Below are 55077 nucleotides of genomic sequence, written 5' to 3' on the forward strand. Positions count from 1 at the left end.
AAACGCCCGGTTACATTCCGAACCCGGAAGCTAAGCCTCACAGCGCCGATGGTACTGCAGGGGGGACCCTGTGGGAGAGTAGGACACCGCCGAACAAATTTTAAGAAAACCCCCGTACCGGGTATCCGGTACGGGGGTTTTTCTATTTCACCAGCTGTGTTTCGTACGCCAGGATCACCGCCTGGATACGGTCCCTGGAGCCCGTTTTCGCGAGAACGCGGCCGACGTGGGTTTTCACCGTCGATTCGGCCAGGTGCAGGCGTTCGGCTATCTCCGTGTTCGTCCAGCCCTTGCCGATGACCGTGAGGATCTCGCGTTCCCGTTCGGTGAGGGAGGCGAGGCGTGGGTCCTCCGGTGCGGTGGTCGGTGTCGTCGTCGGGAGGTGGTGGGCGTAGGCGTCCAGGAGGCGGCGGGTCAGGCTCGGGGCGACCACCGCGTCGCCGGTCGCCACCGCCCGTATCCCTGACAGCAGGTCCTCCGGCTGGGCGTCCTTCACCAGGAAGCCGGAGGCGCCGGCTCTCAGGCCCGCGTAGGCGTACTCGTCGAGGTCGAAGGTCGTGAGAATCAGGACGCGGGTGCGGGCGCCGGTCGCGATGATGCGGCGGGTCGCCTCGATGCCGTCGAGGCCGGGCATGCGGACGTCCATCAGGACGACATCGGGGTGGAGTTCGGCGGTCAGGCGGATCGCCTCGGTGCCGTTCGTGGCCTCGCCGAGGACCGTCAGGTCGTCCTGGCTCTCCAGGAGCATGCGGAAGCCGAAGCGCTGGAGGGGCTGGTCGTCGGCGATGAGGACGGTCGTCACTGGGGGGTTTCCTCCGGTAGGTGAAGACGGACCCGCCAGCCCTGCTCGGGGTGGGGGCGGGGGCCGGCCTCAAGTGTGCCGCCGTACAGGGCCGTTCGCTCGCGCATTCCGTGCAGCCCCCGGCCGCCGGTGCCGTCCGGCTCGCCGCCGCGGCCGGTGTCGGTGACCGTGACAGTGACGGCGCCGCGGTCGTCGTACGACGTCTCGATCTGTGTGGTGGCTTCGGGGCCGCCGTGTTTGAGGGTGTTGGTGAGGGCTTCCTGGATGACCCGGTAGACGGTGAGTTGGCGACCGGGGGTGAGGGAGGGGGTGCCCTTGGTGGTCGTGGTGACGGGGAGGCCCGTGCGGCGGACGCCCTCGATGAGGTCGGCGAGGTCGGTGAGGGCGGGCTGGGGGGTCAGGTCGGCGGCGGTGGGGCTTTCTTCGCGTAGGACGTCCAGAAGACGGCGGAGTTCTGTGAGGGCCTGGCGGCTGGTGGTGGAGATGGCCGACAGGGCCTGGGCGGCGCGGTCGGGGGACTTGGCGGCGGCGTAGCGGCCGCCGTCGGCGAGGCCGGTGATGACGGAGAGGTTGTGGCCGATGATGTCGTGCATCTCGCGGGCTATGCGGGCCCGTTCGGCGGCCGCGGCGAGCTGGGCCTGCTGGTCGCGCTCGGTCTCCAGGCGGCGGGCGCGGTCCTCCAGGGCCTCGGTGTAGTCGCGGCGGGTGCGGACGGCCATGCCGAGGACGGCGGCGAAGGCCGTCGACATCAGCGCGGGCAGCACCTGCTGGTCCCAACTGCCCTCTGGGTGGCGGACGGTGGAGACCACCTCCGGGGTGACCACGAGGGGGATGGCCCACCACAGGGTCCGCAGGGGCAGGCGCAGGGCGATGTTGTGGACGAGGATCAGCTGGAGCAGGGCGGCCTGGAGGTTCGCGCCGGTCCAGGCGTTGACGAGGGCCAGGGGCGCTGTGCACAGCAGGGCGGCCGCGGGGTGGGTGCGGCGCCGGAGGAGAGGCAGCGAGAGGCCCAGGGTCAGGGTGAGGAGCAGCGCGTCGGGGACGTCCTGGTCGGCGGCGATGTTCTTCCAGCCGCCACCGGTGTAGTCGATCAGGGCCGCGGTGACCCAGAAGCCGGTGAGCGCGAGGTCCCAGGGCAGGGGGTGGCGTCGGTCGAAGACGCGTACCGCGTGGGCGATGTGCTGCACCCACCGGATGAGGGGTTCGGCCGCCGGTGTCTCTCGCTCGTCGGGCATGGGGTCCATGGTGCGATGGTCCCCGGTGCGGTGGGTACGGGGCATCCGGCCGCGGGGTTATATGAGGTGAGGGGGCTGGTACCCGGGTACTACCGTGATCGGTATGAGTGACTCGAACCCCCTCCCGTACGTCGTCCGGCCCATACGTGCCGACGAGTGGCCCGCCGTGAAGGAGCTGCGGCTCGTCGCGCTCCAGGACCCGGCCGCGCCGGTCGCCTTCCTGGAGACGTACGAGAAGGCGCTGACCCATCCGGAGTCCTTCTGGCGGGAGCGGGCCGCGGGGGCGGCCGAGGACACCGGTGGGGTACGGCAGTTCGTGGCCGAGGCCGCGGACGGGAGCTGGGTCGGGTCCGTGACCGTGCTGATCGAGGAGGCCGGGACGAAGGACTGGGCGGGGTTTCCCGTCGAGCGGGACCAGGGGCATCTGGTCGGGGTGTTCGTACGGCCCGAGTGGCGGGGCGGCGGGGTGACCCGGGATCTCTTCGCGGCTGCCGTGCAGTGGGCGTGGGGTCGCGGTGTCGAGGTGGTGCGGCTCATCGTGCACGAGCGCAATCCGCGCGCCCAGGCGTTCTATCGCAAGGCCGGGTTCGTGCCCAGCGGGAAGGTCGTGCCGTTGAACGGGGAGACGGAGCTGGAGTTCCTGCTGGAGCGGGGCTGAGCGGCAAGCGGCGCTGTCAGACCGGGAGTTCGTCGTGCGGCCAGCGGGCCCTTGCCTGTTCCCGGGACCGGAGCAGTGCCAGGGTCGGCAGGCCCCGGTCCGCTCCGGTGGCCAGCAGCTCCGGGAGCTGGGGAAGCGGAGCCACGGCGGCGACGTCGTCGAGGACGAGCGTCAGTGGTGGGTCGAGGCGACCGGAGGATGACCGTTCGGCCATGTGCCGGCCACGCTCGACCACGCTGGAGACGAGGGCCGTCAGGAGGGGCATGGCGCCCGGGTTTGTCCTGGGGTCCTCGATGGATTCCCCCACCACGTAAAGCGTGCCCCCTTCGTGGACGAAGGAATCCAAGGCAAGGGCATCAGTTCGGTTGGGAGTGCACGCCTCACGGATGTTGACCGTGAAGAGGGCGGCGAGCGCCCGTCCGGTCAGTTCCTGGGCGATGTCCCGGCGCTCGGGGTGCGCGGTGAGCGCGGCCTCGAGCTCGCCCGCCGAACCGGGGGCCGCCTTGGGGTTGGTGCGCAGGATGCGGACCGCGTCCTGGATCTGGGTGCCCTGGGCCCAGCGGTGGACGTGGCGGATGGTGCGGCCGTCGACGGCGGCGGCGTGCAGACAGCTCCGCAGGAGCGTTTCGGCCACGTCGGCCACGGCCTGGTCGATCTTCGCGGTGGGCCGGACGGGGGAGAGCAGCGCGCTCGCCCTCGCGGTCGCCGTCCCCTTGTCCTCGCAGCCCGCGGTGGGGGACCAGTGGAGGCGGGCCGGGGTGTCGCACAGGTGGGCGGGGTCGTAGAGGTGGACCGGGCCCAGTTTGCTGCGGGCGTCCTTGGTGTCGGACCAGACGGCCGGGTTGGAGGTGACGACGAGGATGGCACCCTCGGCGTCGCGTACCGCCTGGGTGGCGGTGGCCAGACGGCTGTCCCGCGGGGCGACCAGGACCTTCTCCACCCGTGCGGGCAGCGTCGGTTCCGGCGCCGGGGGCTCGGGTTCCACCCGGGGGATGGGCACCTCGTGCAGCGCGACGGTCTCGGTGACCGGCTCCGGGGATGCGGGCGGCTGCGCCACGAGCGGGGGCTGCGCCATGGCCGGCGACTGCCCCGCGACCGGCGACTGCTCCGCGACCGGCGTCGCCTGGACGGTTGGCGTCCCCTGTACGGTCGGTGCCGTCTTGCGGGCCCGTCGGACCGCCTTCCAGCGGGCCCAGGTGCCGAGGACGAACACGGCGAGGACGGTCAGCACCATCAGCTGGCCGATGAACAGCCCCCAGAACAGCCCGTACCCGGACAGGGCGTCCGCCGGGGTCTCCGGCCAGGCGCCCTGCATGTCGCGCGGCTGGACGACGAGGTGGCGCATGGCCAGGGGCGTACGGGTGAAGGTGACGCCCGGGGGCCAGTGGCCGTGGGCGAAGAGGCCCGCGAGGCCCGTGGCCGACCAGACCAGACCGGTCATGCCGATGAGGAAGGCGAGTATGCCGACCAGCAGCCCGTCGGGGATGCCGCCCTGGCTCTCGTGCCGGTGGTCGTCCGGTCTCACCATTACCCGTCCTCCCGCCTACGCCACCGTCGACTCGGAGTCACCCATGTGCTGCTCCACGAAGGCCGCCGCCCGCTCCTCCGCCTCCAGCTCGGCGGCGCGCAGGGCGTCGTCCGCGAGGTCGCTGGAGGACTCGGTCATCGCACGGTCGGTGAAGACCAGCGGTCGTTCGGTCTCGGTGATGAGGTGCTTGACGACCTGGACGTTGCCGTTGACGTCCCAGACGGCGATGCCGGGGGTCAGCGACGGGATGATCTCCACCGCCCAGCGGGGCAGGCCGAGGACCCGGCCCGTCATCCTCGCCTCGTCCGCCTTCTGGGCGTAGATCGTCCGGGTGGACGCCATCTTCAGGATCGCCGCCGCCTCCTTGGCCGCCGCCCCGTCCACCACGTCGGACAGGTGGTGGACGACCGCCACGAAGGACAGGCCGAGTCGGCGGCCGAACTTCAGCAGCCGCTGGAACAGCTGGGCCACGAACGGGCTGTTGATGATGTGCCAGGCCTCCTCGACCAGGAAGATGCGCTTCTTCCGGTCGGGGCGGATCCAGGTGTGCTCCAGCCACACGCCGACGATCGCCATCAGGATGGGCATGGCGATGGAGTTGCGGTCGATGTGGGACAGGTCGAAGACGATCAGCGGGGCGTCCAGGTCGATGCCGACCGTCGTCGGGCCGTCGAACATGCCGCGCAGGTCACCGTCGACCAGACGGTCCAGGACCAGGGCGACATCGAGTCCCCATGCCCGTACGTCGTCCAGGTCGACGTTCATCGCCTCGGCCGACTCCGGTTCGGGGTGCCGTAGTTGATCGACGATGTCCGTGAGGACCGGCTGGCGTTCGACGATCGTCTCGTTGACGTAGGCGTGGGCGACCTTGAGCGCGAAACCGGAGCGCTCGTCGAGGCCGTGACCCATCGCGACCTCGATGATGGTCCGGAGCAGGGCGAGCTGTCCGGTCGTCGTGATCGCGGGGTCGAGCGGGTTGAGGCGGATGCCCATGTCCAGGGCCGCCATCGGGTCGAGGCGGATAGGGGTTATCCCCAACTCCCGCGCGATGAGGTTCCATTCACCCGCCCCGTCCTCGCCCTGGGCGTCGAGGACGACGACCTGGCGGTCGCGGAAGCGGAGCTGGCGCAGGATGTATGTCTTCTCCAGCGCCGACTTGCCGTTGCCGGACTCGCCGAGGACCAGCCAGTGCGGTGCCGGGAGCTGCTGGCCGTAGAGCTGGAAGGGGTCGTAGATATAACCCTTTCCGGAGTAGACCTCGCGGCCGATGATGACGCCCGAGTCGCCCAGCCCCGGGGCGGCCGTGGGCAGGTAGACCGCCTGGGCCTGGCCGGTGGAGGTGCGGACGGGCAGGCGGGTCGTCTCGACCTTGCCGAACAGGAAGGACGTGAAGGCGTCGGTGAGGACGGACAGCGGATCCCGCATCAGCGACTCAGCCCCTACCTTCGGATTCCGGTGGCGAACGGCAGTGTGTTCACGAAGGCGCGGTGGTGCTCTCTGTCGCACCACTCCAGCTTCAGGTACGACTTTCCGGCCGAGGCCCGGATGGTCCGCTTGTCGCGGGCCAGGGCCTCGGGGTTGCGGGAGGAGACGGTGATGTAGCCGACGAGGTTGACCCCTGCCGCGCCGCTGGCCAGGTCCTCACCGCGCTGGTCCAGACGGTTGTGGGAGGCGACGTCACGGGGGTCGACGGTGCGGTTCATCTTGGCGGCGCGGGACGCCTCGGCCTCGTCGTTGGTCTTCTCGGTCAGCATGCGCTCGATGGCGACCTCGGTGGGTTCGAGGTCCATCGTCACGGCGACCGTGCGGATCACGTCCGGGGTGTGGACCAGCAGGGGTGCCAGGAAGTTGACGCCGACGGGGGTCATCGGCCACTCCTTCACCCACGCGGTGGCGTGGCACCAGGGCGCGCGGGTCGAGGACTCGCGGGTCTTGGCCTGGAGGTACGTCGGCTCCATCGCGTCCAGCTCGGCCGGCCAGGCGTTGCGCCTGGTCATCGCCTGGATGTGGTCGATGGGGTGGTCCGGGTCGTACATGGAGTGGATGAGCGAGGAGAGCCGGCCCTGACCGAGCGGCTGGCGCACGCGGATGTCGGCCTCCTGAAGGCGCGAGCAGATGTCGGTCAGCTCACGCGCCATCACGACCGCGAGGCCCGCGTCCCGGTCCAGCTTGCGGCCGGCCGTGGGGCGGGCCGCGCGGGCCATGGCGTGCGCCTCGGCGGACAGCTCGCGGGTGAAGTGCATACAGGCGACGAGGTAGGCGCGGTGCTGCTCGCTGCTCGTCGACACCATGGACTGCAGTTGGTCGTACGACTGCTGCAACCAGCCCGGTGCCTTGTCGTCCCCGCGGACGGCGACGTCCTTGGCGTGCGCGTCGGGGTCGGCGGGCAGGGTGCGGGCGAGCATCTGGAGGCGGGTGACGAAGCCGTCGCCGTTGGCCACGTGCTTGAGCAGCGTGCCGAAGCGGTCGACGAGGGCTTCCTGGTCCTCGGAGTCGCGCAGGCCGACACCGGGGCCCTCGATCTCGATGGCGGCGGTGACGGTCCTGCGGTCGGCGTGCAGCAGTACGGCGATCTCGTCCGGCCCGAAGGGCGCGGCGAGCCAGGTGATACGGCCGATGCCCGGGGGCGGGCCGACCTCGACCTCGCGGCCGTCGGCATGGATGCCGGCCTCCATGACGCTGGAGCGGTAGGTGGCGCCGCGGCGCAGGGACCGCTTGTAGCTGCGGTTGATCTCGAACCACTTGTAGAACGTGCGGTGCCGGTAGGGCACGTAGACCGCCATCAGGGCGATCAGCGGGAAGCCCATGAGGAGCACGATGCGCAGGGCCAGGACGGGGACGAGGAGCCCGCACATCATGCCGAGGAACGCGCCCACGATGATGAGCGCGATCTCGCCGGTCTCACGGTTGCGGCCGACGATCGCGTTCGGCCGGGCGCGGCCGATGAGATAGGTACGGCGGGGTGTGACCGCGTGGGACATATGGGCTGCGTGGGAATCAGCCGTCAACGCCCGTCACCTCCTGTGCGGTTGTTGCGGTTGTTGCTGGCGTGCGGGGTGTTCACCGCGCTGCTCGAACGGGGCTGGGGTGCGGCGGAGGGGACAGATCCGCCGCCGCTCCCGCCTGAGCCGCGGGTGCTGTGGGCGGCCACGCCGCCGGAAGCGGGGTTGGAGGGGCGGGCGCCGCTGTTGGCGGACTGGCCGCCGTTGTTGTCGGCGCGGGTGCTGTGGGTCTTGATGCCCTGGGCGACGAGGGTCGCCGGGGAGCTGATGACGGCTGCCGCCTTTCCTTCCGCGCCCTGCATGATGCGGTTGTTGCGGGAGCCGGCGATCTCGTCGCCGAAGCCGGGGACGAAGCGGTAGATCATCGCGCTGGCGAAGATGGCGAGCAGGATGATGGCGAGGCCGGAGACCACGGCGGAGAAGGCGTCGGGGCCGTCGTCGGCGGACAGCGCGCCGGCCAGCCCGAGGACGATCACGATGACCGGCTTGACGAGAATGACGGCGATCATGATGCCCGCCCAGCGGCGAACGTGGCCCCACAGGTTCTTGTCGACCAGGCCCGCGTAGACGACGGTGCCGAGGAGGGCGCCGACGTAGAGCAGTGCGGCCCGGATGACCAGCTCCAGCCACAGCACGCCGGCGGCGAGGATGGAGACCAGGGAGACCACGATCAGCATGATCGGGCCGCCGCCGATGTCCTCGCCCTTCCCCAGGGCGCCGGAGAAGGTGCCGAAGAACGTGTCGGTCTGGTCGCCGGTGGCCTTCGCGAGGACCTCGGTGACGCCGTCGGTGGCGGAGACGACGGTGTAGAGGATCAGCGGGGTGAACGCGGACGCGAGCACGGTGAGCCAGAGGAAGCCGATCGCCTCGGACAGGGCGGTGCTGAGCGGCACCCCGCGCACGGCCCGCTTGGCCACGGCGAGCACCCAGAGCAGGAGCGTGAGGATCGTCGAGGCCGCGAAGACGACGGCGTACTGCTGGAGGAACTTGGGGTTGGTGAAGTCGACGTTCGCGGTGTCCTTCACGGCCTCGCTGAGCTTGTCCACGGTCCAGGCAGCGGCCTCGGCGCAGCCCTTCGCCAGGGAGGAGAGGGGGTCGGCGGTGGAGGTGGTGTCGGTGATGGACGAACGGCCGGCACCGCGGCGGTCACCGCGTTCGCAGTAGTCCTTGGCGGGGCCGACGATGAGGTCGCACTTGTTGTCCCAGGGGCTCGGCGAAGGCGAGGCCGAGGGGGACGGCGAGGGGGTGGGGGCGGCAGCCGCGCGGGTGGCCAGCAGCACGGCGGCTGTCTGTACGGCGGTGAGGGCGGCGGCGACCTTGAGCGTGCGGCTACCGGGCATAAGTGAACCCTCCGTACTCCTCGACGGCCTTCGCCATGTCGTCGGCGCTGGAGGCCTTGTTGTCCCCTGGGACCGGGGCGGGGCCGTCCTTCTGGGAGAAGCTGTCGACCTTCCAGTCGCCATCGGTCCAGCGCAGTTGGAGGGTCATCGTGAACCAGTCGCTGGTGACGGGGTTGGTCGAACCGTCGCCCGCGGTGCCGTACAGACCGGTGCACCACACCTCGGCGGTCGCCGAGGCGTCCGAGAAGTTCGAGACCTTGGTGCCGACGGGGACGGTCCGGGAGACGTACGTGCGACCCTCGGTCGCGTTGCCGTTCTCGTCCAGGCCGACGCTGCTCAGGAACTCCTTGGAATAGGCCTTGTCGAACTTGGCCGAGAGCTCGCCCTGCTTGTCGGGGACGAAGACCCGTCGCACGATCTCGGCCCGCTGGGCCGGTCTGAGGATGTCGGCCGAGACAAGCGCCACCGCATAGTTCGCCGCCGCGCTCTGCGCCCCCTGCTCGTCCCGGGCGAAGCCCGACTGGACCGGCTTTGTTCCGGTGGCCGCGGTCGTCGCCACCTCCGGCTTCGCGCCGCCGTTTCCCGCGCTCGGGGAGGCGGAATCGTCTCCTCCGCGGTTCGCGAAGGCGATCGCGGCGATGAGGACGACCACGACGCCGACCACCGTGACCAGGCTGCGGGACGAGGAGCGGGCGCGGGGACGCGCACCCCCGTACTCGTCCTCCGGCAGGCGGGTCCGGGTCTGACCGGAGCCGCCGTAGCCGCCGTAACCTCCGGAGGCCTCGTGTTCGTCACCGGGACTCATGCCGCGTACGCCCCCTCGACGTCGTACGGAAACACGTAGGAGTACGACGGTAGCCGTGCTGGTTCCCGCGCGGGCGCGGTGTGGTGACTCGACATCAGGGAAACGCAACCTCAGCCGGTGGGCACGACGGGCGGGTGGGATGGGAGGTGATGGCCGGGCGTGCCCGGGGACCGGTGGAATGCCTGCTAGACGGCCATGCCGTACACGATGGTGAAGAGCGTGCCGAGTGAGCCGATGATGAAGACGCCGGTGAGGCCGGCGATGATCAGGCCCTTGCCCTGTTCCGCGCTGAAGGTGTCCCGCAGGGCTGTCGCGCCGATGCGCTGCTTCGCGGCGCCCCAGATGGCGATGCCGAGGCAGAGCAGGATGGCGACCGCCATGACGACCTGGATCATCGTCTTCGCTTCCGTGCCCAGCGCCCCGAAGGGGCCCCAGTCCGGAGCGATCCCGCCGATGATGGTGTTGATGTCTCCCTTGTCGGCCGCAAAGAGCATGTAAGTCACCGCCCCTGGTGGGTAGTTCCGCTACCCCTGCGGTGCGCAGAGGTCAGGCCTCATTCTCGCTGACAATTCCACCGTCGTATGTCGACTTGGCGTCATTGATTGGCGGGTTTCGTACGAATGCACTGCCCCGTCACTCTGTGTATCACGGCAGGTCACGCCGGGCAATGAGGCCGGAGCGGAACCTTCGTGTGGTTCCGTCGTTGACCTCTTCTTGGCATCCGTGGTGCTGGTGGCACCCATGTTCTGTGGGTGAAGGCTATCTCCGTGCTGCCCGGACACGAGGAACGGGCCACGGCTGGATGCCGTGGCCCGTCCAGATGGTGACTGAGCGTCACCCTGTGAAGGCGCTCACTCCGGCCGGCGTGCCCCAGCCGGTCGGGCCGTCGAAGCCCGTGGCCGCGGTGCAGAAGTAGCTGGTGGAGCAGCTGCCGTTGTTGCCGGTGGTGACGTCGTTGAGGGCCGAGGTGTGCCGGTAGGGGTACTGGGCCGGGTAGTCGCTGCTGCCCGGGGTGCCCGCGAGGGCGTAGACGGCGGCGATGATCGGGGCGGAGGCGCTGGTGCCGCCGTAGGTGTTCCAGCCGGTGCCGTCGGCGCCGTAGGTGTCGTAGACGGAGACTCCGGTGGCCGGGTCGGCGACGGCGGAGACGTCGGCGATCATGCGCTTGGAGCAGCCCGTGTCGGTCTGCCAGCTCGGCTTGGCGTCGTAGGAGGAGCAGCCGGAGCCGGTGCCCTCGGTGCTGCTGGTCCTCCAGACCGACTCGGTCCAGCCGCGGCTGGTGGAGGAGGTGGAGAGCTTGGTGCCGCCGACCGCGGTCACGTACCGGGAGGCGGCCGGGTACTCGGCGCCGTAGGCCTCGTCGCCGGCGGAGACGGTGATGACGACGCCGGGGTGGTTGAAGTACGAGGAGTCGTACGAGGTGTCCGAGGAGGACTCCGAGCCGCCGTAGGAGTTGGAGACGAACTTGGCGCCCAGCTTGACCGCCTCGTTCACGGCCGTGCCCAGGTTGGCCATGCTCGACGACTTCGCCTCGACCAGGAGGATGTGGGCGTTGGGGGCGATGGCGGAGACCATGTCGAGGTCGAGGGAGATCTCGCCCGCCCAGCCGCTGTCGGCGGCGGGCAGGGAGGTGGTGGAGCCGGTCTGGCTGACCTTCTTGAAGCAGCCGTTGGCGGTGGTGCACGCCGACAGGCCGTAGTAGGAGCGGTAAGTGGCCAGGTCCGCCTCGGCGTTGGGGTCGTCGTAGGCGTCGACGATCGCGATGGTCTGGCCGGAGCCGCCGGAGGAGGAGGCGGAGGTCAGGCCGTAGGCCGATCGGAGGTCGCTCGGGCCGTATCCGGTCGGGGTGGCCGAGGAGGCGTCCGGCCGGATGGTCCGGGGCGCTACGCCCTTGAGCGCGGCCTGCTTCTCCATGTAGGCGGTGGTGCCGCTGGTGACGCGCAGGGCGTTGCAGGCGGCGTAGCCCTTCTTCGGGGTGGTGCCGCACGCGTTCTCGTAGCGCACGTGCGCCTTGGCGACGGCTGCGGCGAGGGTTCGGGCGCTCACCTTGTGCGGTGCGGGGTCAGCGTGGGCGGCGGTGCTCAGGCCGGCGACCAGCAGGGCGGCGCCGGCCGCGGCGGCCGTGCCGATCCGGTGCCATCTGCCGGATATGTGGGGGGCGTTGGTACGCAACGTAAAGCCTCCTGTGAGGGGGATGCAGAGGCCTGCGGTGGGGGAGCCACCGGTGAGGTTCCCGGTGGGGGCGGCGGCCCGCGTCGACCATCCCCTTGTTGAGTACGTGACAACAAGGTGGGTGGTGGAATCCTGACTACCGCCATACCGAAGGGGGTTGCCGGGTTACCGATCAATGGCGGGGGGATGGTCGACGGATGGCGCCGCCTTGACCATCCGCACGCGGCGCGCGCATGTCTCGGGCGGCGGTCCGCGCAGCCGTGCCGGGACGCGGCCGGTTCTCCTTCCGCATGATCACCCCAGAACGACAAAGGCACCCCTAAACTGACGTGGGCGTCGGACTCCGGGGCAGCGAGGGGCGATTGACGGTGCGTAAGGCATGGCTCGTGGGGGGTGCCGTCCTCGGGGCGGGGCTCAGCTTCGTGATGCTGCTCGTCGTCGGCGTGTACGTCGTCGCCGGAAACCTGGCGGGCGGGGTCGGCGGGGCCACCAAGGCGCTGGCGAAGGGGTCGGTGCCGGCCGCGTACCAGGCCCTCGTGCAGAAGTGGGGCAACCTCTGCACGGCGATCAACCCGGCGCTGCTCGCCGCGCAGCTGTACCAGGAGAGCGGGTTCAACCCGAAGGCGCAGAGCCCGGCGGCCGCGCAGGGGATAGCGCAGTTCATCCCCGGGACCTGGGCCACGCACGGGATCGACGGCGACGGCGACGGCGACCGTGACGTATGGGACCCCAATGACGCGATTCCGTCGGCCGCGAAGTACGACTGCACCCTCGCCTCGTACGTGAAGGACGTCCCCGGCGACCCGACGAGGAACATGCTCGCGTCCTACAACGCGGGGGCCTACGCGGTGATCAAGTACGGGGGTGTGCCGCCGTACCGGGAGACCCAGAACTATGTGAAGACGATCACCACGCTGGAGGAGAGCTTCGCCGCGCCCGTGACCCGGGTGGACCCCTCGGAGCAGGCCGCCGGGGCCATCTACTACGCGCAGAAGAAGCTCGGCACGCCCTACCTCTGGGGCGGTGAAGGCACAGCTCAGGACGGTGGACGGTTCGACTGCTCGGGGCTGACGAAGGCCGCGTACGACAGTGTCGGCATCACGCTGCCGCGGGTCGCCAACGACCAGTGGAACGCGGGTCCGCATCCGGCCCGGGACGAGCTGCTCCCCGGCGATCTGGTGTTCTTCTCGGACGACCTCACCAACTCCCGGGCCATCCGCCATGTCGGAATTTATGTGGGCGGCGGATACATGATCGACGCCCCGAGAACGGGTGCTGTGATCCGCTTCGACCCGATCGACACCCCCGACTACTTCGGGGCCACCCGGGTCACCGAAGATGGCGCGAAAGCGCTCCCCACGACGGCCTGAACCGAGCGTGAACCCATCCCCTGAGCTGCGGCGATGTATCTCTCTTCGATAACGTCTGCGTGATCATTCAGTGGAGTGTGGAACGTATTAACGGGGACCGTGCGTTCCTGTTGTCGTAGCCGAGCGCGTATCGGATCTACAGCCACGGGGGTGGAAAAGCGGCGTGCGAATCGGTGCGCGCCGGGAGAGACGACGAAGGGGCCGCAGCGCCATGGCTGGACTCGCCGCATCCGGGTCGAACCCCGACGTCGACCTGCTCTATGACATCAACGGCCTGGCCAAGGACGCACCCGCGTGGTTCGACCGGGTCATGGAGTACGTCGGTGAGTACGGCATCCTGCTGGCCACCGTGCTGCTCGTGCTGGGGTGCTGGCTGTCCGTGCGCAGGCGGGGCGGCGAGGACGCGCCCGCGTCGGTGGCCGCGCTGGTCTGGGCGCCGCTCGCGGCCGGTGTCGCCGTGCTGGTCAACGTGCCGATCCGAGGGTTCGTGGAGCGGCCCCGGCCGTTCCTGCAACACGAGGGCCTGGAGGTCCTCGTCTCCGGCAAGACCGACTACTCCTTCGTGAGCGACCACGCCACCATCACCATGGCCATGGCGGTCGGACTGTTCGTGGCCAACCGGAAGTTCGGGTTCTTCGGTATCGCGCTCGCCCTCCTGGAGGGCTTCTGCCGCGTCTACATGGGCGTGCACTACCCCACCGACGTCATCGGCGGCTTCGCCCTCGGCACCGCCGTCGCCCTGCTCCTGTCCCCGCTGGCCATGGCCCTGCTCACCCCGCTGACCAAGGCGATCGGGCGCTCACCGCGCGCGGGGTGGCTGATCCGGGCCCGGGGGACGTCGTACGAGGGCCGGGACGCGGTCCTCCCCGGCACCCGGAAGGAAGCGGGCGCCGAGGAGCGGGACCTGGCGGCCTGAGGGCCCCTGAGCGGCTACAGGGCCTGCGGGAAGGTGAAGAAGCCGTTCGGGTCGTACTGCTTCTTCACGGCCGTGAGCCGGCTCGCCGCGTCGCCGTAGTACGCCTGGCGCCAGTTCGTCAGCGTCGGGTCGGTGTAGTTCTGGTAGGCCGCTCCGGACGCGTACGGCTTCATCGCGTGGTGCGCCTGGGTCAGCCAGGCCTGGGCGGTGGTGCCGCTCGTGCCGGCCTTCCACGCGGCGATGTACTGGGCCAGCATCCGGGAGCGCCGGTGGACGAACGCCGTGGCCGTCGGCGAGACGCGGTTGACCGCGCCGCCCAGCGCGGTCAGCGCGATGTCTCCGGCGCCGCCGCGGACCGACTCGATCTGCTTCAGCATCGCGCGGATGCCGGCCGTCGACAGGGAACGGTCGAAGAAGTCCGACTTCGCGGCGTACGTCTCCCGGCCGAGCGCGCCCTGCGGGGAGCGGCCCGGGGTCTTGCCGGGCAGATGGCACTGGGCGTCCGTGGTGAAGGAGGAGCAGCCGGCGTAGACCTCCATCGCGTCCTCGTAGGAACGGCGCTTGAGGGAGACGCTGGTGGCGTTCGCGCCCACCTTGTCGGCGAGGCGGTCCACGGCGTTCTGGAGCTCGCCGTAGGTGCCGAGGGAGAAGGCGGCGACGGAGACGGTCGTGTGGCCGCCGGGGGTGCCCGCCAGATGCAGGGACGACCAGATCTCGTCCGGCTGGGAGGGGCCCCACTCCTGCCACGCCTTCACCACCGCGGCGGCCTTCGCCCACGGCCAGGACAGGTAGGCGGTGACGGCCTGGGGGGCGGGGTGGGTCTTGAAGTGCAGTTCGGTCACCACGCCGAAGTTGCCGTTGCCCGCGCCCCGCAGGGCCCAGAAGAGGTCCTTGTTGGTCGTGGCGTTCGCGGTGAGCTGCCTGCCGTCCGCCGTGACCAGGGTCGCCTGGGTGAGGCTGTCGCAGGTCAGGCCGTAGGCGCGGGAGACCACTCCGTGGCCGCCGCCGAGCGTGAGGCCGGAGACGCCGACGGTCGGGCAGGAGCCGGCCGGGATGGTGACGCCCTTCGCGGCGAGGGCGCGGTAGACGTCGATGAGCTTGGAGCCGGCGCCGACGACCGCCGTACGGCCGCTGCTGCGGACCTTGTTGAGCTTGGAGACGTCGACGATCAGGCGGCCGTTGCCGGAGGACCAGCCGGCGTAGGAGTGGCCGCCGTTGCGGATCGCCACGTGGAGCCCGTGTGCGCGGGCGTAGGCCAGGGCGGTGCGGACGTCCTGCGCGTGCGCGATGTAGGCGACCGCGGCGGGCTTCAGGGAGTCGAAGCGGGTGTTGTAGAGCTGGTGGGCGGCCGGCCAGTCGGTGTCGCCCGGGCGGACGAGGCTGCCGTCGAGGTCACGGGCGAGGGCGGTCCAGTCGGCCGGGGCGACGGCGCCGGTTCTGGCGGACGTTCGCGCGGACTTGGCGGTGGTGGCCGTGCCGGCCGCGTCGGCCTGGTCGTCGCCGGTGCACGCGGCCGTGGTGGTCGCGGCGATCGTCGCGATGCCGCCGCCGATGAACGTACGCCGTTCCATGTCGCCTCCTGTGGGTTCGTGGAACGAGACGGGGTGGTGGGGGCGGGGGTTCCCTCACCGGCTGGGTGAGGGGGTACCCAGCGGGAACTCCTCAGGCTCCGAAGGGGGCGGTGTGGAGTTCCGCGTCCGTTCTCGCCTGGCTTCTGGCACGTCTGGCCGGGCCGCGCCAGCCGCAGACGCAGCGGGCTGTGCAGAAGCGGCCCTGTTCGACCGTGGTGGTGCGGTGTTCCGGCGGCGCGGGGGGTATGTCCTGCTGAGGCACACCGACAACGTTAGCCGCCTTCGGTAAAGGGCCCGTATCCGCGTGACGGGCTCCGCCCGGTCGTCGTTAGCCGAACGTCAGGGGGTCCGTGACGGAGGCAGGCGATGGCGCAGCGGCAGCAGAGGCGGACGGGCGGGGTCGGCATGGTGGCGGGGCTCGTGGCCGCCGTCTGTGCCGGCACCGCGGGGTGTTCCGGGAGCGGGGCCGCCGCCGAGGACGGGCGGGGCGGCGATGCCGTCGCCACGGTGCGGCAGGCCGCCGACCGGCTGGCGCGGACCGGGAGTTCCAAGGCCCGGACCTCCATGGAGATGGCCACCGGCGGGACCCGCGTCACCATCCGGGGCGAGGGGGTCTACGACTACCGGCGCCGGGTCGGGGAGTTGCGGGTGCTGCTGCCGCAGGACCCCGCGGGCACGAGCGAGCACCGCCCCATCACCGAACTGCTCTCCCCCGGGGCCCTGTTCATGAAGAACCGGGGCGCCGGGGTGCCCGACGACAAGTGGGTGCGGGTCGAGACCGCCGCGCTGTCGGACGGCAATCTGGTCACCGGCGGCGCCACCGACCCCTACGCCGCCGCCGAGTTGCTGCGCGGGGCGCTCTCCGCGACCTACGTCGGCCGGAGCGAGGTGGCGGGCACCGTCGTACGGCACTACCGGGGGACCGCGGATCTGAATGCCGCCGCGCGGGACGCCGCCGCCGAGAACAGGGCGGCGCTGGGGGCGGCGGCGAAAGGCTTCGCCACGGCTCGGGTGCCGTTCGACGTGTACCTCGACGAGGAGGGGCGGATCCGCAAGGTCCGCCACCGCTTCAGCTTCGTCAACGGACAGCGGGAGGGGACCGTCGCGGTCACCTCGACGACCTCGCTGCACGACTTCGGGGTCGCCGTCGACGTGACGCTGCCGGACCGCGACGACATCTACGCCGGGAAGATCGCCGCGGAGTGAGCCGGGGCGAGCGGGGGTGACGGGCGTCAAGGACTAGCCCGTCCGTGCCATGCGCGGTGCGTGGACCGCTCCCTACTCTAGGAAGCGGTGACGGCAGAGAAGAGGTGATGCACGTGGCTCCGGTCGGCGGTACGGCAGTTCAGGACTACGTGGCCCTCGCCGAGATCGAGCTGTGCGGCGACCTGATCATCGCGGCCTCGGCCGCCCACGAGGACCGGCTCAGCCTTGAGAGCATCGACGAGGTGCTGAAAGTGGCCCAGGAGCGCGAGGCCGTCTCCGGCGAGTGAGCCCGGGGGCGGCCCGCCGCACCTGCCACCGGGAGCTTCAGGTGCGCAGCAGGCGGCCGATCGCCTTCGTCGCCTCTTCCACCTTCGCGTCGATCTCCTCGCCGCCCTTGACGGCCGCGTCGGCCACGCAGTGGCGCAGGTGCTCCTCCAGCAGTTGGAGGGCGAAGGACTGCAGGGCCTTGGTGGAGGCGGAGACCTGCGTGAGTATGTCGATGCAGTAGACGTCCTCGTCGACCATGCGTTGCAGGCCGCGGATCTGGCCCTCGATGCGGCGCAGGCGCTTGAGGTGTTCGTCCTTCTGCTGGTGGTACCCGTGCGTGATGTTCTCAGAGGGCGCTGTCGCGCCGGCCTCGGTGGTCGTCATCGCGTCCTCCACATCTGCGGGCAGGTATATACCCCTACTGGGTATATCGTACCCAACTTTGACGGGTATAGGGCCTGCGGAAGGCCCCCGTGCTGACCACTGTGCCTGATGGGCGACACTGGGGGACGGCCCATTAGCCGTGGCCGGATGATGCACTTAGCATCACCCTGACCGAAACCGATGCACCCCGAGGACCCCTTGTGCGCTTCCGTCTGACCCCCAGGGAGACGAGCTTCTACGACATGTTCGCCGCATCCGCGGACAACATCGTCACAGGCTCGAAGCTCCTCATGGAACTGCTCGGGGCGGACACCGCCGGCCGGGCCGAGATCGCAGAGCGTATGCGGGCCGCGGAACACGCCGGTGACGACGCCACGCACGCGATCTTCCACCAGCTGAACTCCTCGTTCATCACGCCGTTCGACCGCGAGGACATCTACAACCTGGCGTCCTCCCTCGACGACATCATGGACTTCATGGAGGAGGCCGTCGACCTCGTCGTCCTCTACAACGTCGAGGAACTGCCCAAGGGCGTCGAGCAGCAGATCGAGGTCCTCGCCAGGGCCGCCGAGCTCACCGCCGAGGCCATGCCGAACCTGCGGACCATGGACAACCTCACCGAGTACTGGATCGAGGTCAACCGGCTGGAGAACCAGGCCGACCAGATCCACCGCAAGCTGCTCGCCATGCTCTTCAACGGCAAGTACGAGGCCATCGAGGTGCTGAAGCTCAAGCAGATCGTGGACGTCCTGGAAGAGGCGGCCGACGCGTTCGAGCACGTCGCCAACACCGTGGAGACCATCGCGGTCAAGGAGTCCTGAACCACGTGGACACCTTTGCTCTGATCGTGACCATCGGTGTCGCGCTCGGCTTCACCTACACCAACGGCTTCCACGACTCGGCCAACGCGATCGCGACCTCCGTCTCCACCCGGGCGCTGACCCCGCGGGCCGCGCTCGCGATGGCGGCCGTGATGAACCTCGCGGGCGCGTTCCTCGGCAGCGGCATCGCCAAGACCGTGAGCGAGGGCCTGATCGAGACCCCGCACGGCAACAGGGGGATGTGGATCCTCTTCGCCGCGCTGGTCGGCGCGATCGTCTGGAACCTGGTCACCTGGTACTTCGGCCTGCCCTCGTCGTCCTCGCACGCGCTGTTCGGCGGCATGGTGGGAGCGGCACTCGCGGGCGGGATCGACGTGATCTGGTCCGGGGTGCTCGAGAAGATCGTCATCCCGATGTTCCTGTCGCCGATCGTCGGTATCGTCACCGGTTATCTGGTGATGGTCGCGATCATGTGGATGTTCCGGAAGTCGAACCCGCACAAGGCCAAGCGCGGTTTCCGTATAGCGCAGACCGTCTCGGCGGCGGGCATGGCCCTCGGGCACGGCCTCCAGGACGCGCAGAAGACGATGGGCATCGTGGTGATGGCGCTCGTCATCGCCGATGTCGAACAGGCCGGCGACCCGATCCCGGCGTGGGTCAAGATCGCCTGCGCGGTGATGCTGTCGCTCGGCACCTACGCGGGCGGCTGGCGGATCATGCGGACCCTCGGGCGGAAGATCATCGAGCTGGACCCGCCGCAGGGCTTCGCCGCGGAGACCACGGGCGCGGGGATCATGTTCACCACCGCGTTCATGTTCCACGCGCCGATCTCGACGACCCATGTCATCACCTCGGCGATCATGGGCGTGGGCGCCACCAAGCGGGTCAACGCCGTGCGGTGGGGCGTCGCGAAGAACATCATCCTGGGCTGGTTCATCACCATGCCGGCGGCGGCGCTGGTCGCGGCGAGTGTGTTCGGTGTCGTGAACCTGGCGTTCCTGTGAGCACGGGCAAGCGGACGGCCTACGCCGACGGCGTCGTGTAACCGCCGACCGTACCGAAACGGGCCCGCCCCCCGATGAGCCAGGGGGCGGGCCCTTTTCCGTCCTCGCGGCGGCACCGCCATGCAGCACCGCGAGGGGTCTTCACGCCGCCGCGGTCTAGCCGAAGCGGCCCGAGATGTAGTCCTCCGTGGCCTGGACCGACGGGTTGGAGAAGATGCGCTCGGTGTCGTCGATCTCGACCAGCTTGCCGGGCTGGCCGACGGCGGCGAGGTTGAAGAACGCCGTGCGGTCCGAGACACGGGCCGCCTGCTGCATGTTGTGCGTCACGATGACGATCGTGAAGCGCTCCTTCAGCTCGCCGATCAGGTCCTCGATGGCGAGGGTGGAGATGGGGTCCAGGGCCGAGCAGGGCTCGTCCATCAGCAGGACCTTCGGCTCCACCGCGATCGCGCGGGCGATGCACAGACGCTGCTGCTGACCGCCGGAGAGGCCGGAGCCGGGCTTGTTCAGGCGGTCCTTGACCTCGTTCCAGAGGTTGGCGCCCTTGAGGGACTTCTCGACGACGTCGGCGAGCTCGGACTTCTTGTACGAGCCGTTCAGGCGCAGGCCCGCCGCCACGTTGTCGAAGATCGACATGGTGGGGAACGGGTTCGGGCGCTGGAAGACCATGCCGACCTCGCGGCGCACCGACACCGGGTCGATGCCGGTGCCGTACAGGTCCTCGTCGTCCAGGAGCACCTTGCCCTCGACGCGGCCGCCGGGGGTGACCTCGTGCATACGGTTCAGCGTGCGCAGGAACGTCGACTTGCCGCAGCCGGAGGGGCCGATGAAGGCCGTCACCGAGCGGGGCTCGACGGTCATCGAGATGTCGTCGATCGCCTTGTGGGCGCCGTAGTAGGCGGTGAGCCCGCTTACGTCGATTCGCTTCGCCATGATTACTTCACTTCCAAAAAGTCTGGGAGTCGCTGAGGGCCCCGCGCGGCGGTAGCCGCGTGTCGATGCTTCAGCGACCGGTCTTCGGGGCCTTCCAGCGGGCGATCCCGCGGGCCACCAGGTTGAGGAACATCACGAAGGCGATCAGCGTCAGCGACGCCGCCCAGGCCCGGTCGTAGGCCGCTCCGGAACCCGCGCTGTTCGCGTACTGCTGGTAGATGTACAGCGGCAGCGAGGCCTGCGCGCCCTCGAAGGGGTTGTTGTTGATGAACGGGTTGCCGAAGACGAGCAGCAGGACCGGGGCCGTCTCACCCGCGATACGGGCGACGGACAGCATGATGCCGGTCGTGATGCCGCCGAGCGAGGTCGGCAGGACCACCTTCAGGATCGTGCGCCACTTCGGGACGCCGAGGGCCAGGGAGGCCTCGCGCAGCTCGTTCGGGACGAGCTTGAGCATCTCCTCGGTGGAGCGGACGACCACCGGCATCATCAGGATGGCCAGGGCCAGCGAGCCGGCGAAGCCGAAGGGCTGCATCTCGAACTGGAGCATCAGGCTGAGGATGAACAGGCCCGCGACGATCGACGGGATGCCCGTCATGACGTCCACGAAGAACGTGATGGCCCGGGAGAGGTTCCCGCGCCCGTACTCCACCAGGTAGACCGCGGTGAGCACGCCGATCGGGGCCGCGATCAGGGTGGCGAGGCCGACCTGCTCCAGGCTGCCGAGGATGGCGTGGTAGATGCCGCCGCCGGGCTCGGTGTCGGCGACCACGCCCATCGAGTGGGTCAGGAAGTAGAGGTCGAGGACCTTCACACCGCGCGAGACGGTCACCCAGACCAGGGAGACCAGCGGGACGACGGCGAGCAGGAAGGCGACCCAGACCAGCGAGGTGGCGATCCGGTCCTTGGCCTGGCGGCGGCCCTCCACCCGGGCGGCGATGCCGTAGGTCCCGAAGAGGAACAGGAGCGCGGCGATCAGGCCCCACTGGGCCTCACTGTCGAGGCCGGCGGCCAGGCCGATGCCGACCGCGAGAGCGAGCGAGCCGGCCGCGATGGCGTACGGGGACCACTTGGGCAGCCGGGCGCCGCGCAGGGTGCTGACGGTTGCGGTGCTCATGCGTTGGCCCCCGAGTACTCCTTGCGGCGGGCGATGATCGCGCGGGCCGCGCCGTTGACCAGCAGGGTGATGACGAACAGGACCAGACCGGAGGCGATCAGCGCGTCCCGGCCGAACTCGGTCGCCTCACCGAACTTGCTGGCGATGTTCTGGGCGAAGGTGCCGCCGCCCGGGTCGAGCAGGCTGGCCTGGATGTCGAAGGTCGGGGAGAGCACGGTGGCCACGGCCATCGTCTCGCCGAGCGCGCGGCCGAGACCGAGCATCGAGGCCGAGATCACACCGGAGCGGCCGAAGGGGAGCACCGCCATGCGGATGACCTCCCAGCGGGTGGCGCCGAGCGCCAGGGCCGCCTCCTCGTTCATCCGGGGCGTCTGCCGGAAGACCTCACGGCTGACGTTGGTGATGATCGGCAGGATCATGATCGCGAGCAGGATGCCGACGGTCAGCATCGAGCGGGGCGCGCCGCCCTGCCAGGAGAAGACGCCGGTCCAGCCGAGGTAGTCGTCCAGCCAGGCGAACAGGCCGGTCATGTTCGGTACCAGCACCAGGGCGCCCCACAGGCCGTACACGATGGACGGTACGGCGGCGAGCAGGTCGATCACGTAGGCGATCGGGCCGCTCAGCCTGCGCGGGGCGTAGTGCGTGAGGAACAGCGCGATGGCGACCGCGATCGGGACGGCGATGACCATGGCGACGATCGAGGAGACGACCGTGCCGAAGGCGAGCACCGCGATGCCGAAGACCGGCGGGTTGAGGCTGGTGTTCCACTCGAAGGTGGTCAGGAAGTTGCCGTCGTCCTTGCTGATCGCGAGGGACGCACGGTAGGTCAGGAAGACCGCGATCGCGGCCATGACCACCAGCAGGAAGATGCCCGAGCCGCGGGACAGCGCGAGGAAGACGCGGTCGCCGGGTCGGGTGGCGCCGTGCGCCACCCGCTTCTGCTCGGTCGGGCTGGGCTGTGGGGTGGGAGGCGGGGCGTCGGTTGTCAGTGTGGTGTCCATCGGGTTCTCCGGTCTGCGGAGCCGTACGGGCGTACGGCTCCTGGCGGCGGTGCACCGGACGGTGCGGTCCGGTCCGGGGCACTTCAGGCCCTGGACCGGACCGCACACTCAGCTCAGCTCAGGCCCTCGATGGTGGTGCGGACCTTGGCGATGATGTCGTCGGGGATCGGGGCGTAGCCGGCGTCCGCCAGCTGGCCCTGGCCGTCCTCGGAGGCGATGTAGCGCAGGAACGCCTTCGTGGTGGGCAGGGTGTCGGCCTTGTTGCCCTTGTCGCAGACGATCTCGTACGTCACCAGGGTGATCGGGTAGGCGCCGTCGGCCTTGGTGGCGTAGTCCAGCTGCAGGGACAGGTCCTTGCCGGTGCCGACGACCTTGGCGGCCGCGATCGCCTTGGTGGCGTTGTCGACGGTGGCCTCGACCGGGGCGGAGGCGCCGGTGTCGATGGTGACCGGGACGATGCCGTCCTTGGCGTACGACAGCTCCATGTAGGAGATGGCGCCGGAGGTCTGCTTGACCTGCTGGGCGACACCGGAGGAGCCGGAGGCCGACTGGCCGCCCTTGGCCTGCCAGGCCTTGCCGCCGGAGTACTTCCAGTTCGCCGGGGAGGCGGCGATCAGGTACTTGGTGAAGTTGTCCGTGGTGCCGGACTCGTCCGAGCGGTGGAACGCCTGGATCTTCAGGTCGGGCAGCTTGGCGTCGGGGTTGAGCTTCTTGATCGCCGCGTCGTTCCAGTTGGTGATCTTGCTGTCGAAGATCTTGGCGAGGGTCTCGGCGTCCAGGACGAGCTTGTCGACGCCCGGGACGTTGAAGCCGACCGCGATCGGACCGCCGACCATCGGCAGGTCGATGCCCTGGCCGCCCTTGCAGACCGACTTGGAGGCGGTGACCTCTTCGGGCTTCAGCGCGGAGTCCGAACCGGCGAAGGCCACCTGCCCCTGGGTGAAGGCCGTGACGCCGGCGCCGGAACCGGAACCCTTGTAGTTGATCTGCACGCCCGAGCAGGCGGCCGTGAAGGACTTGACCCAGGCGTCGATCGCGTTCTTCTGCGCGGACGAGCCGTCGGCGAGCAGCTGACCCTTGGCGTCGTCGCACTTGATGGAGCTGTTGGCGGCGGTGGCGTTGCTCGCGCCGTCCGAGCCGCCGGTGTCGTCGGAGCCGCACGCCGTGAGGGCCAGGGCGCCGGAGACGGCGATCGCGCCGAGAGCGAGAGCTCGCCGGTTCTTGCGCTGAAGCGTCACTGAGGGAGTTCCTTCCGAGAGCCGCCGTCCTGAATTCGGCGGCGTGCGAAGACTGGGTGATGCGGACGCGTCCAGCAGGTGTTCTGCCGTGAAGCGGTCCGCACCGCGTAAGGCCGAAATTAGGCAGAACAGGTGAAGGCGCCGACTGGCGTACATGAACGGGGGGTGAACCCCTGCGGAAGGGGTGGTTAGGTCACGGAAGGCTCACGTCGAGGACACGGGGGCATTCCATTGGGTGGGGCGGGGTGGCCTGCGGGGTGGGGGGTGCGGGGCCGTTGCCGGGTGCGGGGCCGTCGTGGCTGGTCGCGCAGTTCCCCGCGCCCCTGGGGGCGTTGCGGTGAGGTCGGTGGGGAGTTGCTCGGGGGTGCGCCGGCGTTGTCGGGTGCGGGTTCGTCGTGGCTGGTCGCGCCGTTCCCCGCGCCCCTAGGTGAGATGCAGTGAGGTCAGTAGGGAGTCCACCAGCGTGCGGTCGCGGGGTTGGGTCAGGTGGGTGCGGGCGGCTGTGGGGGAGAGCCAGAGGATGCGGTCCACCTCTGTGTTCGGGGTGAAACCGCCCCTCACGGCCTGAGCGGCCCAGTAGTGGACCTGCTTGGGGCGGCCGTTGGCCAGATAGCGCACGGTGGGGAGCGGGGCGCCGGGGCGGACCTCGTAGCCCGTCTCCTCGGCGACCTCGCGCAGGGCGCCCGCGAGAGGGGCCTCGCCGCGCTTCAGCTTGCCCTTGGGGTGCGACCAGTCGTCGTATTTCGGCCGGTGGACCAGGCACACCTCCAGCCCGCCGTCGAGGGGCGAGCGACGCCACAGGACGCAGCCCGCGGCCTGGACGGTGCCGGGGTCGAAGGTGTCGGGGTCGAAAGAGGTCACCGAGGTTCACCGCCTCCGGGTCGACTACGAGGTGCTGACGGTTTCCCACTGCCACGAACGCTGGAAGGCGAACCTGGCCGCCTCCACCTCGTGGCGCTGGTCGGCGTGGAGCACACCGAGGGCGTACGCCGTCGCCGGCGCGATCCGGGGCGTACGGGCCGCCTGCGCCGCCGCGGCCGCCGCCTCCGAGGCGTCCCGGTGCCGGTCGAGCGCCTCGCCCGCCGCGAGCAGCCGCACGTCGACCGTATCGACCGCAGCGCCCGCGTCGCCGCCGAGGACCTCGAGGGCGTACCGGTGCAGGCGCAGCAGCAGGCGGACCTGGTGCCAGGGGGCGTCCTGGGGGTGCGGGGCCGGGTCCGGGGAGAGGCCGTGGACGAGGGCCTCCGCGTTGTAGGGGTGGCCCGCGGTGATGAGGGGGAGCGCGGCGACGGCGTCCCCGAGACGGTCCTCGGCGGCTCGGGCGAGGGGGCGCAGGTCCGTGGTCGCGGCCGACTGCACGAGGGGAACCTCGCTGGCGAGTACGGCGATGTTGTCGGCGACCGCGTGGAAGCGGGAGGAGCCGAGCGACTGCAGGGCGGTGCTGTGGGCCCGGGTCCGGGCCAGGGTGAGCTGGCGGTCCAGGAGGGCGCCCGCCTTGGCCGCGCCGACGGTGAGGTTGCCCCGGTCGGGGGCGCCGGCGGGGGCCGTGGTGGGCACCGGGGCGGTGCCGACGGTCTGGGCGGGCAGCACCGCCGCCCCCGACAGCCGGTGCAGCGCCAGCAGCAGCCGCTCCAGCCGGGCCTCGCAGGCGTGTTCCGAGGCCAGGGTGCCCGACACCCACGCCAGTTCGGGCCGCATCCGCTCCGACCAGTCCGCATCGAGGAGCGGCCGGAAGGTGTGCAGGCTGCCGCTGATGCGGCGGGCCGAGCGGCGCAGCGCCCGGGCCGCGTCGACGGGGGCCTGCGCGCCGCTCGGCGCCGCCGTACCGCCTTCGCGGTACAGCCGCAGGGCGCGGAGGAACTCCGTGGCCCGGGCCCGGAGATAGCCCGCGAGGGCGTCCCCCGTCAGCGGCCCGACGTGCCTGGACTGGGGACCCGTCGGGTCAAGGTGTTGCTGTGCCACGCCGGCGCCTCCGGGCGTCTATGAGCATCTCCTGGACGTTGCGCAGGGGCTGGCCGTCCGCGTCGGTGGCGTGCCGTACCCACTCGCCGTCCGGACCCAGGTGCCAGGAGGCGGTGGCGTCGGACATGCCCGTCTCCAGAAGGCGGTTCAGGGCCGCGCGGTGGGCCGGGTCGGTCACCCTGACCAGCGCCTCGATACGGCGGTCGAGGTTGCGGTGCATCATGTCGGCGCTGCCGATCCACACCTCGGGCTCGCCGCCGTTGCCGAAGCCGAAGACCCGGGAGTGCTCCAGGAAACGGCCGAGGATCGAGCGCACCCGGATGTTCTCCGACAGGCCGGGGACGCCGGGGCGGATCGCGCAGATGCCGCGCACCCACACGTCGACCGGCACACCGGCCTGGGAGGCGCGGTAGAGCGAGTCGATGAGCGCCTCGTCCACCATCGAGTTGACCTTGATGCGGATGAACGCGGGGCGGCCGGCCCGGTGGTGCTGGACCTCCTTGTTGACCCGCGAGATCAGACCGTCCCGCAGGGACTTGGGGGCCACCAGCAGGCGGCGGTAGGTCTCCCGGCGCGAGTAGCCGGACAGACGGTTGAACAGGTCCGAGAGGTCCGCGCCGACCTGCGGGTCCGCGGTGAGCAGACCCAGGTCCTCGTAGAGGCGGGCCGTCTTCGGGTGGTAGTTGCCGGTGCCGACGTGGCTGTAGCGCCGTAGCGTCTCGCCCTCCTGGCGGACCACCAGCGACAGCTTGCAGTGGGTCTTCAGCCCCACCAGGCCGTAGACGACATGGCAGCCCGCCTCCTCCAGCTTGCGCGCCCACTTGATGTTGGCGTGCTCGTCGAAGCGGGCCTTGATCTCGACCAGGACGAGGACCTGCTTGCCGGCCTCGGCGGCGTCGATGAGCGCGTCGACTATGGGGGAGTCGCCCGAGGTCCGGTACAGGGTCTGCTTGATGGCGAGGACGTCCGGGTCGTCGGCCGCCTGCTGGAGGAAGGCCTGCACGGAGGTCGAGAAGCTGTCGTACGGGTGGTGCAGCAGCACGTCACGGGCGCGCAGGGCCGCGAAGATGTCCGGTGCGGACGCCGACTCGACCTCGGCGAGATCGCGGTGGACGCCGGCGATGAACTTCTTGTACTTCAGTTCGGGCCGGTCGAGCGAGGCGATGCGGAAGAGGCCCGTGAGGTCCAGGGGGCCCGGCAGCGGGTACACCTCCGCCTCGGAGATCTTCAGCTCGCGCACCAGCAGGTCCAGCACCTCCCGGTCGATGGACTCCTCCACCTCCAAGCGCACCGGCGGCCCGAAGCGGCGCCGCATGAGCTCCCTCTCCAGGGCCTGGAGCAGGTTCTCGGCGTCGTCCTCCTCGACCTCCAGGTCCTCGTTCCTGGTCAGCCGGAAGGCGTGGTGCTCCAGCACCTCCATGCCCGGGAACAGCTCCTCCAGGTGCGCGGCGATGACGTCCTCGATGGGGACGTAACGGCCGGGGGAGCTCTCCAGGAAGCGGGACAGCAGCGGCGGGACCTTGACGCGGGCGAAGTGGCGGTGGCCGGTGACGGGGTTGCGCACGACGACCGCGAGGTTCAGCGAGAGGCCCGAGATGTACGGGAAGGGGTGCGCCGGGTCGACCGCAAGCGGGGTCAGGACCGGGAAGATCTGGTGCCGGAACAGGGTGAACAGGCGGGCCTGCTCCTTCTCCTGGAGCTCGTTCCAGCGGACCAGGTGGATGCCCTCCTCCGCGAGTGCGGGGGCGACGTCCTCGTGGTAACAGGCGGCGTGCCGGGCCATCAGCTCGCGGGAGCGGGCCCAGATCATCTCCAGCACCTCGCGCGGCTGGAGGCCGGAGGCGGAGCGGGTGGCGACGCCGGTGGCGATGCGGCGCTTCAGACCGGCCACCCGGACCATGAAGAACTCGTCCAGGTTGCTGGCGAAGATCGCGAGGAAGTTCGCGCGCTCCAGGAGGGGCGTGCTCGGGTCCTCGGCGAGTTCGAGCACGCGTTCGTTGAAGGCGAGCCAGCTGCGCTCCCGGTCGAGGAAACGACCCTGCGGCAGTTGGGCGCCGTCGTACGGTGCCTCCTCGTACGCGTCGAGGTCGGCGTCGATGTCGGGTTCCAGGTCGGAGACGGCCGCGGCGATCGTGTGCGGACGGTGCGCGGCTATGGAGCCCACGGAGGGCTGCGCGTGCTGGACCTGTGCTGCCTGGGTCTCGGGCTGGCTCATGGATCCATTCTTCCGTGCCATGGGCGAGACAGGCGCGTCGGACAGCGCGGGCGGGAGCGCGGTGGCACTTCCGTTCCGCACGGGCCCCTCCCGGGGCGGCGAAGGCTCTGGCACGGCGGGCTGCATTCGCCGAGCCTCGCAAGTCTGTCTGAACCATTGGTTACGGAGACATGGCGTGTGGGACACCGGGGAGCGGATCCCGGGCGTCCGGCTTCGCGGGGGTGTCTGGGGGGATCGGGCTGCGCGGGGGTGTCGGCGGGGGGTGGGCTTGTGGGGTGTCGGCGGCGGTCGGCTTCGCGGGAGGGGCTGCGGGCGGTCGGTTTCGCGGGCGGGGCTGCGGGCAGCTGGCCTCGCTGGCGTGTCTGCGGGCATCGGGCCTCGCGGAGGTGTCTCCGAGGATCCGGCCTCGCGGGCGGGTCTCCGGGCGGTACGTCCGTCCCCGGACGTGGTCCGGGCGGTACGTCCCCGGACGTGCCTCCGGGCCGTACGTCCCACCCCCGTGGGAGGACGTACGGCCCGGAAGCTCTCGGCCCTGCCGTCTAGAGGGTGCGGCGGCGCACCACCGCGGTGTCGGTCATGCGGGCTCTCCCTGGCTGGGCTGGTCGTGACGGTGGGGCGGGAGGCGGGGCGGGACGTGCCGCTCGCCGTGCCGCTCGCGCGGGTCGGGCTGGTCGTCGTGCCGGCTGAGGTGGTCCTGTGGGCCGAGCCGGCCGGGGTGATCCTGCGAGCCGGGTCGGCCGGGGTGGTCCTGCCGGCCGGGTCGGCCGGGTCGGGAGGAATCCGGGCCGGAAAAGCCGGGTGCCGTTCCGTGAACCGATCGGTGGGGCTCGTGCGATGAGGGAGATGTGAGCGAGACGAGAAGCGACGGGGAGCTGCTGCGGGCCGCGGCGGACGGGGACCGGCGCGCCTTCGAGGAGCTGTACCGGCGGTTCGCGCCGTGGCTGACGGCCAGGCTGCGCGGCCGGTGCGCCGACGCGGGCGTCGTCGACGACGTCGTGCAGGAGACGTTCCTGGCGATCTGGCGGGGCAAGGCCCGCTACCGCGAGGAGGGTGACGTGGCCGGCTGGCTGTGGCGCATCGGCTCCCGGCGGCTGGTCGACGCGCTGCGCGGCGACGGGGCGCGCGGAAGGCTGCGGCAGGCGCTGGCCCGGCTGCGGCACCGCGACGAGGCGTCCGCGGAGGAGCGCGTGCTCGCGGGGGTGGAGCACGGAGACCTCGCGGGCGCCCTCGTCCGGCTCTCGCCCGAGCTCCGGGCGGTCCTCCAGGCGACGGTCATCGACGGGCTGACCACCCGCGAGGCGGCCGTCGTCCTGGGGATCCCGCCGGGGACGGTCAAGACACGGGCGATGCGGGCCCGGAAGCAACTGCGGGAGGCGCTGGCATGACGGCACACATCGGGACACAGGAGGTGCCGGCATGACCTGGCATGTGGCCGAAGAGGATCTACGGGCCTACGCCCAGGGCGAGTTGGCGCCACCGATGCTGTGGTCCGCCGACGCCCACCTCGTCTCCTGCGGGCGGTGCCGCGAGGTGCTCGCCTCCGTGAGCGACCCGGTCGCCCTGGACGCCGGCTGGGACCGGCTCGACGCCGAACTCGACGTGCCCAGGCGGGGACTGTTCGAGGGGCTGCTGGTGCGGCTCGGCGTCGCGGACCACACCGCGCGACTGCTCGCGGCGACACCGGTGCTGCGCCGCTCGTGGCTGGCGGCGGTGGTCTTCGTGCTGATGACGACGGTCGGCGCGGTGTACACGGCGGACTCGCCGACGCTGTTCCTCGCCCTCGCCCCGCTGCTGCCGCTCGCGGGAGTGGCGCTGGCGTACGGGCCCGCGCTGGACCCGACGTACGAGATGGCGGTGGTCAGCCCGGTGCACGGGTTCCGGCTACTGATGATCCGTACGGTCACCGTGCTCACCACCGTCCTGGGCCTCGACGGCCTGGCGACCCTGGCGCTCCCCGACTACGGCCTGCGCGCTCTGGCCTGGCTGTTGCCCGCGCTCGCTCTCACCGCGACCGGGCTCGCGCTGACCCCCCGACTGGGCCCGGTGCTCGCGCCGTCCCTCGTCGGCGGCGTGTGGGTCGCGCTGCTGGTCGTCGCCGACACGAGTGGCGACGGCCCGCTCGCGCCGTTCACGGCGGTGGGCCAGAGCGCCTCCGCCGCCGTCGCGGCCCTCGCGGTCGGCCTGCTCTTCCTCGCCCGTGACCGCTTCGACGTCTCCCACAGGAGTGCCGTATGACACCCACAGTCTCCGCCTCGGGGCTCAGCCTCCACTACGGCGGCACCCGCGCCCTGGACGACGTGTCGCTGCGGCTGACACGCGGCGTCACCGGGCTGCTCGGTCCCAACGGGGCCGGAAAGACCACGCTGTTGCGGGTGCTGGCCACCGCCGTGCCCGCCGACCGGGGCGCCTTCACGGTGCTCGGGCACGACCCGGGTACCACGCGCGGCCGGCAGGACGTGCGGCGCCGGCTCGGCTATCTGCCCCAGACCCCCGGATTCCACCCGGACTTCACGGCCTTCGAGTTCGTCGACTACGTGGCGATCCTGAAGGAGCTCACCGATCGCGCCGCCCGCCACCGCGAGGTGCGCCGGGTGCTGGACGAGGTCGACCTGGGCGAGGTCCGCGCGAAGCGCATCAAGAAGCTCTCCGGAGGGATGCGGCAGCGGGTCGCGCTGGCCGCCGCGCTCGTCGGCGACCCGGGCTTCCTCGTCCTGGACGAGCCGACGGTCGGCCTGGACCCCGAACAGCGCATGCGGTTCCGCGAGTTGATAGCGCGGGCGGGCGAGGGGCGCACGGTCCTGCTCTCCACCCACCAGACGGAGGACGTGGCGATGCTCTGTCACCGGGTGGTGGTCATGGCGGCCGGGCGGGTGCGGTTCGACGGCACCCCGGCCGAGCTGACCACGCGGGCCGCCGGGCGGGTGTGGAGCAGTACCGAACGCGACCCGGGGGCGAAGGCGGGGTGGCGCACGGGCACGGGCTCCTTCCGGAACGTGGGGGACCCGCCGCCCGGTGCCGAACTCGTCGAACCCACCCTGGAGGACGGCTACCTGCTCACCCTCGACGGCGCGGTCGCGGAGGTGGCGGCATGAGCGGCACGCTGACGGTGGCGGCACCGCCCGCCGAGCGGACCGAGCCGCGCGAGTCGTGGGCGGCGGTGGGCGCGCTCGCCGCCTTCGAGGCGCGCCGACTGCTGACGAGCGTCACGGTGATCGTCGGCTTCGTGGGGTACATCGCCTGGATCGTGTGGCGCGCCCAGGACTACGCGGACGGCTACCCGGCCCTCCAGGAGGCCGACCGAGCCACCCAGGCCGGGCCGCTGCTGGTCGGTCTCGCGGTGCTGCTGGCGGTGAACCAGGCGGTGCTGAGAGCGCGGCGGCGCGGCACCGAAGGGCACTTCGGTGTGCTCGTCATGGGAAGGGGCCGGCGGACCGTCGCGCATGTGCTGTCCCTCCTGCCGGCGGTGCTGCTCACCGCGGTGTGCGTGGCGGCGCAGTTCGGAGCGCAGGCGTTCAAGTCCACCGCGGTGGGGCGCGGTTCGGTCGGTGAGCTGCTGGTGGGCCCGCTGACGGTGCTGCTGTTCGGCGCGGTCGGCGTTCTGCTGGCCCGGCTGGTGGGCTCGGCCTTCGCGGCGCCGCTGCTGATCGTGGTCTTCCTCTTCCTGTTCGTGCTCGGCGCGGCGACGGGCGGCGGCTGGACGCGCTGGCTGTCCCCGTCGGTGCCCGAAGCGAGCTCCAACGTCCTGCCCTCCGACCTGATAGGCCGCCCCGCGGCCTGGCACGCGCTCTATCTCGCCGCACTGGCACTGAGCCTGGCGCTGTTCGCGGTCCTCCTGGGCGGAAGCCGCTCGTGGACCGTGCGCACCCTGTTCGTCGTGACGGTGGCGTTGACGGTCCTGGGCGGGGTCGCACAGGGACAGGGGGTCTCCGCGGGGACGACGGCGGCGCGCGAGCGGGCCACCGCCCACCCCGAGCAGGTGCAGACCTGCGTGGAGCGGGGCGGGTCGCGGTACTGCGCCTTCCCGGAGTGGCGGGCCCGGACCGCGGACTGGGCCTCGGTCGTGGACCAGGTGCGCTCCCTGGCCGGCGGCCGGGCACATGACCAGCGGGTTCTCGTGCGGCAGCGGGTGGACGCCAGGTACGGCCTGGAGGGTGACGCCGCGATACCCCCGTCGCGCGCCGCCGGTCAGGTGACGGTCGGTACGTCCTGGGGTGGCAACCGCGTCCCCGAGTTCTCGACCGCCGTCGCCGGGGTGCTGGTCGCGGGTGACGAGGCCGCTGCCTCCGAACTGTGCGACGGCCGCATGGTCACCGTCATGTGGCTGGCCCTGGCCTGGGAGTCCGACCCGCTCACCCAGCTGAGGCACGTGCGCCTCGACGACAGCGTGACCGGCGCGGCGATCGTGCTGTCACCGACGGAGCCACTGTCGATGACGGAGGGACACACCACGGTCGTACGGGAGCTGCTGGAGCGGCCCCGGGCCGAGGTCGAGGCCAAGGTGAAGTCCCGGTGGGCGGAGCTGACCTCGCCGAAGGTGACGACCGAGCGGGTGGCGGAGCTGCTCGGGGTGAACGCGAAGGTGAAGGCGGACTCGTGCGAGTGAGCCGGGCGTGAGGACTGGGGCCGGGCCGGGGCGGGTGGCTCGGGGTCCATGGGCCCAGGCCGCGCTCGGGGCCCAGGTGGGTCGGATGTCGGAGTTCAGGACGGGATGGGGGATACGGGGATGGCGCTCGGGCCGGGTGCAGGGAGTGGCGGAGGTGGCCGGATGACCGGGCGGGCGGTGGGGCGGGGTGCGATGAGGAGGACGGCGATGGCGCGGAGCACCGCGGTGGTGCGGGCGTTGCCGGTGCCTGTGCTGCGGACGTTGCCGTGGCGGGCGCTGGGGGCCGCCGGGGGCGTAGGGCTGCTCCTCGCGGGGATGGCGCGGTGGGCCGTCGACGGCGATGCGTGGCTGTCCCTCAACCTGTTGCGGGCCGCCGCGCTGGCCTTCGCGCTGGGCCTGGCGTTCGTGCTGGACGACCCGGCCCGGCACACGACCGCGCCGGTACCGACCCGGCGTCCGGTCCGTCAGGCCCTGCGGGTCCTGCTCGTCACCCCGTTCCTGGCGCTTGCCTGGACGACCGCGGTACTGCTCGTGCCGCGGGAGATACGTCCGCCCGTGGGTGACGTCACCCTGGAGGCGGCGGCCATCTTCGCCCTCGCGCTGGCGGTGGCCGCCGTCGCGGTTCGCTTCACCGGGGCCCCCGAGCCGGGCCAGGCGGTGGCCGCGGCGGTCCTCACCTCGGCGATCGTGGCACCGCTGCTGCTGCCGGGAGAGTGGGCGATGTTCGTGGGGACCACCGACGAGCGGTGGGCGGCGTCGCACGACCGGTGGGTGTGGGTGCTGGTGGGGGCGGCGGTCGTGTGGGCGGCGTGCGGACCGGAGCGGTTGGGGCGCCGGCCGGGGATCCCCCGCCCGTCCGGCGGTTGAGGACAGGGGGCCACCGGTCAGCGCCGGAACCCATCCCACTCAGCGCACCCAGCGCACCCAGCGCACCCAGCGCACCCAGCGCATCCAACGCGCCCAGCGCACCCACCCCCGACCGCTCAGGCCGGTGGCAGCCCTGGGGTCAGCGTCGGCGTCAGCCCCGGCGTCACGTCTCCGTCCGGTACATCAGATCCGTCTCGTACGTCGCGAACCCCAGCCGCTCGTACACCGACACCGCCGCGGTGTTGTCGGCGTCGACGTACAGCATCGCCGTCGGCAGCCCCTGTGCCGCGAGGTGCCGCAGGCCGATCGTGGTGAGGGACTTGCCGAGGCCACCGCCCTGCGCGCCCGGCTTCACACCCAGGACGTACACCTCGCCCAGCCGCTCCGCCGTGTGGACCTTGGTCCAGTGGAAGCCGATCAGTTCGGCGCCGCGGAAGGCGAGGAAGAAGCCGGCCGGGTCGAACCAGGGCTCGCCCATGCGGGCGTCGAGGTCGCGCTGGACCAGGGAGCCCTGCTCGGGGTGGTGGGCGAAGGCGGCGGCGTTGACCGCGAGCCAGTCGGCGTCGTCCTGACCGGGGACGAAGGCGCGGACGGTCACGCCGTCGGGGAGCACCGGGTCGGGCAGTTCGAGGCCGGTGAGCGGGCGCCGCATCTGGCGCAGCTCACGAAAGAGGGTCAGCCCGAGGACCTGGGCGAGGTGCCGGGCCGCGGAGTGGCCGCCGTGGGCCCACACCCGCAGCCGCTTGCCGGAGGCGGCGAGGAGGGCGGCGCCCAGCGCCCGGCCGTGACCGTGGCCGCGGTGGGCGGGGTGCACCACCAGTTCCGCGGCCGGTGCCTCCACCGGGTCGGTGTCCTCCAGTTGGGCGTAGCCGACGAGTTCGCCGTCGACGGACAGCAGCAGATGGGAGACGCCCTCGCGGGCGCCGCCGCGCAGCTGGAGCCGTCCCTGCTCCGACACCGCCTGCCGACCGTCCTCGTGCGCGGCCTCCGCGAGGAGCGCCAGCACCGCTTCGGTGCGGTCCGGGGTGAGTGCCGGATAGGTGTCGATCGAGCGGGCGGTGCCACGGCGTGCGGTGTCGTCGCTGGTCATGCGTACGAGGGTACGGGGGAGCGCCCGCAAAGTGGCGGCAAAGGGAGGGGCAAAGGGAAACCAGGATGTAACCGGGAAACCCCTGTCGCGCTACGCGCGTTGACTTTAGGCTGCGCCGGACGGGGCCCACGTGTTTCCAGACATCCCACAGGGGGGCGCATGCCAGCCATATCCCAGCCGCACCGCCGCAGACGGACCGTCCGGCTCCTTGCCGCGACCGCCGGTCTCGCGACCGTCGGCGCCCTCGCCGCCGCGATGCCCTCGACGGCCGCCGCGGACGAGACGCACACCTCGCGTCATCCCGCGCCGGGTCGCTACCAGGACGTGCAGCTGCTGTCCTTCAACGACCTGCACGGCAACCTGGAGCCGCCGTCCGGTTCCTCCGGCCGCGTCACCGAGCTCCAGGCGGACGGCACGACCAAGACGATCGACGCCGGTGGTGTCGAGTACCTGGCGACGCATCTGCGGGAGGCGCGCGCGGGCAACAGGTACTCGATCACCGCCGCCGGTGGTGACATGGTCGGTGCGTCCCCGCTCATCTCGGGCCTGTTCCACGACGAGCCGACCATCGAGGCGCTCAACAAGCTGGACCTGGACGTCACCTCGGTGGGCAACCACGAGTTCGACGAGGGCGCCAAGGAACTGGCCCGTCTGCAGAGGGGCGGCTGTCACCCGACCGCCGGCTGCTACACGGACGAGGAGTTCGAGGGCGCGGACTTCCCCTACCTCGCGGCCAACGTCCTGAACGAGAAGACCGGCAAGCCGATCCTCAAGCCCTACTGGGTGTGGAAGAAGAAGGACGTCAAGGTCGGTTTCATCGGCGTCACCCTGGAGGACACCCCGGGTGTCGTCTCCGCCGAGGGCGTCAAGGGCCTGAAGTTCAAGGACGAGGTCGAGACGATCAACAAGTACGCCAAGGAGCTCCAGCGCCAGGGCGTGAAGTCGATCGTGGCCCTCATCCACGAGGGCGGGGCCCCGGCCTCCGGGTCGTACAACTACGACTGCGACGCCCCGGGCGCGGGCGACGGCATCTCCGGCCCGATCGTGGACATCGCCAAGAACATCACCCCGCAGGTCGACGCGCTGGTGACGGGACACACCCACGCCGCCTACGCGTGCACCATCAAGGACCCGGCGGGCAACCCGCGCACGGTCACCTCGGCCGCCTCCTTCGGCCGTCTGTACACGGACACCACGCTCACGTACGACCGTTGGACGGGTGACATCGCCCGTACGGCCGTGAAGTCGGCGAACCACGTGGTCACCCGGACCGTCGCCAAGGCGCCGGACATGACCGAGCTGATCAGCAGGTGGAGCACCCTCGCGGCGCCCATCGGCAACCGTGCGATCGGCTACATCTCCGCCGACGTCCCGAGCACCGGCACCGAGTCCCCGATGGGTGACCTCATCGCCGACGCGCAGCTCGCCTACGGCAAGCAGCTCGACCCGGAGACCGACCTCGCGCTGATGAACCCGGGCGGCGTGCGCGCGGGCCTCACCTACGCGGCCAAGGGCACCGAGGGCGACGGTGTGGTGACCTACGCCGAGGGCTTCACCGTGCAGCCGTTCTCCAACACCGTGAACCTCCAGGACTTCACCGGCGCCCAGCTGATCAAGGTCCTCCAGGAGCAGGTGAGCGGCAGCAACGCGGCCTCGCCGAAGATCCTCCAGCCGTCGTCGGGCCTGACGTACACGCTGGACCTGACGAAGACCGGCGCCGAGCGGATCGTCCTCGACTCCGTCCGGCTCAACGGCGCGGCCATCGACCCGGCGGCCACGTACCGCGTCGCGACCAACAGCTTCCTCGCGGGCGGCGGCGACGGCATCACCACGCTGGGACAGGGCACCAACGACGTCGTCGGCACGGACGACCTGGCGGCGCTCGAGCAGTACCTGCTGGCCAACTCCTCGGCCACCAGCCCGATCGCGCCCCCGGCGGCGAACCGGATCACGATCGTCAAGTAAGCACGCTTTTCACCGAGAGGCGGCCGCGTCACCCGACGCGGCCGCCTTTTCGCGTAGTGCTCGTCGTGGACGGCGGACGCCTGGCGGAGACCGGCGACCGGCGCCCACGACGAACTGATCGCGCGGGTTCACGGCTCGCGGGCGCGTCGGCCGCGCCCCGGTCAGGAAGCGGTCGGGGTCCAGTCGCCGAGCCAGTCCGCGATCTCCTGGGTGGCGGCCTGGGCGTCGGTCAGCATGGGCCGGTTGCCGCTCGCCGATCCGGAACCCGCGCCGGTGTTCTTGTACTCGGCGAACCGGTCGTCCTTCCAGGAGAACCCGCTCATGTCGGTCCACGGGGTGGACTTGATCGCCGCGCTGAGCGCGGTGTTGCGGACCGTGGTCTGCGGGTCGAGGGTCGCGTCGCCGCCGGCGTGCCAGGGGCGGCCCAGGTAGAAGCTCGCGGCGGACACGTCACCGTTGACCGCCGAGTTGGCGATCAGGATGCCCTTGCGGTTCGCGGCGGTGCTGGGCGCGGTGACATAGCCGGCCGAGGTGCCGTCCCAGCGCTTCTTCAGTGTGATGACGGACTTGTCGATCACGGCGGTGGCGCGGCCGAAGATGAAGTCGACGTTGCCGACGACGTAGGAGTTCCGCATGTAGACCCGGCCCAGCCGGTCCTTGGCCGCGGTGTCCACGAGCAGCGTGTCCTGGTCGCCGGTGACGATGACCCCGTCGAGGAACACCTTGTCGGCGGCGGTCCGCAGGGCGACCGCCTGGTGTCCGCTGAGGCTCTGGTGGGCCTTCTCGTCGAAGTCGTTGGAGATCGTCAGGTTGCGCGCCTGGAAGTCGTCGGCCTCCACGGCGACGCTGGCGCTGCCGCCCGTCCCGTAGGTGCCCGACCCGTCCGGCTTCGGGGTGCCGGAGGCGTTGTTGTAGACGATCACCGTGTCGCCCCGGCCGGCGCCCGTGCCCTGGATGGTGACGTGCGGCTTGTTGGCGGGGACCTTCACCAGCTCGCGGTACGTCCCCGGCTTGACGTTGATGACCACGCGCGAGGGGTTGTTCGCGGGCACGGCGTTCACCGCGGCCTGCACGGTCGTGTACTGCCCGCTGCCGTCCTTGGCGACGGTGAGGGTCGTGGCGGCGGCCGCGGCGGTGGTGCGCGCCGTCGTACCGATCGAACCCCGCGGCCCCGCACCGGACTTCAGGAGCGCGGGCACGTCGGCCGTGGCGTCGAGGGTGTACGGGTAGAAGCTCTTCGGGTCGAAGGCGCTGCCCCCGCTCTCGTTGCGCCCGCTCGTGCCCACGAAGGTGTTGCCCTTCTGCACGATGGTCGCGGTGCCGTCCTTGATGACGGGGTTGTTGACGCCCTGGAAGTAGGAGTTCTCCAGCAGCATCCTGGTGGCGCCGCGCGAGTAGTTCCCGTACGACGACTTGATGTCGGTGCCGGCCACGTCCTCCAGGAAGTTGTTGTAGAGGTGCGCGTGGGCGGCGTTGTCGGTGGAGGGGTTGCGCTGCTCGGTCTCGCGTATCCAGTTGTGGTGGATGGTGATGTCGGTGACGACGTTCTCGGTCCACCCGATGCCGAAGGCCTTGTTGTCCTGGCCGAGCTTGTTCCAGGACACCGTCACGTAGGTGCTGTCCTTGCGGACGTCGATGAGCCCGTCGGCCATGTGCCGCAGGTCGTTGTGGTCGATCCAGACGTGGTGGGCGCCGTCCATCTGGATGGCGTCGAAGTCGTGGTCCTTGTCGTTCCAGATGCCCTGGTAGGCGTCCCTGATGGTCAGGTTCCGGATGATCACGTTGTGGACTCCGGCCCCGAGGAAGAACCCACCGCCCACGATGTGCCCGGAGGTCCCGGACCCGACGATGGTCTTGTTGCTCTGGACCTTGATCTCCTTGCCGACCGGGTTCATGGTGATCGTCCCGGCGACGACGATGACGTAGGGCTCGGCGGCGGTCGCGTACCTCTCGAGATCGGCGAGGGTGGTGACGGTGACGATCTGTCCGCCCCGGCCGCCGTACGTGCCGTTCTGGCCGAGGGCGTTGACGGAGGCGAAGCCGTCGGCGGTGGCGGTCGCCCAGGCGGGGGCGGCGGTGGTCGCGGCGGACGCCTTGGACAGGGCGTCGTCACCGAAGAGCGGGCCGTAGGCGAGCACGCCGGTCGAGATCAGGGCCACGGGGACACCGGCGGCCAGCGTGGTCCTGCGCCTGCGGTGCCGAGGGGCCCTGCTGCGGGGTTCAGTCACGGGCTGCTTCCGATCAGGTCAGGTGTGGAGGGCTTGAGGTCACCTGGCTGTCGGAGCCGCCGGGAAAAAGGTTGCCGGGGCGGGGTGACCCGCGACCGTCCTCCCTGCCGCGGGGTCGGACCTGCCTACGGAGCTTCCGGCGGCGGCACAGGCGCCCCCGGCAGCCGTACGGTCGCCACCGTGCCGCCGCCGTCCGCGCGGGTCAGCGTCACCGTGCCGCCCGCCTGTTCCACCGTGCGCGCGACGATCGACAGGCCCAGGCCCGAGCCCGGCAGGGCGCGGGCGCTGGGGGAGCGCCAGAACCGGTCGAAGACGTAAGGGAGTTCGTCCTCGGCGACGCCGGGCCCGTGGTCGCGGACGGTGAGCACACCGTCGGCGAGCCGCACCTCGACCGCGGCGCCCTCGGGGCTGAACTTCACCGCGTTGTCGAGCACGTTGACGACCGCACGCTCCAGCGCGGCGGGCTCCGCGCGGACGTACCAGGGCCGGAGGTCGGCGTCGATGGTCAGCTCGGGCCCCCGCAGCCGTGCGCGACGCAGCGCCGCTTCCACGGTGTCCTCCAGCGAGACCACCTGGACGCGCTCACCGCGCTGGCCCTCGGACCGGGACAGCTCCTGCAAGTCGCCGATCAGCGACGCCAGTTCCGTCATCTGCGCCTTCACCGACGCGAGGAGCGCCTTGCGGTCGGCCTCGGGGAGGGGCCGCCCCGTCTCCTCGCTGCGGGTGAGGAGCTCGATGTTGGTGCGCAGGGAGGTGAGGGGGGTGCGCAGCTCGTGCCCGGCGTCCGCGATCAGCTGCTGCTGGAGCTCGCGGGAGCTGGCGAGGGAGGAGGTCATGGAGTTGAAGGACCGGGAGAGCCGGGCCACTTCGTCCTCGGCGTCGTCCTCCACCGGGATGCGGACGTTCAGGTCCTCGGTCCTGGCCACGTGTTCGACGGCCTCGGTCAGCTTGTCGACGGGGCGGAGACCGGCGCGGGCCACCGCGAGGCCGGCGGCACCGGCCCCGAGCACTCCGACGCCGGAGACGAGGAGAAGGATGAGGGCGAGCTCGTTGAGGGTGGACCGGGTGGCCTTCAGGGGGACGGCGAGCTGTACGGCGACGCCCTGTGAGTCGTTCTGGTCGACCCCCAGGTACAGGGTCAGCACGCGTACGGCGTTGCCCTCCTCGTCGGTGCCGTCGCGGAAGCCGCCCTGAAGGGTCCTGGCCTCCTTGATCACTTCCTTGTCGGAGTCGGTGACCTTGACGGTGGCCGGGGAGTCCGGGGCGACGCAGGGCGAGCCGGTCTCCTTGATCGCCTGGACGTAGTCGTTGCGACCGGGGAACAGCTGGGTGTTCCCCTGGGGGGCCTGCGTGCACTGCTGAAGGAGCGTGTTGACCGTGCCGGGCCGTCGCGCCATCTGCTCGAGCTCGTCGTTGACCTGCTGGTACAGCTTGCCCTGCACGATGAACCAACACGTCACCGAGACCGCCGCCACCGCGAACGCCACCGCCGCGGCGACCAGCAGCGACAACCGTGCCCGGATGGGAAGCGCGCGGAACCGGCGCACCACCCTGTTCACTCCGCCCCGCCCTGCCGCAACACGTATCCCACGCCCCGCACGGTGTGCACGAGCCGCGGCTCGCCGCCCGCCTCCGTCTTGCGCCGCAGGTACATCACGTACACGTCCAGCGAGTTCGACGACGGCTCGAAGTCGAAGCCCCACACCGCCTTCAGGATCTGCTCACGGGTCAGCACCTGACGCGGATGCGCCATGAACATTTCCAGCAGCGTGAACTCGGTACGGGTCAGCTCGACCGACCGCCCCGCCCGCGTCACCTCCCGCGTGGCCAGATCCATCCGCAGATCCGCGAAGGTCAGCGCCTCGTCCTCGGGCACCGTGCCCGCGCTCGCGGCCGCCGCGTAGGAGCTGCGCCGCAGCAACGCACGAACCCGCGCGAACAGTTCGTCCAGTTCGAACGGCTTGACCAGGTAGTCGTCGGCGCCCGCGTCCAGTCCCGTCACCCGGTCACCCACCGTGTCCCGGGCGGTGAGCATCAGGATCGGCGTCGTCGTGCCCGCGCCCCGCATCCGGCGCGCGGCGGTCAGCCCGTCCATGCGCGGCATCTGGATGTCGAGGACCACCAGGTCCGGCTGGTAGGCCGTCGCCTTCTCCAGCGCGTCCGCGCCGTCGACCGCCACCTCGGTGTCGTACCCCTCGAAGGCGAGGCTGCGCTGGAGTGCTTCCCGCACGGCCGGCTCGTCGTCGACGATCAGGATGCGCTGGGGGTCACGGTCGCCGTCGGCGGGGCTCATCGCTCGTGGTTCCTCGGGGTGCGGTGGGACGGGGTGCTCTCAGCCTCGCATGGTTCCGCGCTGTCGGGCCAAGGCATGGAGGGTCAGGCGCGGACCCTGCGCCGGCGTGCCGTTCGGCCGGTGCTCGGGGCGGCGACCTCGGGTGCCCGCACGGCGATGGTCGGCGCGTTCAGCTCGTACGCCACGTCCAGTGCCAGGGCAGTGCCGGCCGGGTCATGGCCGGCCACGGTGTGGGAAACCTGCTTGATCATGACGTACTCCCGGGTCCGGTGAGGGTCAGTTGTCGCTGCCGCCGGCCCGCAGCCCGGCGAGGTCGGCCTTGACGGTGTTGATCGGGATGGCGAAGCCGAGGCCCACGCTGCCGGCGTCGGACGAGGAGGAGTCCGAGGCGGCCGAGTACATCGCCGAGTTGATGCCGATGATGTTGCCGTTCATGTCGATCAGCGCGCCGCCGGAGTTCCCGGGGTTCAGGGACGCGTCGGTCTGGAGCGCCTTGTACGTCGTCGTGGACGAACCGGTGTCGCCGTTGAACTGCTGACCGCCGAACTCGAACGGCCACTGCCCATTGCCGCCCTGCTGCTGTTGCCGGCCCTCGTCGGTCGAGACGGTCACGTCCCGGTTCAGCGCGGAGACGATGCCGCTGGTGACGGTGCCGGTGAGGCCCTCGGGGGAGCCGATCGCCACGACCTCGTCGCCGACCTGGACACCGTCGGAGTCGCCGAGGGTCGCGGCGGTGAGGCCGGAGGCGTTCTCCAGCTTGATCAGGGCGAGGTCCTTGGCGCTGTCGGTGCCGACGACCTTGGCCGTGTACTGCTTGCCGTCGCTCGTGGAGACCTTGATCGAGGTGGCGCCGGAGATGACGTGGTTGTTGGTGACGATCTCGCCGTCACCGGTGATGATCACGCCGGAGCCGGTGGACGAGCCGTTGTTGAGCGTCGCGTTGACCTCGACGATGCTCGGGCTGACCGCCTTCGCGACCCCGGAGACCGTGCCCCTGTCGGCGGACGGCACGACGGTGGTGCTGGTGCTGCTGGAGGCGACCGTGTCGTGGCCGGTGAGCTCCTGGATGCCGTACGCCGTACCGCCACCGATCGCGGCGGCGACGATCGCCACGGCCGCGAGGAGGGCGAGCGGACCCCGGGTACGCTTCTTGCGCGGCTCCGGTTCGGCGGGGGGCGCGGTCAGGAGAGCCGTACCGCCACCGTTGCCGGGCGGCTGCGCCGGCGGGGGCGGCCACTCCGGGTTCACGGGGGAGGCTGAGGCGTGCTGCTGGGCGCCCCGGTAGGGGTTCGCGTACTGCTGCTCGTACTCGCCGTCGCGGCGGAAGCTCTCGGTCATGACAACGAGCTTGTCGCCCGACCATGAGAGCTCCCTGAGTGCTCCCTGAGAACGCCGCCAGAACCTCGTTCGCCCGATATAAAGCCCCACCAGGGAGCGAGCGGAACCTTCTCAGACGGGCCTCATGAAGACCCACGCGCGACCGGCCACGGACCCGTCGCGGACGAAACGACAGCCCGGACCTGCTCGCAGCCGCAGGAGCGCCGGACGGCAGCCGGACCTACTCGCAGCCGCAGGAGCGCCGGACGGCAGCCGGACCTACTCGCAGCCGCAGGAGCGCCGGACGACAGCCGGACCTACTCGCAGCCGCAGGAGCGCCGGACGACGAGCCTCGACGGAAACACCTTCAGCCGCTCGCGCCGCGAACCCGCGACGCGCAGACCGTCGTCCAGGACGAGATCCACCGCCGCCCGCGCCATCGCCGACCGGTCCGATGCGATCGTTGTCATCGGCGGGTCCGCGAGCGGCGCTTCCTTGATGTCGTCGAACCCGATCACCGCCAGCTCGCCCGGCACGTCGATCCGCAGCTCGCGCGCCGCGCGCAGCACGCCGATGGCCTGGTCGTCGGTGGAACAGAAGATCGCGGGCGGACGCTCGGGCCCCGCCAGCACACCCAGCGCCACCTGGTACGCGTCGTAGCGGTTGTACGGCGCCTCGAACAACCGCCCCTCGGTGGAGATCCCGGCCTCGTCCATCACCCGCCGCCAGCCCTCGACGTGGTCGGAGACCGGGTCGCCGACGGAGGGCGTGTCGGCGGTGCCGCCCATGCAGGCGACGTAGGGGTGGCCGTGGTCCAGCAGATGGCGGACGGCGAGCTCGGCGCCACCGAGGTCGTCCGTGACGACGGCGACGTCGTCGATGGCCTCGGGGCGTTCGTGGAGGAGGACGACCCGGGCGTCCCAGGCCTCGATCTCGGCGGCGGCCAGGTCGTTCAGCGCGTGGGAGACCAGGATCAGGCCGGAGACCCGCATCCCGAGGAACGCCCGCAGATAGTGGACCTCGCGCTCGCCGACGTAGTCGGTGTTGCCGACCAGCACCATCTTGCCGCGCTCGGAGGCGGCCTGTTCGACCGCGTGCGCCATCTCGCCGAAGAACGGCTGACGGGCGTCGGGGATGATCAGGCCTATGAGATCGGTGCGGCGGGACGCCATCGCCTGGGCGACCCGGTCGGGGCGATAGCCCAGTTCCTTGATCGCGGCGAGGACACGCTCGCGCGTGGCCGGGGCGACCGGCCGGGGTCCGTTGTTGATGACATAGCTGACGACGGCGGTGGACGTCCCCGCCAGTCGCGCCACGTCATCCCTGGTTACCTTGGCCACGCGCGGAGTCTACGCGGATGGACCCGCTCTGGGCAGGGCGAGAAGGAGCTTCTCCGGGCCCCGCCTGAGCGTTTCCGGGACCGGCTACACGTCGGCCCTGACCTCGGCGGCGTCCAGAGCGGCCGTCTCGTCCGCATCCTCCGCCTTTTGCCGCTCGTTCTTGGACTTTGCCTCGTCCGGGGCCGCCCCACCCTTCTCGGGCGTAACGAATCGATAACCGACGTTCCGGACGGTCCCGATCAGCGACTCGTGCTCGGGGCCGAGCTTGGCGCGCAGCCGCCGTACGTGCACGTCCACGGTCCGGGTGCCGCCGAAGTAGTCGTAGCCCCAGACCTCCTGGAGCAGCTGGGCGCGGGTGAAGACGCGGCCCGGGTGCTGGGCGAGGTACTTGAGCAGCTCGAACTCCTTGAAGGTCAGGTCCAGGACCCGGCCCTTGAGCTTGGCGCTGTAGGTCGCCTCGTCGACCGAGAGGTCGCCGTTGCGGATCTCCATGGGGGAGTCGTCGTTGACGATCTGCTGCCGGCCCATGGCCAGGCGCAGCCGCGCCTCGACCTCGGCGGGACCCGCGGTGTCCAGCAGGACGTCGTCGATGCCCCAGTCGGCGGTGACGGCGGCCAAGCCGCCCTCGGTGACGACGAGGATGAGCGGACAGCCGGGCCCCGTGGAGCGCAGCAGCTGGCACAGGCTGCGGACCTGCGGGAGGTCGCGGCGGCCGTCGATGAGGATGACGTCGGCGCCGGGGGTGTCGACGAGAGCGGGGCCTTCAGCCGGTGCCACGCGCACGTTGTGCAGGAGCAGGCCGAGGGCCGGAAGCACCTCCGTCGACGGCTGGAGGGCGTTGGTCAGGAGCAGCAGAGAACTCATACGTCTGGTTCCTCCTCGGTCCCGCGAGGTCGCGGCTTTCGTATACAAGGGGTACCGAAAGCACAAAAGGACCCGGGGGCTGCGTCGCCCGAGTCCTCTTCCCTGGAGAATAGCCCACATGAGCGTTGATCCGGCAGGTCGTGTGGCGCGTTCCACCGTGAGTCCGAACTCTGAGACGAACAGACACGCACCTATCCGGACGTTTCTGCACACTGACGATGGTGTGTCGATCGATTCCGTATACGACCCGCCGGCCTTCGTATACGACGCCTCCGCGCCACCCGCGCGTGACCTCGTGTTCGTGGTCGCGCACGGTTTCACGGGCCACGCGGACCGGCCTCATGTTCGGAGGGTGGCGGCGGCGTTCGCGCAGTACGGGGCCGTGGTCACGTTCTCCTTCAGGGGCCACGGCGCCTCCGGCGGGCGCTCGACGGTCGGCGACCGGGAGGTGCTGGATCTGGCCGCCGCGGTGGAGTGGGCGCGGTCGTTCGGCCACGCGCGCGTGGTGACCGTGGGGTTCTCCATGGGCGGTTCCGTGGTGCTGCGGCACGCGGCGCTGCACGGGCCGGAGCGCGCAGGGCGCACGGAAGCGCGCACCGACGCCGTGGTCTCGGTGAGTGCGCCGGCCCGCTGGTACTACCGCGGCACCGCCCCCATGCGCAGGGTCCACTGGCTGATCACCCGCCCCGAGGGACGTCTGCTGGGCCGCTACGGACTCCGTACGCGGATCCACCACCGCGACTGGGACCCGGTCCCGCTCTCCCCGGTGGAGGCGGTCCCGGGCATAGCGCCGACGCCCCTGCTGATCGTCCACGGCGACCGCGACGGCTACTTCCCCCTGGACCACCCCCGCATGCTCGCCGAAGCCGCCGGTGACCACGGCGAACTCTGGCTGGAGCCCGGCATGGGCCACGCGGAGAACGCGGCCCCCGACGAGCTGCTGGCCCGGATCGGGGACTGGGCCGCCGCACAGGGCGGCTAGCCTGACCGTGTACACAGCCGATCGATCGAGGAACCGGATGCCGAAGGTCACCGTGCGCTACTGGGCCGCCGCGAAGGCCGCGGCCGGCGTCGCCGAGGAGGCGTACGACGCGGACACGCTCGCCGAGGCGCTCGACGCCGTGCGCGAACGACACCCCGGCGAGCTCACGCGCGTCCTGCTGCGATGCTCGTTCCTCATCGACGGCGACCCCGTGGGCACCCGCGGACATGAGACGGTACGGCTGGCCGACGGCGGCACGGTCGAGGTGCTCCCGCCGTTCGCAGGAGGGTGACGATGACCGACCAGCCGTATGAGGGGCAGCAGTACCAGCAGGGGTACGACCCGTACTGGCAGCACCAGAACCAGCAGCACCAGCAGCAGGCGTGGCCCGGGCAGCAGCAGGGCCACGACGACTCGCACGCCGCCCAGCAGGACACCCAGCAGTGGCAGGGGCAGACCTGGGAGACCCAGGCGCAGGCGCCCGTCGCACCGGCGGCGGAGACGTCGTACCTGCCGCAGCAGGGCTACGCGCAGCCGGCGTACACCGAACCGGCCGGGGCCGGCGCGCCTCCCCCCGAGCCCGAGCCCGCGGCGCCCGCCTCCTCCGAGTACGGCGCCCCCACCCTCGGCGGCAACGCCCGCATCACGGACGCCCAGCGCGCCCGCCTGGAGGGGCGCTCCCCGATCATCGAGCCCGGCATGCAGCCCGCCGCGCTCACCGCGCTCCTCGGTCTGCTCCTCGCCGCAGCGGCGGCCGTCGGGTCGTACGCGCTGCTCGTCCCGCTCGTCGTCCTTCAGGCCGTGACGGCCGCCGGCTGGTTCCGGCTGAACGGCATGTGGCCGGCCCGGCAGGGCATCGCGCTGGCGTTCCTCGGCGCGGTGGTCGCGGACGTCGCGCTGCTCGCCGCCGACCGCGCGCCGGCCGCGATCCTCGGCACGCTCGGCGTCTGGGTCCTGCTCTCCCTGGTCCTCCAGCTCCGCTCGCACGCCGACCCCGACACCCGGATGTACGGCCTGATGGCCACCGTCGCCTCGGCGGCGCTGGCGATCGTGGCGTCCGGCTACCTCGCGGCCGCCGCCGACGCGGTGACGGTCGGCGCGGCCTCGGTCGCGGTCGCCGTGCTGGCCCGCGCGCTGCCGCTGCCGACACCGGCCTCCGTGGTGGTCGCCCTGCTCGCCGCGGCGGGCGCGGGCATCGCGGTCGGCGGGATGACGGACCTGGGCTCCGAGGGCGCGCTGCTGGGAGCGGGCGCCGGGGTGTGCGCGCTGATCGGCCACCGCGTCGCGAGCTACGACTACCCCTCCCGTTTCGTGCACTTCACCGCGGGCGTGGCGCTGCCGCTGGCGGCGGCCGCCCCGGCGGTGTACCTGCTGGGACGGGCGCTCGGGTAGAACCCCCGACCCCGCTTGTCACAGGTGATCGACAATTCGCAGGTCGCCGCCCGCACCGGAGTTACGGTGACTTCCGGACGTAGACCGCCTAGGTGGGGGAACACCAAAGAATGCGCGCACTGCGAATACTTCTGATCGTCGTCGTCATTCTGGGCGGCCTCTTCGTGATCGCCGACCGTGTCGCGGTCCACTTCGCGGAGGGCGAGGTGGCGGACAAGCTCAAGACCACCGAGAACCTCGCCGTCACCCCCGACGTGTCGATCAAGGGCTTCCCCTTCCTCACCCAGGTCGCCTCCGGCGAGCTCGACGACACCGAGGTCGCCATCAAGGACTACGAGGCCACCGCCGGCACCGACGGCGACAAGATCCGCATCGACGACATCCGCGCGAACTTCAAGAGCGTGGCCTTCTCCGGCGACTACAGCTCCGCCACCGCCGCCACCGCCGACGGCACGGCGACGATCTCCTACGCCGAGCTGCTCAAGGCCGCCCGGTCCGAGCCGACGCAGATCTTCCCCGGGGCGACCGCCGAGGTCGTCGGCCTCGCGGACGGCGGCAACGGCAAGATCAAGGTGAACGTCAAGGTCGCGGCCCTGGGCAGGTCCTCGACGTACCCGGTGCTCAGCACGGTCACCGTCGACGGCGACACCGTGCGGGTGCACGCCGACAACCTGCCGAACCTGGTCGTCGAGGTCGCGGAGGGCAAGGTCCGCTCGATCACCGACTTCCAGCAGAAGATCGACGACCTGCCGGGCGGCATCGAGCTCGACAAGGTCGAGGCGGCGGCGGACGGCGTCGAGGTCACGGTGAAGGGTTCGAACGTCAAGCTGGCCGGGTAGGACCGCGTACGGCGGGCAGCGCTGTCCGAGGGGCGAGACGGATAGTCCGTACGGCAGATGTGATGACGGACACCCGCGCCCGGAACCGGTGCGAACACGGCCCCGACGGCGCTCTGATCCCACATCCCGGACGATCGCGTCTCAAAATACGACACGCCGGTGACATGCCCGGCTGTCCGTCCCTACGATCGACGGCATGAAGCGACAGGCGGATCTCACGAAGCGGCGGGCAGTGGACCTGTGCCGCGTTGCCGCCATGCTCTGTCGCACCTTCTGAGCGGAAGCCCCGCCTTCCGCATCACCCTGCCTGTCCAAGGCAGCGGTGCGCCCCGCGCACCCCTTTCGCACTCGCGCGCCCCGCCGCAACTGCCCCGGAGGAGAAAGAGCATGAGCCGCAGCGACGTCCTGGTCGACGCCGACTGGGTCGAGGCCAACCTCGACAACCCGAACATCGCGATCGTGGAGGTGGACGAAGACACGTCCGCCTACGAGAAGAACCACATCAGGAACGCGATCCGGATCGACTGGACGCAGGACCTCCAGGACCCGGTCCGCCGTGACTTCATCGACCAGGAGGGCTTCGAGAAGCTCCTGTCGGCGAAGGGCATCGCCAACGACACCCAGGTGATCCTCTACGGCGGCAACAACAACTGGTTCGCCTCCTACGCCTACTGGTACTTCAAGCTCTACGGCCATGAGAACGTCAAGCTCCTCGACGGCGGCCGCAAGAAGTGGGAGCTGGACGCCCGCGAGCTGGTCGAGGAGGTGCCCGAGCGCCCCACGACCGACTACAAGGCCAAGGCCCAGAACACCTCGATCCGTGCCTTCCGCGACGACGTCGTCGCCGCGATCGGCTCGCAGAACCTGGTCGACGTGCGCTCCCCCGACGAGTTCTCCGGCAAGCTGCTCGCCCCGGCCCACCTGCCGCAGGAGCAGTCGCAGCGCCCGGGCCACGTGCCCAGCGCCCGCAACATCCCGTGGTCGAAGAACGCCAACGACGACGGCACCTTCAAGTCGGACGAGGAGCTCAAGGCCCTCTACGCCGATGAGCAGGTCGACCTGGCCAAGGACACCATCGCCTACTGCCGCATCGGTGAGCGCTCCGCGCTGACCTGGTTCGTCCTGCACGAGCTGCTGGGCGTGCAGAACGTCAAGAACTACGACGGCTCCTGGACCGAGTACGGCAGCCTCGTCGGCGTCCCGATCGAGCTCGGCGCCAACAAGTAAGCCCCGCAGCAAGCGAACCCACCCCCGCAGATCCCGACCGGCCTTCCTCCGGTCAGACCCCTCTTGGAGAACGACATGTGTGGAGCGAAGGCCGGCGGCCCCGACGCCTCGACGATCAAGCCCGGTGAGACCACGATCCAGGGCCAGGTGACCAAGGACGGCGAGCCCGTCGTCGGTTACGTCCGCCTGTTGGACTCGACCGGCGAGTTCACCGCCGAGGTCCCCACCTCCGCCACGGGCCAGTTCCGCTTCTACGCGGCCGAGGGCACCTGGACCGTTCGCGCCCTGGTCCCCGGCGCCACCGCCGACCGCACGGTCGTCGCCCAGCAGGGTGGCCTCGCCGAGGTCGCGATCGCCGTCTGAGGCACCCCTGAACGGCTGAAGGGCCGCACCCCCGGGTTGGACGCTCGGGGTGCGGCCCTTCGGCACGCGCGGACCTACGCTGGAGGTATGTACGCACGGCGGCGGCACGTGTACTTCGCCATGATGGGGACCTGCATCGGACTCTTCGTCCTGGCCTGGGGCGTCGTACGCCTGTGGTCGGTCCCCGTGGCCGTCGGCATGTGCGTGGTCGCCATGCTGATCCCGCCGGTCGCCGCGATGGTCGCCAACCGGCGCGGCCCCGACGACCGCTGGTGGGACGACCCCTCCGGCGACCCCACGTCGGACGAGTGGTGGGACGAGCTGGACGGCAAGAAACGGCCGCGATAGCCCAGGGGGCCGGCGGCTCAGTACACGAGCGCCTGGGTGTCGTCGGCGAGGGACTCCTGCACGAACACCTGGGCGCCCGCGATCCGCACGCCCTCGATGACGTCCTTCTCCGTGATGTCCCGGCGGGCCGCGCACTGCGTGCACAGCGTCAGCTTTCCGCCCGCCAGGACCGAGTCGATCAGGTCGGGCAGCGGGGCGGCATGCGGCAGCTCGAACTCGGCGGCACGGCCCGGCAGCGCGAACCACGCCGACTCGCCGGTCAGCCACAGGGAGACCTCCACCCCACTGGCCACGGCCACCGCCGCCACCGTGAACGCCTGCGAGCAGCGCTCGGGGGCATCGGCCCCCGCCGTCACCTTGATCACGAGCTTCTTCGCCATGCCTGAATCGTAATCAACGCCCCTGAAGGTCGAGGTGGACAACGTCCAGCGGTACGTCTGCAACGAGGCCAAGCCCTTCGGCGCCGAGCACGTCCGGCAGGGCTCCCTCGTCGCCGGTGACGTGCTCACCCTGGTCGTGCAGTCCCGCAAGGGCGGCGCGGCGGCGGTGCCGTTCCAGCAGACGGTGGTGCCGCAGAGCCAGCTCCTCGGATGAGGCGTACCTCGCAGAGAAGGCGGGGCCCCGGCCGACTAAGCTGGGGCCCGGCCTTGTACCGCCCACCCTCGCTCACCGTAGGAGCACCAAGTGCTTGAGGTTGTCTTCGAAATCCTGCTCGCCCTGGTCTGCGTCGGCGTTCTCGCCTTCGCCGGGCTGACGGTGAAGAAGCTGTACCAGGGCCAGCGCTGACCCAGATCTAGGAACTGCTCTCATGATCGAGATCCCGTCCGACCTCCACAAGGACCTCGTCCCGCTCGTCTTCCTGCTCGGCAACTGGGCCGGCGCGGGCGTGCACGACTTCCCCGGCTCCGAGAAGTGCAACTTCGGGCAGGAGGTCACCTTCAGCCACGACGGCCGCGACTTCCTGGAGTACCAGTCCCACACCTGGGTCCTGGACAACGACGGGAACAAGGTCCGTCCGCTGGAGTCCGAGCACGGCTTCTGGCGCGTCGACGCCGACCGCAAGGTCGAGATCACGATGGTCCGTGACGACGGCGTCGTGGAGATCTGGTACGGCGAGCTGGCCAAGCAGAAGCCCCAGATCGACCTGGTCACGGACGCGGTGGCGCGTACCGCGGCCTCCGGCCCCTACACCGGCGGCAAGCGGCTGTACGGCTACGTCAACAGCGACCTGATGTGGGTCGGCGAGAAGCAGACCCCCGAGGTCGAGCTGCGCCCCTACATGTCCGCGCACCTGAAGAAGGTCGTCACCCCGGAGGACGTCGAGCGCTGGGCCAAGGCCCTCCCCGACGACATGCCGGACGACGGCATCGCCTTCTTCAAGTAATTCCGTGTGGTGGTCACCTGTTCGGATGAACCGTGTGGTTTGGCGGGGCAGGGCAGGGGACACCGTCTAGCTTCGTCGTCGTGAAGCTGGTGGTACGGGTCAAGCTCCTGCCAACGCCCGAGCAGGCGGCGGCACTTGAGGTGACCCTGCGTTCCTGCAACGAGGCAGCGAATTGGCTCTCGACTGAGGCGTTCGCCCGTCAGGTGACCTCGCGCGCGGGGCTGCAGGCTCTTGCGTACGCTGCCCTGCGGGCGCGGGGGCTGTCGGCGCAGCCTGCACTGCATGTGCTGCGGAAGGTCGCAGACGCCTACGCCGCCTTGAAGGCGAGTGCGCGGGCGGGGAACCTGGGCAGGCCGGGCTCGAAACGGTATACGAGGGCCACCTCCAAGCCGATCATGTTTCGTGCGGGGGCGGCACAGCCGTTCGATGACCGCTGCCTGTCCTGGCAGATGGGCGCCACCACGGTATCGATCTGGACCACCAGCGGACGCCTGAAGAACATCGCCTTTACCGGGCATCCGGAGCAGTTGAAGCTGCTGTCCCGCTACCGACGAGGCGAGTCGGATCTGTTGAATCGGAACGGGCAGTGGTACCTGATCGCGATCTGCGAGGTCCCCGAGGCCGAGGAGAACCGCAGGCCGGGCGGGTTTGTGGGGGTGGACCTGGGGATCGTGAACATTGCCTCCACGTCCACCGGTCGGCGGCACAGCGGGCGTCACCTGAACCGCCGCCGCGCACAGGATCGGAGGCTGCGCGCGAAGCTGCAGCGGAGGGGTACAAAGTCGGCCAAGCGACGGATGAAGAGACACGCGGGCAGGGAAGCCCGCCGGGCTCGCGACATCAACCACAAGATCAGCAAATGCATCGTGGCGGAGGCTCAACGCACCGGTCGCGGAATCGCCCTGGAAGACCTGGGTGGTATTCGCGAGCGGGCACGGCTCAAGAAGCCCCAACGCGTCACCTTGCACTCGTGGGCGTTCCACCAACTCGGCGAGTTCATCGCATACAAGGCCAAGCGTGCCGGAGTTCCGGTGGTGTCCGTGAATCCGGCCTACTCGAGCCGGGAATGCTCCCGGTGTCACCACATCGACAAGCGCAACCGGCTGTCACAGGCCGTGTTCGCCTGCAGGTCCTGCGGCTTCGTTGAGCACGCCGACCTCAATGCGTCCCACAACATCGCCTCTCGTGGGTGGTGGGTGTGGGTCTGCGGGGCCAGGTCAGTGGCCCCTGCTCTCACCCTCGTGTCGTGAGGGCTGGACGCGGCCGGTCTCGTCGAAGCCATCGATGCCCTGAGCTGCAAACCCGGGACGACGGTCCAGGGTGGCTGACGTAGGCCTAGACTCGTCGGTGTGGTGAGCACCGACTGGAAGAGCGACCTCAGGCAGCGCGGCTACCGGCTGACGCCGCAGCGGCAACTCGTGCTCGAAGCCGTGGACACCCTGGAGCACGCGACCCCCGACGACATCCTCATCGAGGTGAGGAAGACGGCGTCGGGGGTCAACATTTCCACGGTCTACCGGACCCTGGAGCTCCTGGAGGAGCTCGGGCTGGTCAGCCATGCCCATCTGGGGCACGGGGCGCCGACGTACCACCTGGCCGACCGGCACCATCACATCCACCTGGTGTGCCGCGACTGCGACAACGTCATCGAGGCGGACACCGAGGTGGCGGCGGAGTTCACCGCGAAGCTGCGCTCGACCTTCGGGTTCGAGACGGACCTGAAGCACTTCGCGATCTTCGGCCGCTGCAAGGACTGTTCTTTGAAGGCTTCAACTACCGAGTCGTAGGCTTGTACATATGAAGAGCCCTCTGCTGTCCCTGCCCGGTGCCGTACCCGCCGAAGGCGTGGACGAAGGCGTCGCCGCCCACTACGGCGACCTGTTCCGTGAGCAGCGCACCCTCGCCGAGGGCGCCGGGTTCGTGGACCTCTCGCACCGCGGCGTCCTCGCCGTCACGGGCGAGGACCGGCTGAGCTGGCTGCATCTGCTGCTCACCCAGCATGTCGCCGAGCTGCCCACGGGCGAGGCCACCGAGGCGCTGATCCTCTCCGCCAACGGCCACATCGAGCACGCGCTGTACCTGGTCGACGACGGTACGACGGTCTGGGCCCATGTGGAGCCCGGCACCCAGGAGGCGCTGCTGGCGTACCTGGAGTCGATGAAGTTCTTCTACCGGGTCGAGGTCGCCGACCGCACCGCCGACACCGCGGTCGTCCACCTCCCGGCCGGTTCGATCGCCGAGGTCCCCGAGGGCGTCGTCGTCCGGGAGACGGCGTACGGCCGTGATCTCTTCCTGCCCCGGGCGGACCTGGAGTCCTACGCCGAGAAGGCGGGCCCGGCGGCCGGCCTCCTGGCCTACGAGGCTCTCCGCGTCGAACAGCACCGCCCCCGGCTCGGCTTCGAGACCGACCACCGCACCATCCCGCACGAGCTGGGCTGGATCGGCACCGCGGTCCATCTCCAGAAGGGCTGCTACCGCGGCCAGGAGACGGTGGCCCGCGTCCAGAACCTGGGCAAGCCCCCGCGCCGCCTGGTCTTCCTGCACCTCGACGGCAGCGAGGTCCACCTGCCGCCGGCCGGCACCGAGATCCGCCTCGCGGACGACGGCCCCGACGGCCGCAAGGTCGGCTTCGTCACCACCTCCGTACGCCACCACGAGCTCGGCCCGGTCGCCCTCGCCCTGATCAAGCGGAACGTCCCCGTGGACGCGCACCTGATGGCGGACACCACGGCGGCGGCCCAGGAAGTGGTCGTGGAGCCCTAGGCCGGCTCGACAGGACCGGCGGCCCGCTAGATCTCCAGCAGCACCGTGAACGGGCCGTCGTTCGTCAGGGACACGCGCATCTGCGCGCCGAACCTGCCGGTCGCCACCGTCGCGCCCAGTGCCCGCAGTTGGGCGACGACCTCCTCGACGAGGGGCTCGGCGACATCGCCGGGGGCGGCGGCGTTCCAGGTGGGGCGGCGGCCCTTGCGGGCGTCGCCGTAGAGGGTGAACTGGCTGATGACGAGGAGCGGGGCGTCGATGTCGCTGCACGACTTCTCGTCGTGGAGCATGCGGACCGACCAGAGTTTGCGGGCGAGTTGGGCCGCCTTCTGCTTGGTGTCCTCGTGCGTGACGCCGACGAGGACGCACAGCCCTTCCCCGGCGATCTCCCCGACGGTCTCACCCTCGACGACGACGCTCGCGCCGTCCACTCTCTGTACCACTGCGCGCATGGACCCATCATGCCGGGCCGCGTGAAGTGACCTTTCCTCGGGATTGTTTTTGCTCCTTAACCCCCCATGTGGGGCCGATCGGGGGCACTCGGTCACATAGCGGCCACTTGGGGTGGCACGATGACCACACACGCCCGGTCGAGGGGACGGTTGAGGCACATGAGCACACCGAGTACCGGACAGCAGCCCGGGGCTGCGGTCCGGCCGCCCGTGCAGCGCACGCTGGACCCGCGGCCGCCCGCGGGCCCGCCCGAACGCGATCTGGCCCCGCTGTGCCTGCCCGAGCTGCGCACCCTGCGCCGGGACGCCCAGCGCGACGAGGCGGACCTCAGCTATGTCCGGCGGCTGCTCCAGGGCCGTATCGACATCCTGCGCGCGGAGCTGGCCCGTCGCTCGCCCGCCGGGGAGGGCTCGGTGGTGGACCGCCTCTCCGAGATCCTCACCGACGCCCCGGCCCGCCAGCGCTCCTCCGCCCGCCATGTCACGCTGGGCACGCCCCATGGTGAGGAGTTCGGCCGGCTGGCCGCCGACATGCTCGCCGAGGTCGAGCTCTCCGACCTCCGGGCCCGCACCGACCTCGAACTCCACACCGCGATGGCCCGTCTCGTGCGGTACGAACAGCAGGTCTCCCGACGCCGCCAGCGCCTCCAGCGCACCGCGGACGACTGCAGCGCGGAGATCGCGCGGCGGTACCGCGAGGGGGAGGCACAGGTGGAGGACCTGCTGATGTGAGGGAGGGGGAGGCGGTGTGCGGGGCAGGCGTGACGGGGCCCGTGGAAAACGCCGCGACACCCTCACCGGCGCGGGCCTAACGTGACCCCATGAGCCGACCGCGCCCCGACATCGACGTCCGTCCGATCGGCGAGGCCGAGATCCCCGAGTGGATCCGCGCCCTGAACGCCGGGTTCCTGCGCAGTCCCGGGGTGTCCGAGGAGGAGATCGCGGACCGGAGCAGTTATCTCGAACCGGCCCGGACGCTCGGCGCCTTCGAGGGCGGCCGGTGCGTGGGCACGTTCCGGTCCTTCGACCAGCGGCTCACGGTCGTCGGGGGAGCCGACGTTCCCGCCGACGCCGTCACCAACGTCACCGTCACGGCCACGCACCGCCGGCGCGGCATCCTCACCCGCATGATGGCCGCGGACCTCGGTGCGGCGAAGGAGCGCGGGGACGTCGTCGCCACGCTCATCGCCGCGGAGTACCCGATCTACGGCCG

General features: G+C 70.8%; 56 protein-coding genes and 1 rRNA gene (1 of these 57 only partly in view). 29 read left to right on the plus strand and 28 right to left on the minus strand.

From position 1 onward, the window contains the following. Window positions 1-95, plus strand: a 5S ribosomal RNA gene (gene rrf, locus ACZ56U_RS37685); the annotation flags it as partial. A gap of 47 nt (window positions 96-142) precedes the next feature. On the opposite strand, the gene ACZ56U_RS37690 is transcribed toward rrf, so the two are convergent. Both ACZ56U_RS37690 and ACZ56U_RS37695 read right to left on the minus strand, forming a co-directional pair. Further along, window positions 143-802, minus strand: a complete 660-nt coding sequence (locus ACZ56U_RS37690) for a response regulator (protein WP_469088449.1) — start codon at window positions 800-802, stop codon at window positions 143-145. Further along, window positions 799-2046: a sensor histidine kinase gene (locus tag ACZ56U_RS37695; protein WP_469088450.1), complete on the minus strand. Its 1248-nt coding sequence runs from the start codon at window positions 2044-2046 to the stop codon at window positions 799-801. Before ACZ56U_RS37695 ends, ACZ56U_RS37690 begins: the two co-directional genes overlap by 4 nt. Window positions 2047-2140: 94 nt before the next feature. Here ACZ56U_RS37695 and ACZ56U_RS37700 point away from each other — a divergent pair, with 94 nt between their 5' ends. After that, a complete protein-coding gene (locus ACZ56U_RS37700) occupies window positions 2141-2695 on the plus strand; it encodes a GNAT family N-acetyltransferase (RefSeq protein WP_469088451.1) in 555 nt (184 codons plus the stop codon). A gap of 16 nt (window positions 2696-2711) precedes the next feature. On the opposite strand, the gene ACZ56U_RS37705 is transcribed toward ACZ56U_RS37700, so the two are convergent. From ACZ56U_RS37705 to ACZ56U_RS37735, 7 genes are all read right to left on the minus strand, one after another. Next, window positions 2712-4220: a TraM recognition domain-containing protein gene (locus tag ACZ56U_RS37705; RefSeq protein WP_469088517.1), complete on the minus strand. Its 1509-nt coding sequence runs from the start codon at window positions 4218-4220 to the stop codon at window positions 2712-2714. An 18-nt stretch (window positions 4221-4238) separates the two neighbouring features. Next, a complete protein-coding gene (locus tag ACZ56U_RS37710; RefSeq protein ID WP_469088452.1) occupies window positions 4239-5648 on the minus strand; it encodes an ATP-binding protein in 1410 nt (469 codons plus the stop codon). A 14-nt stretch (window positions 5649-5662) separates the two neighbouring features. Then, window positions 5663-7204, minus strand: coding sequence for an SCO6880 family protein (locus tag ACZ56U_RS37715; RefSeq protein ID WP_469088453.1), 1542 nt, complete (start codon window positions 7202-7204; stop codon window positions 5663-5665). A 23-nt stretch (window positions 7205-7227) separates the two neighbouring features. Next, on the minus strand, window positions 7228-8565 hold the full coding sequence (locus ACZ56U_RS37720) for a hypothetical protein (RefSeq protein ID WP_469088454.1): 1338 nt from the start codon (window positions 8563-8565) through the stop codon (window positions 7228-7230). Further along, window positions 8555-9370 (minus strand): DUF8175 domain-containg protein, encoded by an 816-nt coding sequence (locus ACZ56U_RS37725; protein ID WP_469088455.1) that lies wholly within the window; start codon window positions 9368-9370, stop codon window positions 8555-8557. Before ACZ56U_RS37725 ends, ACZ56U_RS37720 begins: the two co-directional genes overlap by 11 nt. A 185-nt stretch (window positions 9371-9555) precedes the next feature. Continuing rightward, window positions 9556-9864: a hypothetical protein gene (locus tag ACZ56U_RS37730; RefSeq protein WP_007383036.1), complete on the minus strand. Its 309-nt coding sequence runs from the start codon at window positions 9862-9864 to the stop codon at window positions 9556-9558. A 340-nt stretch (window positions 9865-10204) separates the two neighbouring features. Beyond that, the gene (locus tag ACZ56U_RS37735) at window positions 10205-11542 is read right to left on the minus strand and encodes a S53 family peptidase (RefSeq protein ID WP_469088456.1); all 1338 of its coding nucleotides are present in this window, start codon (window positions 11540-11542) and stop codon (window positions 10205-10207) included. 362 nt (window positions 11543-11904) lie between these two features. Between ACZ56U_RS37735 and ACZ56U_RS37740 the strand changes: the two genes are divergently transcribed. Together ACZ56U_RS37740 and ACZ56U_RS37745 are read left to right on the plus strand one after the other, a co-directional pair. After that, window positions 11905-12912 (plus strand): C40 family peptidase, encoded by a 1008-nt coding sequence (locus ACZ56U_RS37740; protein ID WP_469088457.1) that lies wholly within the window; start codon window positions 11905-11907, stop codon window positions 12910-12912. A 211-nt stretch (window positions 12913-13123) separates the two neighbouring features. Then, the gene (locus ACZ56U_RS37745; RefSeq protein ID WP_469088458.1) at window positions 13124-13828 is read left to right on the plus strand and encodes a phosphatase PAP2 family protein; all 705 of its coding nucleotides are present in this window, start codon (window positions 13124-13126) and stop codon (window positions 13826-13828) included. A gap of 14 nt (window positions 13829-13842) precedes the next feature. On the opposite strand, the gene ACZ56U_RS37750 is transcribed toward ACZ56U_RS37745, so the two are convergent. Further along, entirely contained in the window at window positions 13843-15399 is a 1557-nt protein-coding gene (locus tag ACZ56U_RS37750) for an FAD-binding oxidoreductase (RefSeq protein WP_469088459.1), read from the minus strand. 366 nt (window positions 15400-15765) lie between these two features. On the opposite strand from ACZ56U_RS37750, the gene ACZ56U_RS37755 reads away from it, so the two are divergent. Beyond that, window positions 15766-16605 carry an SCO4651 family lipoprotein gene (locus ACZ56U_RS37755; protein ID WP_469088460.1) on the plus strand — a complete coding sequence of 280 codons (840 nt, stop codon included), beginning with the start codon at window positions 15766-15768 and terminating at the stop codon, window positions 16603-16605. A 107-nt stretch (window positions 16606-16712) separates the two neighbouring features. Next, on the plus strand, window positions 16713-16892 hold the full coding sequence (locus ACZ56U_RS37760; protein ID WP_469088461.1) for a hypothetical protein: 180 nt from the start codon (window positions 16713-16715) through the stop codon (window positions 16890-16892). Window positions 16893-16929: 37 nt separating this feature from the next. On the opposite strand, the gene ACZ56U_RS37765 is transcribed toward ACZ56U_RS37760, so the two are convergent. Then, complete coding sequence (locus tag ACZ56U_RS37765; protein ID WP_469088462.1) at window positions 16930-17256, minus strand: metal-sensitive transcriptional regulator; 327 nt, start codon at window positions 17254-17256, stop codon at window positions 16930-16932. A 200-nt stretch (window positions 17257-17456) separates the two neighbouring features. Here ACZ56U_RS37765 and ACZ56U_RS37770 point away from each other — a divergent pair, with 200 nt between their 5' ends. Beyond that, window positions 17457-18077 carry a DUF47 domain-containing protein gene (locus ACZ56U_RS37770; protein WP_030043659.1) on the plus strand — a complete coding sequence of 207 codons (621 nt, stop codon included), beginning with the start codon at window positions 17457-17459 and terminating at the stop codon, window positions 18075-18077. A gap of 5 nt (window positions 18078-18082) precedes the next feature. Continuing rightward, a complete protein-coding gene (locus ACZ56U_RS37775) occupies window positions 18083-19081 on the plus strand; it encodes an inorganic phosphate transporter (RefSeq protein ID WP_469088463.1) in 999 nt (332 codons plus the stop codon). Between the two features lie 156 nt (window positions 19082-19237). Here ACZ56U_RS37775 and pstB read toward each other — a convergent pair whose 3' ends face one another. The 7 genes from pstB to ACZ56U_RS37810 all read right to left on the minus strand — a co-directional run bounded on the left by pstB (window position 19238) and on the right by ACZ56U_RS37810 (window position 27673). Beyond that, a complete protein-coding gene (gene pstB, locus ACZ56U_RS37780) occupies window positions 19238-20014 on the minus strand; it encodes a phosphate ABC transporter ATP-binding protein PstB (protein WP_391234021.1) in 777 nt (258 codons plus the stop codon). Window positions 20015-20084: 70 nt separating this feature from the next. Beyond that, the gene (gene pstA, locus ACZ56U_RS37785; protein WP_469088464.1) at window positions 20085-21131 is read right to left on the minus strand and encodes a phosphate ABC transporter permease PstA; all 1047 of its coding nucleotides are present in this window, start codon (window positions 21129-21131) and stop codon (window positions 20085-20087) included. Further along, window positions 21128-22132, minus strand: a complete 1005-nt coding sequence (gene pstC, locus ACZ56U_RS37790; protein WP_469088465.1) for a phosphate ABC transporter permease subunit PstC — start codon at window positions 22130-22132, stop codon at window positions 21128-21130. Before pstC ends, pstA begins: the two co-directional genes overlap by 4 nt. A 113-nt stretch (window positions 22133-22245) precedes the next feature. Further along, window positions 22246-23370, minus strand: a complete 1125-nt coding sequence (gene pstS, locus ACZ56U_RS37795) for a phosphate ABC transporter substrate-binding protein PstS (protein ID WP_469088466.1) — start codon at window positions 23368-23370, stop codon at window positions 22246-22248. A 423-nt stretch (window positions 23371-23793) separates the two neighbouring features. Continuing rightward, window positions 23794-24231: an NUDIX hydrolase gene (locus ACZ56U_RS37800; protein WP_469088467.1), complete on the minus strand. Its 438-nt coding sequence runs from the start codon at window positions 24229-24231 to the stop codon at window positions 23794-23796. 24 nt (window positions 24232-24255) lie between these two features. Beyond that, window positions 24256-25332, minus strand: coding sequence for a CHAD domain-containing protein (locus ACZ56U_RS37805; protein WP_469088468.1), 1077 nt, complete (start codon window positions 25330-25332; stop codon window positions 24256-24258). Further along, window positions 25313-27673: an RNA degradosome polyphosphate kinase gene (locus tag ACZ56U_RS37810; RefSeq protein ID WP_469088469.1), complete on the minus strand. Its 2361-nt coding sequence runs from the start codon at window positions 27671-27673 to the stop codon at window positions 25313-25315. The genes ACZ56U_RS37805 and ACZ56U_RS37810 overlap by 20 nt, the downstream gene beginning before the upstream one ends. A 719-nt stretch (window positions 27674-28392) precedes the next feature. Here ACZ56U_RS37810 and ACZ56U_RS37815 point away from each other — a divergent pair. From ACZ56U_RS37815 to ACZ56U_RS37835, 5 genes are all read left to right on the plus strand, one after another. Further along, window positions 28393-28932, plus strand: coding sequence for an RNA polymerase sigma factor (locus tag ACZ56U_RS37815; RefSeq protein WP_469088470.1), 540 nt, complete (start codon window positions 28393-28395; stop codon window positions 28930-28932). Window positions 28933-28963: 31 nt separating this feature from the next. Continuing rightward, complete coding sequence (locus ACZ56U_RS37820; RefSeq protein WP_469088471.1) at window positions 28964-29782, plus strand: zf-HC2 domain-containing protein; 819 nt, start codon at window positions 28964-28966, stop codon at window positions 29780-29782. Next, complete coding sequence (locus tag ACZ56U_RS37825) at window positions 29779-30639, plus strand: ABC transporter ATP-binding protein (RefSeq protein WP_469088472.1); 861 nt, start codon at window positions 29779-29781, stop codon at window positions 30637-30639. Before ACZ56U_RS37820 ends, ACZ56U_RS37825 begins: the two co-directional genes overlap by 4 nt. Beyond that, window positions 30636-32150, plus strand: a complete 1515-nt coding sequence (locus ACZ56U_RS37830) for an ABC transporter permease (protein ID WP_469088473.1) — start codon at window positions 30636-30638, stop codon at window positions 32148-32150. Before ACZ56U_RS37825 ends, ACZ56U_RS37830 begins: the two co-directional genes overlap by 4 nt. A 207-nt stretch (window positions 32151-32357) precedes the next feature. Beyond that, window positions 32358-33017, plus strand: coding sequence for an ABC transporter (locus tag ACZ56U_RS37835; protein ID WP_469088474.1), 660 nt, complete (start codon window positions 32358-32360; stop codon window positions 33015-33017). 163 nt (window positions 33018-33180) lie between these two features. Here the strand turns inward: ACZ56U_RS37835 and mshD are convergent, their stop codons facing one another. Beyond that, on the minus strand, window positions 33181-34107 hold the full coding sequence (gene mshD, locus ACZ56U_RS37840) for a mycothiol synthase (protein ID WP_469088475.1): 927 nt from the start codon (window positions 34105-34107) through the stop codon (window positions 33181-33183). A gap of 159 nt (window positions 34108-34266) precedes the next feature. On the opposite strand from mshD, the gene ACZ56U_RS37845 reads away from it, so the two are divergent. Next, window positions 34267-36072, plus strand: coding sequence for a bifunctional metallophosphatase/5'-nucleotidase (locus ACZ56U_RS37845; RefSeq protein ID WP_469088476.1), 1806 nt, complete (start codon window positions 34267-34269; stop codon window positions 36070-36072). Between the two features lie 161 nt (window positions 36073-36233). Here the strand turns inward: ACZ56U_RS37845 and ACZ56U_RS37850 are convergent, their stop codons facing one another. The 7 genes from ACZ56U_RS37850 to ACZ56U_RS37880 form a co-directional block, all read right to left on the minus strand. Then, window positions 36234-38300: a pectinesterase family protein gene (locus ACZ56U_RS37850; RefSeq protein WP_469088477.1), complete on the minus strand. Its 2067-nt coding sequence runs from the start codon at window positions 38298-38300 to the stop codon at window positions 36234-36236. Window positions 38301-38425: 125 nt separating this feature from the next. Then, complete coding sequence (locus tag ACZ56U_RS37855; protein WP_469088478.1) at window positions 38426-39859, minus strand: HAMP domain-containing sensor histidine kinase; 1434 nt, start codon at window positions 39857-39859, stop codon at window positions 38426-38428. After that, the gene (locus ACZ56U_RS37860; RefSeq protein WP_469088479.1) at window positions 39856-40593 is read right to left on the minus strand and encodes a response regulator transcription factor; all 738 of its coding nucleotides are present in this window, start codon (window positions 40591-40593) and stop codon (window positions 39856-39858) included. Before ACZ56U_RS37860 ends, ACZ56U_RS37855 begins: the two co-directional genes overlap by 4 nt. 83 nt (window positions 40594-40676) lie before the next feature. Then, on the minus strand, window positions 40677-40844 hold the full coding sequence (locus ACZ56U_RS37865) for a hypothetical protein (RefSeq protein ID WP_469088480.1): 168 nt from the start codon (window positions 40842-40844) through the stop codon (window positions 40677-40679). A 25-nt stretch (window positions 40845-40869) separates the two neighbouring features. Next, the gene (locus ACZ56U_RS37870) at window positions 40870-41931 is read right to left on the minus strand and encodes a S1C family serine protease (RefSeq protein WP_469088481.1); all 1062 of its coding nucleotides are present in this window, start codon (window positions 41929-41931) and stop codon (window positions 40870-40872) included. Window positions 41932-42227: 296 nt separating this feature from the next. After that, window positions 42228-43250, minus strand: coding sequence for a LacI family DNA-binding transcriptional regulator (locus ACZ56U_RS37875; RefSeq protein ID WP_469088482.1), 1023 nt, complete (start codon window positions 43248-43250; stop codon window positions 42228-42230). Window positions 43251-43334: 84 nt separating this feature from the next. Then, window positions 43335-44114: a winged helix-turn-helix transcriptional regulator gene (locus tag ACZ56U_RS37880; protein WP_469088483.1), complete on the minus strand. Its 780-nt coding sequence runs from the start codon at window positions 44112-44114 to the stop codon at window positions 43335-43337. A 118-nt stretch (window positions 44115-44232) separates the two neighbouring features. Here ACZ56U_RS37880 and ACZ56U_RS37885 point away from each other — a divergent pair, with 118 nt between their 5' ends. The 8 genes from ACZ56U_RS37885 to ACZ56U_RS37920 all read left to right on the plus strand — a co-directional run bounded on the left by ACZ56U_RS37885 (window position 44233) and on the right by ACZ56U_RS37920 (window position 49265). After that, the gene (locus tag ACZ56U_RS37885; protein ID WP_469088484.1) at window positions 44233-45096 is read left to right on the plus strand and encodes an alpha/beta hydrolase; all 864 of its coding nucleotides are present in this window, start codon (window positions 44233-44235) and stop codon (window positions 45094-45096) included. Between the two features lie 37 nt (window positions 45097-45133). Further along, window positions 45134-45388, plus strand: coding sequence for a MoaD/ThiS family protein (locus tag ACZ56U_RS37890; protein ID WP_469088485.1), 255 nt, complete (start codon window positions 45134-45136; stop codon window positions 45386-45388). A gap of 2 nt (window positions 45389-45390) precedes the next feature. Further along, window positions 45391-46488, plus strand: coding sequence for a hypothetical protein (locus tag ACZ56U_RS37895; protein ID WP_469088486.1), 1098 nt, complete (start codon window positions 45391-45393; stop codon window positions 46486-46488). A gap of 110 nt (window positions 46489-46598) precedes the next feature. Next, entirely contained in the window at window positions 46599-47327 is a 729-nt protein-coding gene (locus ACZ56U_RS37900; protein ID WP_469088487.1) for an LmeA family phospholipid-binding protein, read from the plus strand. A 196-nt stretch (window positions 47328-47523) separates the two neighbouring features. Continuing rightward, on the plus strand, window positions 47524-47604 hold the full coding sequence (locus ACZ56U_RS37905) for a putative leader peptide (protein ID WP_350310325.1): 81 nt from the start codon (window positions 47524-47526) through the stop codon (window positions 47602-47604). Window positions 47605-47714: 110 nt separating this feature from the next. Then, window positions 47715-48554 carry a sulfurtransferase gene (locus tag ACZ56U_RS37910; protein ID WP_469088488.1) on the plus strand — a complete coding sequence of 280 codons (840 nt, stop codon included), beginning with the start codon at window positions 47715-47717 and terminating at the stop codon, window positions 48552-48554. 75 nt (window positions 48555-48629) lie between these two features. Continuing rightward, window positions 48630-48917 (plus strand): DUF1416 domain-containing protein, encoded by a 288-nt coding sequence (locus tag ACZ56U_RS37915; protein WP_003991226.1) that lies wholly within the window; start codon window positions 48630-48632, stop codon window positions 48915-48917. An 87-nt stretch (window positions 48918-49004) separates the two neighbouring features. Continuing rightward, window positions 49005-49265, plus strand: coding sequence for a DUF3099 domain-containing protein (locus ACZ56U_RS37920; protein WP_469088489.1), 261 nt, complete (start codon window positions 49005-49007; stop codon window positions 49263-49265). 17 nt (window positions 49266-49282) lie between these two features. Here the strand turns inward: ACZ56U_RS37920 and ACZ56U_RS37925 are convergent, their stop codons facing one another. Next, window positions 49283-49645: a DsrE family protein gene (locus tag ACZ56U_RS37925; RefSeq protein WP_391234051.1), complete on the minus strand. Its 363-nt coding sequence runs from the start codon at window positions 49643-49645 to the stop codon at window positions 49283-49285. 34 nt (window positions 49646-49679) lie between these two features. Between ACZ56U_RS37925 and ACZ56U_RS37930 the strand changes: the two genes are divergently transcribed. The 5 genes from ACZ56U_RS37930 (at window position 49680) to ygfZ (ending at window position 53412) form a co-directional block, all read left to right on the plus strand. Then, complete coding sequence (locus tag ACZ56U_RS37930; protein WP_469088490.1) at window positions 49680-49859, plus strand: hypothetical protein; 180 nt, start codon at window positions 49680-49682, stop codon at window positions 49857-49859. A 214-nt stretch (window positions 49860-50073) separates the two neighbouring features. Further along, on the plus strand, window positions 50074-50649 hold the full coding sequence (locus ACZ56U_RS37935) for a heme-binding beta-barrel domain-containing protein (protein WP_289928029.1): 576 nt from the start codon (window positions 50074-50076) through the stop codon (window positions 50647-50649). Window positions 50650-50729: 80 nt separating this feature from the next. Further along, window positions 50730-51899, plus strand: a complete 1170-nt coding sequence (locus ACZ56U_RS37940) for an RNA-guided endonuclease InsQ/TnpB family protein (protein WP_469088491.1) — start codon at window positions 50730-50732, stop codon at window positions 51897-51899. 99 nt (window positions 51900-51998) lie between these two features. Continuing rightward, complete coding sequence (locus tag ACZ56U_RS37945) at window positions 51999-52436, plus strand: Fur family transcriptional regulator (RefSeq protein ID WP_469088492.1); 438 nt, start codon at window positions 51999-52001, stop codon at window positions 52434-52436. Between the two features lie 10 nt (window positions 52437-52446). Beyond that, window positions 52447-53412 carry a CAF17-like 4Fe-4S cluster assembly/insertion protein YgfZ gene (gene ygfZ, locus ACZ56U_RS37950; protein WP_469088493.1) on the plus strand — a complete coding sequence of 322 codons (966 nt, stop codon included), beginning with the start codon at window positions 52447-52449 and terminating at the stop codon, window positions 53410-53412. A 26-nt stretch (window positions 53413-53438) separates the two neighbouring features. Here ygfZ and dtd read toward each other — a convergent pair whose 3' ends face one another. Then, window positions 53439-53864, minus strand: coding sequence for a D-aminoacyl-tRNA deacylase (gene dtd / locus ACZ56U_RS37955; RefSeq protein WP_469088494.1), 426 nt, complete (start codon window positions 53862-53864; stop codon window positions 53439-53441). Between the two features lie 159 nt (window positions 53865-54023). Between dtd and ACZ56U_RS37960 the strand changes: the two genes are divergently transcribed. Further along, a complete protein-coding gene (locus ACZ56U_RS37960) occupies window positions 54024-54596 on the plus strand; it encodes an RsiG family protein (RefSeq protein ID WP_469088495.1) in 573 nt (190 codons plus the stop codon). Window positions 54597-54685: 89 nt separating this feature from the next. After that, on the plus strand, window positions 54686-55077 hold the start of the coding sequence (locus tag ACZ56U_RS37965; protein WP_469088496.1) for a GNAT family N-acetyltransferase. It continues 865 nt past the right edge of the window; the window shows 392 of its 1257 coding nt (coding positions 1-392); it begins with the start codon at window positions 54686-54688; its stop codon lies beyond the right edge, outside the window.

It is taken from the genome of Streptomyces sp. NPDC034103 (genome assembly GCF_055575395.1).

Coding starts and splice junctions, on each gene's coding strand:
- ACZ56U_RS37825 (WP_469088472.1), top strand. CDS start 29,779: ATGACACCCACAGTCTCCGCCTCGGGGCTCAGCCTCCACTACGGCGGC.
- ACZ56U_RS37760 (WP_469088461.1), top strand. CDS start 16,713: ATGCACGTGGCTCCGGTCGGCGGTACGGCAGTTCAGGACTACGTGGCC.
- ACZ56U_RS37700 (WP_469088451.1), top strand. CDS start 2,141: ATGAGTGACTCGAACCCCCTCCCGTACGTCGTCCGGCCCATACGTGCC.
- ACZ56U_RS37830 (WP_469088473.1), top strand. CDS start 30,636: ATGAGCGGCACGCTGACGGTGGCGGCACCGCCCGCCGAGCGGACCGAG.
- dtd (WP_469088494.1), bottom strand. CDS start 53,864: ATGCGCGCAGTGGTACAGAGAGTGGACGGCGCGAGCGTCGTCGTCGAG.
- ACZ56U_RS37860 (WP_469088479.1), bottom strand. CDS start 40,593: ATGAGCCCCGCCGACGGCGACCGTGACCCCCAGCGCATCCTGATCGTC.
- ACZ56U_RS37845 (WP_469088476.1), top strand. CDS start 34,267: ATGCCAGCCATATCCCAGCCGCACCGCCGCAGACGGACCGTCCGGCTC.
- ACZ56U_RS37810 (WP_469088469.1), bottom strand. CDS start 27,673: ATGCAGCCCGCCGTGCCAGAGCCTTCGCCGCCCCGGGAGGGGCCCGTG.
- ygfZ (WP_469088493.1), top strand. CDS start 52,447: ATGAAGAGCCCTCTGCTGTCCCTGCCCGGTGCCGTACCCGCCGAAGGC.
- ACZ56U_RS37900 (WP_469088487.1), top strand. CDS start 46,599: ATGCGCGCACTGCGAATACTTCTGATCGTCGTCGTCATTCTGGGCGGC.
- ACZ56U_RS37935 (WP_289928029.1), top strand. CDS start 50,074: ATGATCGAGATCCCGTCCGACCTCCACAAGGACCTCGTCCCGCTCGTC.
- ACZ56U_RS37695 (WP_469088450.1), bottom strand. CDS start 2,046: ATGGACCCCATGCCCGACGAGCGAGAGACACCGGCGGCCGAACCCCTC.
- pstC (WP_469088465.1), bottom strand. CDS start 22,132: ATGGACACCACACTGACAACCGACGCCCCGCCTCCCACCCCACAGCCC.
- ACZ56U_RS37895 (WP_469088486.1), top strand. CDS start 45,391: ATGACCGACCAGCCGTATGAGGGGCAGCAGTACCAGCAGGGGTACGAC.
- ACZ56U_RS37885 (WP_469088484.1), top strand. CDS start 44,233: ATGAGCGTTGATCCGGCAGGTCGTGTGGCGCGTTCCACCGTGAGTCCG.
- pstB (WP_391234021.1), bottom strand. CDS start 20,014: ATGGCGAAGCGAATCGACGTAAGCGGGCTCACCGCCTACTACGGCGCC.
- ACZ56U_RS37720 (WP_469088454.1), bottom strand. CDS start 8,565: ATGCCCGGTAGCCGCACGCTCAAGGTCGCCGCCGCCCTCACCGCCGTA.
- ACZ56U_RS37745 (WP_469088458.1), top strand. CDS start 13,124: ATGGCTGGACTCGCCGCATCCGGGTCGAACCCCGACGTCGACCTGCTC.
- ACZ56U_RS37725 (WP_469088455.1), bottom strand. CDS start 9,370: ATGAGTCCCGGTGACGAACACGAGGCCTCCGGAGGTTACGGCGGCTAC.
- ACZ56U_RS37820 (WP_469088471.1), top strand. CDS start 28,964: ATGACCTGGCATGTGGCCGAAGAGGATCTACGGGCCTACGCCCAGGGC.
- ACZ56U_RS37915 (WP_003991226.1), top strand. CDS start 48,630: ATGTGTGGAGCGAAGGCCGGCGGCCCCGACGCCTCGACGATCAAGCCC.
- ACZ56U_RS37905 (WP_350310325.1), top strand. CDS start 47,524: ATGAAGCGACAGGCGGATCTCACGAAGCGGCGGGCAGTGGACCTGTGC.
- pstA (WP_469088464.1), bottom strand. CDS start 21,131: ATGAGCACCGCAACCGTCAGCACCCTGCGCGGCGCCCGGCTGCCCAAG.
- ACZ56U_RS37750 (WP_469088459.1), bottom strand. CDS start 15,399: ATGGAACGGCGTACGTTCATCGGCGGCGGCATCGCGACGATCGCCGCG.
- ACZ56U_RS37880 (WP_469088483.1), bottom strand. CDS start 44,114: ATGAGTTCTCTGCTGCTCCTGACCAACGCCCTCCAGCCGTCGACGGAG.
- ACZ56U_RS37835 (WP_469088474.1), top strand. CDS start 32,358: ATGGCGCGGAGCACCGCGGTGGTGCGGGCGTTGCCGGTGCCTGTGCTG.
- ACZ56U_RS37710 (WP_469088452.1), bottom strand. CDS start 5,648: ATGCGGGATCCGCTGTCCGTCCTCACCGACGCCTTCACGTCCTTCCTG.
- ACZ56U_RS37925 (WP_391234051.1), bottom strand. CDS start 49,645: ATGGCGAAGAAGCTCGTGATCAAGGTGACGGCGGGGGCCGATGCCCCC.
- ACZ56U_RS37755 (WP_469088460.1), top strand. CDS start 15,766: ATGGCGCAGCGGCAGCAGAGGCGGACGGGCGGGGTCGGCATGGTGGCG.
- ACZ56U_RS37920 (WP_469088489.1), top strand. CDS start 49,005: ATGTACGCACGGCGGCGGCACGTGTACTTCGCCATGATGGGGACCTGC.
- ACZ56U_RS37865 (WP_469088480.1), bottom strand. CDS start 40,844: ATGATCAAGCAGGTTTCCCACACCGTGGCCGGCCATGACCCGGCCGGC.
- ACZ56U_RS37715 (WP_469088453.1), bottom strand. CDS start 7,204: ATGTCCCACGCGGTCACACCCCGCCGTACCTATCTCATCGGCCGCGCC.
- ACZ56U_RS37960 (WP_469088495.1), top strand. CDS start 54,024: ATGAGCACACCGAGTACCGGACAGCAGCCCGGGGCTGCGGTCCGGCCG.
- ACZ56U_RS37870 (WP_469088481.1), bottom strand. CDS start 41,931: ATGACCGAGAGCTTCCGCCGCGACGGCGAGTACGAGCAGCAGTACGCG.
- ACZ56U_RS37910 (WP_469088488.1), top strand. CDS start 47,715: ATGAGCCGCAGCGACGTCCTGGTCGACGCCGACTGGGTCGAGGCCAAC.
- mshD (WP_469088475.1), bottom strand. CDS start 34,107: ATGACCAGCGACGACACCGCACGCCGTGGCACCGCCCGCTCGATCGAC.
- ACZ56U_RS37765 (WP_469088462.1), bottom strand. CDS start 17,256: ATGACGACCACCGAGGCCGGCGCGACAGCGCCCTCTGAGAACATCACG.
- ACZ56U_RS37730 (WP_007383036.1), bottom strand. CDS start 9,864: ATGCTCTTTGCGGCCGACAAGGGAGACATCAACACCATCATCGGCGGG.
- ACZ56U_RS37890 (WP_469088485.1), top strand. CDS start 45,134: ATGCCGAAGGTCACCGTGCGCTACTGGGCCGCCGCGAAGGCCGCGGCC.